Source organism: Clostridium sp. OF09-36, from assembly GCF_003481985.1.
GTDB lineage: Bacteria > Bacillota > Clostridia > Lachnospirales > Lachnospiraceae > Brotaphodocola.
The window spans coordinates 1-55,561 of the sequence record NZ_QUMD01000022.1 but is presented as its reverse complement, the minus strand read 5'-3'; the positions used below and the strand labels follow the sequence as shown (position 1 = coordinate 55,561).

Here is a 55,561-nt window from a genome sequence, read left to right as displayed (position 1 = left end):
ATCGGATGCTATTTTCTGAACCAGTTCTTTTAGATAAGTCTCAATCTCTGCCGATAAAATCTTCCTGCGATATTTCACAGACCACACCACATGGTAGTTGATATTGTATACACAAGTTCTTGAATGTATTAATTTTTCTTTCATACACATAGTATACTATCATACAGAAGGAAACGCAAGCAAAATCGAACAGACTTTCGATTTTGCTTGCGTTTCAGACGCTTTCATCTCGGCAATTGAATAACCGAGGATTCCCGCTTGTTATCCTAAAATACCGCAGGAACAAACAAAATCCATTTCGGTTCACGCGATGCGCAGACAGAAACGGATTTTGCCAATAACTAACTACATATGATAGGGCGCAAGGTTTTGCGCTACGGTCGGACATCCATAATCCAGTTCTGGGTTGTGGATGTTTTTTATTGCACTTCCATACAGAAAGTACATCCGTGGTACATCCGCTGATTTTGCGCCAGTACACACAGAAAGGACATCTGATTCTTATGAAAAACGAACTTTTTGAAACAACGCCGGTTCCAAAAGCGTATCTCACGCTCGCATTTCCGGTCGTACTCAGTATGATGGTCTCTCTCATCTACAACATGGTAGATACCTACTTCATTGCACTCACCGGCAAACAGGACCTGGTGGCCGGTGTTTCCCTGGCTGTTCCCGTATTCACGCTGATGATCGCCTTCGGAGATATCTTCGGACTTGGCGGAAGCTCCATCATCTCCAGACTGCTTGGCGAAAAAAACGAAACTGCCGCAAAAAAAGCCAGTGCGTTCTGCATCTGGACTTCCATTGGTTTTGGACTTCTGGTGACGCTCATCCATCCAGGAAATCCACATTTCCGGGACCATGGCGCGGGATATTTTCACGATCGGCATTCCTGCTTCCATCACCAACCTGATGCAGAGCTTCATGGTCATGATGACCAACCATTTCCTGCTTGCTTACGGTACCGATAAGATTACAGCTATGGGTATCGCCCTGAAATCCAACATGATCACTGCGCTGATCCTGGTCGGCTTTGCCTTTGGCGGTCAGTCAGTCGGAAATGCCCTCGGCGCATTCCTTTTATCCGTATGCCGCCAGGGTGTGCTGTACGCCGCTTTCCTGTTTCTTCTCTCTAATCTGTTTGGATACCACGGTGTCCTGTTGTCGCAGGCATGCGCAGACCTGGCAACCGTGGTGATGGCGGTGTGCATTATACGGAATTTATTCAAAAAATGATGAAACCTGCATCTGATGCTTCATCGTCCGAAACAAATGCGTGCAAATGATAACCCCCACCATGATTGACAGATAATCCGCCGTCGGCTGCGCATAAATCACACCATCCAGCCCAAACAGATGATTCAAAATAAAAATCAGCGGAATAAAAATCAGTCCCTGGCGGCAGACCGTAAGGATGAGGGAAGGCAGCGCCTTTCCCATGCCCTGGATCGTATTGATGCACAGGAACAAAATTCCGATGAACGGGGCGGAAAGCTGCAGCGCAATGACCATCCGGATACCATATTCCACGACTTCTGCGTCGTTGATGAAGACCTGGATCAGGGACTTTCTTGCAATGAGCATAAACAGGGTCAAAATAACTCCCATAACCACTGAAACGGCGCCGGTAAATTTGAATACCTGCATCAGGCGCTTCTTATTTCCAGAGCCGTAATTGTAACCGATCAACGGCTGGATTCCCACACAAAGTCCGATCTGCAACAGCACTACCAGCATATTCGACTTCATTGCCACGCCCATTGCCGCAACCGGCGTATCGCCATAGCCGACCAACGCCTGATTCAAGATGATGTTCGCAAAGCTCATCAGAATGTTATTCAAAGAAGCCGGAATACCGATTGCCGCAACCGCTACGGCGATTCCATCTCCCATCTTAAAATCTTTCAGATGAATGGACAGCATCGATTTGCCGCGCACATAGTAGGCAATATAAAACAGGCAAGCCGCAATGTTTCCGATCACCGTTGCAAGCGCTGCCCCGGAGACACCCCAGCCAAGCCCCAGGATCATAACCGGATCCAGAATAATATTTACAACCGTTCCAAGCAGGTTCCCGATCATGGATTCCCTGGATGCACCTTCGCCGCGCAAGATATTCGCAAATGCGGTCGAAAACATGATGGTCGGCGCACCAACAGCAATGATTGTCAGATACTGTCTTGCAAAATCAATGGTATTCGCGCTTGCACCGATCAGACGCAGAATCTTTTCCATACAAAGCACGGAAACTGCTGCCACAATGACGCCAAGTCCCAACGAACCATAACAGCAGAAGGAACTAATATGCCATGCACGGTCCTTTCTCCGTTCTCCCAGCGCTCTTGAAATTGCCGAGCTTCCGCCAATTCCAAACAAATGTCCCAGTGCCATAAAGATCATAAATACCGGCGTAGCCAGTGACACGGCTGCTACCTGAAGCGGATCTTTTGTCTGTCCGATGAAAAATGTATCCGCCATGTTGTAAATAACCACAACCAGCATGGAAATCATCGTTGGAATCGCCATCGTCGCCACGGCCTTCGGCACCGGGGCATTTTCAAATAAATCTGTGTTTGCTTTCACTGTCTTTTCTCCTTTTCCTGCGTACCTTCCTTTTCGGAACGTTTCTTCCCAAAATCTTTATGCCGACGTTCCTATTCTTAACGACATTATGCTTATTGTAGTATTATTCTCATGTGGACGTCAAGTAGATATGAATTAGCTTGCAAAATAGAAACCAGACATCTCGTGTTTGTCAAACGTACTTTTGCTGTCTATCTCACCATTCAAAATCCTGTCTAATGTAGGGCGAGATATATCGACTTTTCAAAAAAACGATCCCTATACCTTTTGATTGACATAGGGATCGTTTTTTGTCTCAAGTCTGATTAGAATCAGCATTGACAATGAAGCCGCAGCTTTCTCTACATTTTTTGTTTCCTAAGCAGCATTTTCCGAATTTTCATCCATGATAATGAAATAATATGGAACTTCCATAACCGTCCGCACAGTTCCATCTCCTGCATTTCCATTTTCTGTTCTGGAAACTGTAATGATCAGACAATAGCTTCCCTCAGAGAGCTTAGTCGGATAAGTACTATTGTTTGTATCCAGCGTTCCCCATATTTCCTCATTACTATTCTTTTCCAAATCTCCTGTTTTAGGACTCTCAATCACAAGAATCGGTCGTTTTCCATATAGAGAAGACTGTGTGTTCTGCGTTGCTGCATACTTCGCAGTTAATTTTGATGAAGTTTTGGAAAAATCTACCACAAAGCGATAGCTTTCCGGAATCTGACCCGCATTTCCAGAACTTGTGGAAACTCCATAGGTTTCTTTTTTACTTCCCATCCTGCAGAAGTCCGAAAGTTTTATGGAAGAAAGTCCATCTGATGTTTCTGGTTTGTAATACCAGAAATTGCTCAAAGAATTGTCCGGCTTCACGCGTTGCCGCAATGACTGCATTTGCCTTAACGCCACTAATCGTAACTTTAATATTCAGATTTGATGTCACCCCTGTATTCGGTGTAAAATCCAGTTGATAAAGATCTCCTTTCTGCTCTTCCGTTGACTTGTATGTAAACATACAGGTTCCGGTTTCTGATGCTGATGAATCCAACGGTGCTGTCATGGTGACCTGGTATTGTCCTGCCAGTTTCGGATTTCCGTTTACGGATGTATAGGCGTCATTCGTTCCTGCTTTTCTCCATTCATACTGAATGTCCGGTATTGCCTGACTCCAGGTATCTCCGCTATAACGCAATGTTACCGGATGTTCCTTTTTATCATAAACCTGATCGACAGTCTGAAGCGTAACTTCAGCAGTATGTGCTCCACAGCTACAGGTCTGAATAAGACCGGTTTCATTTTTGTTGATGCGATAGGTTAAATTAGCTGCATTGTGTTCACATTTGCTCCATTGTGCATACAGTTTGATTGTTGCTCCATTTTCCTGAGACAATCCGTCCTGGCCACTCTCTGCCGTATTGTAAGATTTTCCCGTTCCATCCATTTTTGTGTCCATCCCTGGAAACGGTAACCGGTACACAAATATTGATTTTCTGGAACCGTATAGACTTCGCCTACCGTACACGGCTAATTTGGCATAGTACCGGAATAAGTAACCCCAAGCGGAACATTCGGATAATACATCACCGTATACATGCTTCTGACCCAGATTGCAATCTGTTCCGGTAAAATTTTCATTGTATTGAACTTTATATTCAATATTATTACCTTTTTCCTGGCTACGATGATCAAGATAATGATTATTATCCGTACTTTGAATATCAACCGTGATCTGACCATGGAAATATGGGTTTTTCATGGTTCCATATACATCCACTGATCCACCTTGCACCATGACAGATCCTTTCATGTCAATATTTCCGCCAGTTTCTGAACCTATGCTCACATCACCGCCTTCGACCTTCAGACCATTGCTCTTTACATCCTTGGCTTTATTTCCTGTTTCTTTCAAACAGAAAAACTGGAATGTAGAACCCGGACTATTCAGATAAAAAGCGCCTCCAGAAATTCCAGCCTGGTTTCCGCTGATTACCGGACAGGAACTATGATCATGGCTTTCGAATTCGTCAGCACCGTACTGAAACGCAGTAAATGTTCTTTTGTTTAAATCCAACTTTGGATGAACATCCGCTGTCCCAATCTGCACCGTGATGTTATGGTCCGATCCGCTTTGTGCCGCCATGCCTCCACCAGAAGTATGTGCGTGATTCGATTCGATTGCACCGCTCAGCATAACAACTTTTTCATTTGCGTTTTCTGCATTGACGTAAATACCACCGCCCGCGCCACCGGAAGCTTTATTATCTGTAATGTTTCCATGATACATGAGAACATTACCATCTTTTACAAAAATACCTCCCCCATTGATCCTGGCCGCATTATATGCAATGCTTCCCTCCTCATCCTATTCTTTCATTATACATATGTCTTATATAGTAGTTAATTACCCGTTTTATGATGCTGTTGCTTTCTTTTATAATTGCTATAATAGTGATATTATCATTTTTTCGACCGTTTCATCTTTTATTCTACTTTTCTTGCAAAGGAGTTTACCACCTATGGGTAAGAGCAAAATCATTTCATTTGACAACCGCGATCGTTTTACCGACCTTGGCCTGACGATTGCCGCAATCCGCAAATCGCAGGGTATGTCCCAGGAACAGCTTGCTGAGAAGGCAAACATCAGCCGTTCTTATCTAAGTGCTATTGAAGCTCCTAATGTAATACAATCTTTTTCGGTAGAAATTTTATACAATATCGCTGACGCCCTGCACGTCAAGCCGGGCGACCTGTTGAACACGCAGTTTCCAAATATTCATATTCCAAAATAAACAAATTCAAAGAAAGAAGCGAAGAAAATCCTGTCATTGCTTATCAGGATCTTCTTCGCTTCTTCTTTTTGGTAATGTTTACGGTAATGTAACCACATCATCAAACCATTACCGTTTTATTCGTTTGTAATGATAAAATAATAAGGAACCTCCATAATCGTACGGATGCTTTCTCCTTCTGTTTTTGATGCAGTAATCTTCAGACAATAGCTTCCCGCTTCCTGTCCGTTTAATGAAAAATCATTTGTTTCCCCGGACGTGTCCAGTTCCTGCCGGAACGCAGTGTTGGTATACTCGCTGCTGTTCTCGTTTTGCTTCCAGATCGTTGCTTCTACTTTATCAACATTGGCATATGTAACCGGAAGCTTTAATACACCATTTTGCGGATACAAGCGCTTTTCTGTTTCAACCTTCACAGATGGAAGTGCCGTCGCATTCCGGACCAGCGTTAACCCGCCCTGTTCTGCAAGCAATTTTCCTTTGAAAGAAGCATCGGTATCTGCAGAGGCTGATGCATACAGCTTTGCCGTTACATTTTGATAGGCTTGCCGCTGAAAATAATAGGTATCTGATACCAGCCGCAGCGTGAGTGATCTTGTATCGGAATTTTTTGAAATTTCATCAATCGGCACCAGAAACTCTCCGTTCTCGTTTTGCGGATATAGCGTAGTGTCTCCTCCGTTTTTCTGAACCTCAAGTCTCATATCCCTAGGAATCGGTGCTGCATCTGCCCGGTCCCCTGAAACAGCGATCACAAGTCCCAATGTACGCCCTGTCCACATTGGAAGATCTGACGGCGAAATATGGTAAGCAGCCGTCAGATTCAGACTGTTCCATTCGTCAGAAGTGTCCAAACCGGCCGTATTGTCTGTTTCCAGAGTAAACCGGCCTCCGGCGTTCTTCATTACAGTTACTGTTTCCCACAGATCCGGGATAACCGTTTCTGTGTCACCCGATGCTGCATCCAATGGATTACCGTTATTTTCTGCTTTCGTAAATGCGAACACCAGATTCCACGCCGTTCCGGTATTTTCCAGTCCAGCTCCGGCTGTCTGTGTTTCCACAGCATTGGTAAAATCTACAACAAAACGATACTCCTGTTTTCTTCCGGTCAGATCAGAATAGCTGGAATCCGGCGAACTGCTATCTGCTCCCATTTTCTGAAATGCACTTAATTTTAAAATGCTTTCTGCTGCAAGTTCCTGTCCTGTTTTATAATACCAATAATCCTGGTCTGTATTTTGCCCTGTTTTCAGTGTCTGCATGATGATCGTAGTCCCCGCCGGAACAGCTGAGCCAAATTTCAGATAAGGTTCCCCATATTCTCCGGCTTGCCGGTTGCTTACACCGAACTGCGCCGTGAAAACAGAGTCCGCTCCGATGATCAAGGCATCTGAAGCATCTATCCATCGAAATCATCAAAATAGGGACCGGCTGCCCGTTTTACCGTTATCCCGGCATTCGGAAGTACACCTGTAACCGATATTTCTACCTCCAGCTGTGATACCTGGCTGGTTGCCGGAAGTTCCAGATAATAAAGGTCTCCCGCTTCACCGGTTCCTGCCTCATATTTCTGAAATAACACACCAGAACCACTTTCCGCAATGTTATCCTTCACGGAACACTGGAACTTGTTTTTGTGATATCCTTCATCGATCTTCACACGGTACCATTTTCGATGACTGCCAGAATCAGCAGGATAACCGGATGGTGCTTCCGAAGGTTCCACAGTAACACCCTGGTCCATAGTAAAATGTATCTGTGCATTACTGCTTGTGTAGAATCCGGCATCCAATGCCCCGGAAGCCAGATAGTTATCTGTTTCCCCGTAATATGCAGAGATCCGGCAATAAACTTCCGGTGGAAGTCCTCCTTCAATATAAATCTGGTTTGCTTCTTGCTGTTCTCCACTTTTCTGGGTTATCTTTTTCGTGACTCCGTTCGCAGTATATTCCAGTTCATAAACCGGAACGCTGTGATATTCATCGGTTTCTGGCTCTGTTCCAACCGCGATCGCATCAATCACCAGTTTTTTTCCTGCTGTGTCATAAGCATATTTCAGTGTTCCTTCCGCTGCTTCCTGCTTTGCCTTTTCGATCCGGTAATTGATCCAGATATTCTGGCGGTCTTCCGTACCTGCACCTGGTCCAGCCTCAATTTCCGCCCGGTACTGTCCTGCTTTTTGCGGCAGTCCGCCAGAAGTCAATGGCTGAAATACTTCTGTACTGTTCAACGGCCTCCAGGAATAGGCAACATTCGGTTCTGCGCCGCTCCATTCATCGCCCTTGCAGCTGGTTTTTACCGGATGGTTATTTTTATCATAAGTCACATTCACTGCCTCCATGATCATTTCCGCAGTGTGCGCCCCGCAGCTGCAGGTCTGGATCAGGCCTTTTTTTGTTTCATTGATCCGGTATGTTTGTTTTTCCGAAGGATGCAGACATACACTCCACTGTGCATACAGATTGATCGTTGCACCGTTTTCCTGTGACAGTCCATTCCCAACCTGGGTCCTATCGGAATAGGCCGTACCACTTCCATCCCTTTTGGTATTCCAGGAATCAAACTGGTAACCGGTACACCGGTACACATTTTCCGGAAGTGTCAGTGTATCACCGACAGTACATGGCAGATTTTCCATCATACCGGAATAAGTAACACCTAAAGGAATATTCGGATGAAATACAACGGTATACATGTTTCTTTGCCAGATTGCGTAAAGCGTTAACGTCGGATTATCCTGGGATATCCCCGTTTCTTCCAGGGCAGTTCCTGTACTATAGCTTTTTCCGCTTCCGTCTTTTTTTGTATTCCACCCCTGGATGGTCCACCCTCCATGCCCGAATAAGGAAGCTGCGACTGTTTTTCCGGCAAGCTCTGAATATTGCCTCGTGATATAAAGACCGGTTGGTTCTGTTCCGGTTCCGGTGAAATTTTCCATATAGATTACCCGGTAAACTACGTTTCCGGCATCCTGGACACGGTTATCGACATATCCCTTCTGGCTGTCTACCGTGATCCGGTTTTCAAAATAAGGGTTTTTCATGCTTCCGGAAATGGTTACGGTACCACCTTCGATCAGCATGGAACCAGTCACGGCCACATTTCCCCTGGCAGCGTCTTTGCTATCTTTGGTATAGCTTTCATCTCCGATCTTCACGGTTCCGCCTTCTACTTTTAACGCATCGCTGCGCGATTCTCCCGTAGCTTTATTTCCGGTTTCATGCAAACAGTAAAACGCGATCACAGAATTGCTGCTGCCATTCACATAAAACGCACCGCCGGAAGTTCCTGCTGTATTATCTGCGATCACAGGGCAGGATGTATGGTGATGTGTTGAATATGCCGTACGATCATATGCAATATCAAATCCTTCAAATTTTCTTTTTCCTGAATGACCATCCGCATCCAATTCCAGACCGGCATGCTCCTGGCATGTTCCCAGCACAATATTTGCTTTCTGCGACGTACTTAAAACGGCGATTGCTCCGCCGGATGTGTGGGATGTGTTATTGCTGATCGTTCCGCTCAAAATGGTTACATCGGCTTCTTTCTGGTCTGCATTTACATAAATGCCACCACCTTCACCACCGGATGTTTTATTATGCACGATACTGCCGTCATACATCAGGACATTGCCGTCTTTGACCGCGATTCCTCCCCCCTGCATCCTTGCCGTGTTATATGCAATGGTTCCTCCATCCAGCGTAACCGATCCGCCAGATACATAAACACCGCCTCCGCTCTGGCTGGCCGCATTGGTCCCATTTTCCGATCCGATCGCACCGCCTGACATCTGAAAGTCGCCTTCCAGGACCGCAACGCCACCACCATAAGCTGCTTTGTTTCCGGTTATCGTGATGTTCCCGCTGTTTTGCAAGAAAGAACCATAACGGATACAAACAGCTCCGCCATTTCCTGATGCTGTATTCCCAGACAAGATAACCGTTCCTTTGCAGTTTTCCCTTAATCCAAAGCTTGCATCTTTCCTGCCTTCTGTTCCTGCAATATAAATCCCCGCTCCATTTGCGGCATTGTTTCCGGTAATATTTACTGCTGCAACCGGATTTAGTGTGACATTCTGCTTATCAATATAAATGCCTCCGCCATTTCCTGACGCTGTATTCCCAGACAAGGTTCCACAATTTAAATCCGGGGTTCCTCCTGCCAGGTATACCCCTGCGCCATTTTCCGCATGGTTCCCGGAAATGGCTGTTGCCCGGACAGTAGCCTCATCCCCCATCAGGTCACCCATCGAAAATGTTCCGCTTTGCAAATAAGCTCCACCGCCATTTTGCTTCGCCGTATTATTTTCAACCATTCCACCAGATACGGTCAGACTTCCGTCTGCCAGGTACACACCAGCACCATCCCGTTCCGACTGGTTATTTCTGACATAACCACCATAAATGCTTACGGTTCCCTCTTCCAGATAAACAGCTCCTCCGCAGCCAGAAGTCTTTGTAGCAGTATCATTCGCTGCAGATATCTTTGCAATACAGTTTTCGATCGCAGCATTGCCCGACAGCGTAAATGATCCGGACTTCATGTATACAGCTCCACCCAATACACCTGCCGCATTTTTGATCGTGCCGCCGCTTATTGAAACCGTTCCATTTGCATCGTCCAGATAAACCGCTCCGCCATTTTCCTGTGCCCGCTCATACCCTGCGCTACTTAGATCCCGGTTATCAATGGTCCCTCCTGTCATTTCAAAAGAACATTTTTTATCTTTATCCCTGTTTGCCAGAACAAACTGTCCCTGGATTTCGCCACCGGTAATCTTAGCAGTCGCGAAGCCGATCGCTCCGCTCCCATTTTTTCCGCCGCCGATGGTTCCGGTTTTAATGCTTCCTCCAGCGATCACGATGCCTGCTTCTTCTGTTCCTTTCACATCTGTACTGGTTTTCGTTACAGCTCCGGGCGTACCATTTTCACTGTCTCCGCCACCAATGGATGCGCAGTCCAGTTTTCCTCCGGTGATCGTCACAGAGGCATCTCCTCCTGCTCCATTTTCAGCAGAACCTCCGCCAATCTTACCGCCATTGCAGTTTACGGTACCACCGGAAATCTCCACTATCGCCGATCCGCCCTTTGCAGTTCCCCTGCTTCCGCCACCACCAATACCAAACGCTCCTAATACATTGGCAGATGACGGGTCGTACTTATTGGTAACATTGGAATAATTTACACATTCCACATATGCTTCTTCACTGATCCTGATATTTGCGGAACCGCCAGCGGCACTTTTGCTGGTACCTCCTCCAAGTGCATTGGTCAATACATAACTGTTTCCGCTAATGGTAATATCCGCCTGCGCCGCAGTTCCATCGTAGCTGTTGCCGCTGCCGATCGCATTTCCATAACGGGCATAGGCAGTTACGCGGCTGTCTCCTGAAATTTCAACAACTGCTGCATTTCCTTCCATCTGTTTCGAACTTCCGCTGCCGATCGCCACACCGCCATAGTCCGTTTCATTTCTTGTAAAATAACCATAATTTTCTGCGTATACAGTACCTCCGGTGATCGTTACCTTGCCATTACCTCCACGCTGCTCCCAACCGATCCCACCGCCGATCGCCGCACCGGTTCCACAGCAGATCGCTGTAATGTCGCCACCTGTGATTGTAACTTCCCCATCCGCATTTGCGCCACCACCAATCGCAGTCGCACAGTTATTTTTTGACGTTATCACACAGATTGTTCCGCCTGAGATCGTTAGTCCGGTCGTACCCTTGCTTCCACCCTGCCAAAATCCGCCAATCCCTGCTTCCGCCCATCCGGCTCCTGCAGAACCACCATTCGAATCATCTGATACATAATCCTTTAATTCCGCATCAGACTCCATTTTTTTCGGTATATAAAGTTCACCGTCTGTACTTCCTGGGCTTGCATAACTATCGATGGTCAGACTCGAATTCACATTATTATTTTCTAGTTTTTCACCGCCTGTCCCATAACCGATACGTTTTACCTGGTTCGTTCCACGAAGCTGCAGCAAAATTTTTTTGGTCGCACCTTTCGGAGCATTGATGTTAATCATCTTGTCTGTGTTGATCCCATCTAGGATAACCGTCCGTTCTTCCGTAAAATTTCCCGTTGCAGTAACTCCCTTATCGGCTTTTGTGGTTGCATTACTTTGCGCGATCCGGTATTTTGCATTATTCTTCCCAAAGGATACCTCAACATTCCTTCCATCCTGACGTGTTCCTGCTAAAGAATCCGGATTTATCGTGACATTGCCCTTCGCCAGATCCACTGTTGCCACATTGCTGACTGCAATATAATTTCCTAACCCATACGTAAGAAATGCCACCTTGCCTTCCTCTTGCACAAATGGCTGCCCCAGGCTTTCTAAAGATGCGGGCTGCCCATCCTTGTCATTCTGGATTTTATAAATTTCTACCGAGTCATCATCAGACATCACACCGCGATCAGACACTGTAATCTCACAGACTCCCGGTGACGGGTTTTCAGAGGCAGTTACCGCTGTAATGCTGTATGCAAACATAACCGTTTTATCTCCTGTATACAATGCTTCCTCAGCATTGTTTAACAGAGCAACGTTCAATGGTCCCGGATCCTGGCCATCACCTTGGAGCGTTACCGGTCCGTTCTTTCCATCCATATTGTAAGTCCAGGTCACATTCCCTAATTGAAGTTCTGACATCCTTGCAGATCCGATAAAATAAGAAAATCCTTCCGTCAGGAAACTGACACTTCCATCTGCTTCCACCTCGCCTGATATACTGCCCGGCGTCTGCATACTTCCATCTGCTTCCACTTTCACATGGCTGATCAGCAAATCTTCATGGTACTCATCCTTTGCATGTAATATCTTAACCTTCACCGGCTGCTCGGGCTGGTATTCTTTCCCATCTACCAAAGTGTAATATCATACGCAAAGGTAATGTCACCTTCCGGAAGCTGCAGCTTACCAAGAATTTCTTCTGATAATGTTTCCACCGTTACCGTGGTATCTTTTGGCAGGATTCCTGTAACAGCCACAAGCTGCTCCGGGTCCTGGACCGTAATGACAGCATCCGGATCACTCATATCCAGCCCAGCATAAACTGCCAGTTTTTTCATAGTAAATCTGACCCGGCCTTCTTTATCCATCATAAAGTCCAACGACTGTGGCTCTGATTCAGACTGGTCTATCTGGAGCAGCTTCAATTTGCCGCCCAGCAGCTCTGTATTATCGATCTGGACAGTTAGCGCATACTCTGGTTCATAACGTTTTCCATGCAGCCAAAGAGAAATATCATACGCAAACACAGGGCGTCCACTATTCAGCTCTACCTCTTCCAATCCACAGTCCTGAAGTTCTTCCTCCGTGATCGCTTGCGCTTTCAGGCTGGTGCCAATTGGGAGTTTTCCGCTGACCATGACTGGTTCGCTGTCATCTTCCAAGGTCAGCTGGTCGTATTCTTCTGCATTCGACGGGCTTGCGTTTGATACCGTCGCATTCGATCCACTCGCAAGTGCCCACTCCTCATCTTTCTCCCCGGTATTGTCTGGTGTGTGCTTTGCATTGGATGGACTTGCATCACTCCAAAAGTCCTTTTCTTCATCCGGAATGGCACGCACTCCGGAAATCTGATTCGATAAAAGTACACTTTCTAACAGGCAGACGATCAAAACGACCGCACCGATCTGTCTCCATTGTCTTTTTTTCTTTAAAATATCAATGAGCCGCTTCATTCATTCGTCACCTCCCCAACTGTTACTACATCGTTTAATACAGTAGCTGTATAACTTTTTTCCGCATTGGATTTAAAAAAGCGGAATACATGAGAGGCATTGGAGCCAAGCGCTACTGAAACAGATTGGTTTTCACCAGAATTTCCTGTTCCTGTCTGCATATTTTCCAGAAAGGAATCTGTATTATCCGGAATCAGCCCGGCAGCATGATTGATTAAACGTATCGTCTTTGTTTTATCTGCGGTCCACACCGTTACCTCAATATAGTTTCCATGGTCGCTGACCGATGCCTGAAGTTCTGCATTTTTCTGCTGCACACGGATGGTTGCAGTCAGGGTCTTCGTGTAAGGCGCCGTGGCTGTGGCTGTTACCGTATAAGTTTTTCCCTGTTCCAGACCGGAAATGGTGACGGTTTTATCGTTTGTTTGATCACCTGTCTGATCACCGTGGCCTTTTCCTGCTACAATTTGCCCGCTAAGATTGATCCCGTTTCCGGATGTCTCCGAAGCGTTTCCATTCTCTTCTTTCCATGTAATGTTATAGTCGACCGCTACCTCAGAATACCTTAGCTGATCCTCATGATTCATCAGATGAAAGGTAAGGGTCGCGCTTGTCGTTCCATCCTCAGCTACGTCCAATGCCGGAATTTCATGCACACCTCCATCCAGTACATCACTGGAAAAGTAAAATTCTTTGGCAGTTACAGCATCATTGTATTGCGATGTCTGTATATATTTTGCATATACTATAAAAGCACCAAAAGCCAGAATGCATACCACCGTCAGTGGCATACGCACTCTGGCAATCCGGTTCCATAATTTTGCCGCATACTCTTGCTTTTTCTTTTGTTTCCCCATATATCTTCATCCCCTAATCTGCCTGAACTGCCTTAAATGTAATGCTGACCAAATCTGTTTTTCCCGCATAAGATGCGTCTTTCACATTCTCATCCCAACTGATGCACGCGTAATAAATATGTTTTTGAGGCGAATCTGCATTCGTTGCAGCTTCGATCACGGCACTTCCATCCGGTAATTCTTTTTTATTTTCATCAGTCATGGAAACTTTTAATGGTATGGTTTTATATTTTCCCTCGCCACTTAACTGACAGGAAATTGTTACTTCACTTTTATTGATTACCTCTACCTTATAATAAAGCTTTTCTCCCGGTGCGATCTGGCTGCGATCCCGGTTTCCTGTTCCCATCCACCTTGGTCTGTCACCTCAAACTTCGCTACCCGCGCCATGGAACTTCCAGTCGCCGTTGACACATACTTCGCATATGTTCCACATAAAGCCCAGGAGGTGAGCAGCACCATCGACGCCAGGATCACAAACAGATGACCGGGCCATCCCTGTTTTTTCCCATTCTTTTTCATATACTCCCTCCCATCTGCCTTTTACCTTCCTTATCCTTTCGTGTTCCCATCATCCTGCTTTAACCGCTGGATCTCCTCTTTGAGTTTCTCCAGTTCTGCCGCACCGGCATCGCTCTGTTTGCGGAACGATACCTCGGTCAAAAAGACCGTGCAAAGAAAAGCTGCCATCAGTCCGGCCGGTGTTTTTAAAATGCGAAACCAGGTTCCCACAAATGGGATGCTTCCCACGGAGATGCCTTTGATCTGGCTGACTGCAAAGGGCTCGTCCGGGGCGTTGTTTGCATCGCCCTGAGTCGTTACCGTCTCACCATTCATGTCGATAATGCGGTGTACCACCAGACTTCGTCCGCTCTGATACACTACGATATCGCCAGTCTGGTAATGGTCCATTTTTTTCACGATCAGCAAGTCTCCCGCTGAATAGGTTGGCTCCATACTGCCGGAAAGTACGACCGCCGCACCGTAGCCGAACGGCATCGGAAGCGGATCGCCCATGACTCTTCCGGCATTGACGAAATAGATCTGCAGACCCATCAGCAGTCCAAGCAAAGCCAGAACCAGTCTGCGGATCCAGATGCTCCGGCTGAGTGCTGTTTTGCTGTTTGCCATTTTGCTTTCTGCCTGCCCTGTTTCTGTCATATGGTATTTCCTTCCTGCTTTGTTTTTTTGTCTGTCGTTTATCTTTTGCCGTTTTTTCTTATTGCTCTACATGGATCACCAGTTTCAGCTTATGGCTTCGCTCTACGCTGGTAGCGAGGCTTGTGTCATATGCATCTGATGTCTGGCTGCTTCCGGCACTGTCGTTTCTTTCGTAATGCCAGCGCCAGCGAATGCTGTAGTTACATTCTGGTTCGGCTGCAGGGTCACGGAAAATGCTTTTAACTGCGCCGCATTCTTCCACTCCCCGCTGATTTCCTTTCCAGTTTCATCCAGAATCTTGTATTCTAACGGAAGCGTTCCGCCATTTCTGCTGTTGGCTTCTTCTTCCACGCTAATCGTCATGTAGGTAATCGTCTTCATGGTATTGCGGATGTAAAAATCGTACCGCCCCTCAATGCCCGGATATAAGGTCTCATAAACCTGATTGCCGCTCGGATCGGTGAAAAGATCGATCGTTGCCATCTGTTTCCAGAGCTTTCCGGTTTTAACATCACCGATTTCTACGGAACCGGTTTCCCCGGTTGGTTTTGGCGGTGTTGGATTGCCCGAATCACCGGAGTCTCCAGAGTTTCCAGAATCATCCGAACCGCCGGAATTGCCAGAGTTTCCGGAACCTCCAGAATTTTCTGACCCATCGGCATTACCAGAACCGCCGGAGCTTCCTGAGGCACCAGAAGTTCCTGTACTGCCAGAATTGGCTGAACCATTGGAATTTCCTGCGCTGCCGGAATTTCCAGTAGCCCCGGAACCTGCTTCGGAACCTTCGGATCGCTCTGGATCACCAGTCTGCCCTTGGTTTGCAGCAGCTTCCATCCCACTGTTACCTCTCATACGGGTTTCATCCATAACTCCGATATTCTTACTTCCCGCATCTCCATTCCCGATCAGGTCACTGTCGGTTTCCCGGATCAGGTAAGCATTATTCCCGTAATCCGGGATATTTAAGATGGAATCATCCGCCATCGACGCTGTCTGGTCCGGCCGGAGAACGATGCCGTTTGGAAGTGTAATCTGCTGATTGCTCCGGTCAAGCTTTGTCTGATCCTCCAGCACAACATTTCCATCCGGATCCAGTGTAACTCCATCTGGAAGGGACGGAAGGCTTGCCAGCTTTGCACCCGGCGGAAGATAAATCTGCTCCGGCAACAGGATTCCGCCATTCGCCAAAGCGATGGTTCCGTCCTGCAGCATATAGTGTCCCGATGCAAAGACCGCCGCTTCGCCCTCTTTCACCTGCACACTGGCCGATGAAGTAAGCACGCGTCCCTGCGTCAGAGCTGCGGTTGTCTGGTCCGCCTCCATCTTTAATATCTGCTCCTGCTCGTCCAGCTCCAGATTCACATCCAACAGGATCGTGTTGATCGGGATTTCAAACTGAATCTGCTGATTCAGCTCCGTCATTTTTACATATTGGAGAGACGGGTCTTCGTGTTCTTCAATCTGGAACTTCATCGATGCTTTCTCATTCCCGGAAGCATCCAGTACAGCAATCTGATGCTCGCCATGCTCCACATCGTAGAAAAAGAAAGAACCATCCTTTCCTGTCACCGTGGTTTTTGGCGTACTGTGAAGCTCTACGGTATGATCACTGCACGGAGTACCATTTGTGTAGCGGACCACTCCGTAAAGCGATAAGATTGTTTTATTTTCTTCCTCCGGCTCAACCTTAATGGTCTGCCGGTTTGGCTCTGCCTGCTCCCTGGCCTGTTTTCCGAGGTGGTAGATGAGGCCGCAGGAAGACATGAGGATCAGAAGAAATAAGATAACGGCCAACAGCAAGATGCGTCGGTTTTTATTCTTTTGAATTTTCTTTGGATTTTGGCGATCCGGTTGTATTTTCATAGGCTTCCCTGCTTTCCTGGGTACAGTTTACGTCAATCCCTATCTCACCCATTCTGCTATATCATTTCTTCGCTTGTCGATTTTTCAGATTGCTTTCTGGAAAATCGATAAAGGAAGAAGTGAAGATTGTTTCTTCGATTTTTTTGATACAAGCCCCGGTCACGACGGGGCTGGCATCAATTCTATGACATTTTTATAGTACAATCACAAACTATAAGCCAGATATGAATTAATCAACCTGAGTAGCTGTAACTGTAGCGGTTATTGTTGCGGTTGCAGCATCTGTTTGTGCGCCCACACCTAACATTGTATCAGAATCATCTCTTGTTTTAGTACTACCATCAGTATCTACTTCATAATCCCATTTCCAGTATACTGTATAGCTCGTTGTATTGCTTTCACCTACATTTAAAGCTTTGTTTTGTTCATTTAAATCCTGTACACTGTCTTTCCAATCCAACGCTGAATAGCTTGTATTAGTTCCCTGTGCAATAGCATACTTCAATGGAATATTGCCATCGTTAACTGCTGAAACTCGATGTTATATTTTGTATTTACTTGAGAATCATTTTTTAACGCTAACGTAATCTGTCCAGAAGTTCCAGGTGCGATAACACGCTTTCCTGTTACATCCGTTTCATCAGCCGTTCCACCGGCATCTTTTATTGAACCGAATAAGTCAAAATCGAAAGTATTAGTTCCTGTAATATCATTTGTTGCTGTTACATCCGTGCCACCAACACCTACCTTAAAAGACCACTTCGCTACAGTAGCTGCTACTGATGTACCACTTGCCGTACTCGTATACTTCGCCAGCGTTCCACTGATCACACTTGTGCTTAACAGCGTTACCACTGCCAGTGCGGAGGCTACTCTCATCATGTTGTGTTTCTTCATACGAATTTCCCCTTTCTCTTTTTCAGAACCCTCTCCAAGATTTCTGAATGGCTTCTTTGCCTGTGCTTTCCTTCGCCATGTCTCACAGTGGAGGCTTTTGCACGTTGTTTTATTTATTCAATCCGCTGGCGTGACTCCTGCGGAACAGAATCGTATGGATGCTGATTACTCTTTCTTATCCTCTGCTTTGTTTTTTTCTTTCTCTGCCCGCAGGCTTTCCAGTTCTGCCAGCAGTGCGTCGGTATCTTTCTTTCTGCGGCGTTCGTAGATGCCCTGGCGGATGAAGTCAAAGCCAAGAAGTAAGATGATCGGCACAACCACGCAGGTGATCAGTCCCTGTGTCGTTGTCATATACATCACTAATTTGCCGAGTCCCGGAATTTTGTGTTTGTAGATGCCAACCAGATTACTGGCCGGTACCGGGTTCTGGTCATCGGCATTGTTGGCATCACCTCTTGTGATCCAGGTTAATGCGCCGTCTTCTGCGGTCTGGATTTCTACGACCCGGTGGGTTACCACGCTGTTTGTGTTGCTCGCCGGATCAAAGAAGGAAATGACATCGCCTGCCTTTACACTTTCCGGATCTGCCTGTTTGCATATGATCAGATCGCCTGCCTCAATGTACGGAAACATGGAATCGGATAATACGACCATGGGACTGTAGCCGCCGACATCCGGTACTGCATTTTTATTAAGATGACTTTTTACGATCAACGTGCAGTTGAGTATCAGGATCGGTGCCAGAATCACACACAGGATAGTTCCCAGTACTGTGAAAAATTTTGAAATTACGGAAGTTTCTTTTTCTTTTGCATCATTCATAGTTGTCATTTACCAGCGGACCAGAGTCTGGTTTTTCCGTCAGGTTCTGGTTTCGCTCCGCGCATTGGCGGTCCTCCTTCCCATGTCGTTGTTTTCTTTATATGGTTTTCATTGGTTCAAAAGCTTTTCTGCTTTATCTGCCAGCCACAGCGTTATTTTTTTCCAGACTGTATAAAAATAGCCTGTGATATATTCGCAGGCATGTCGTTTGGATAATTTGTCTGTAAATAATGGTGGAAATGCATATTTTTTTACAATTATACATATAATTTTCTCAATCAGCAACTCACAAGCTGCCAAAATAAGACAAATGATGCCAAACTGTCGTATTTTTAATAGTTTTTTGCATTCTCTGGCTGCGATTTGTGGCAGGCACCATTTCCGTTATGATTATTACGAAAAACATTTTTTAATCATGGTGATTATCTTTTTAGTCCCCCCCAAAAGCAAGAGCCGGGGAAATTCCCCGGCTCTCTATCTTTCCTATATCCGTCAACCTATTTTCTCTACTGCCCCAACCGGGCATACCTCCATACAGTTCCCGCAATGCAGGCAATGTTCCTGATGGATCTTCACCGGTTTTCCAGAAATGTCAATGCATTTCTGCGGGCATTTGGAATAACACAGCTTACAGCCGATGCAGCGCTCTGTCACCCTGTATCCACTTTCTTTTTTCTCTGCACCGCCAAAGGAAAACGATGCACGCTCGATCGGGTGCTTTGACAGATCGAACCATTCTCCGTTTCCCTAATAAATCTGAAAAACAGTCAGGGCACTGCGCGACTGTTCGTCCGGATAAATCTTTTCCATGTAAGTATTTTTTGCAAACAAATCAGGCAGTTTATCCGGACCAAGCTCCACAACCTTTCCCTGCACTGACACAGCCACGCAGGATAGTGTATCTTTTCCCTTCATTGCCGTAAAAGCAACATTTTCATTTGCTTTCTCAGGCGTTCGTAAAAACGCTTTCCTTTTGCTGTCAGAAAATAGATGCCCGTTTCATCGTAATCCATCAGGTCAATCGCACAGGTGACCGGGCTTCTGTAAAGTAAGCACTTTTTCGTGAGATAGTTACCGGGAAGAAACCAGCTATGATATACTCTTCTATTATTTATTCAGCATTGTCTTATAGCTTCCTTCTTCTGCCATCTTCACAAGTCCCTCTACACCGCACTGCACCATGCTGTCTACGGACTGCTCGGTGTAGAATGCCATGTGCTGGGTCATGATGACGTTGCGGAACTGGTGCAGATAGAACCAGTTGCGGTTTGCGATGATATCGCTTCTGCGATCACAATGGATGATGCCTTCCTCTCCCTCTGCGGTATCCATGCCGAGGGCACCGATCTGCATGGATTCAATGCCTTCGATGAGTGCCTCGGTGTCTGTCAGGCCGCCACGGGCACAGTTTACCAGAATCACGCCTTTTTTCATTTTGGCGATGCTTTCCCGGTTGATCATATGGTGGGTGGACGGAAGCAGCGGCATGTGAAGCGTGATGATATCGCACTCCCGGTAGAAGGTGTCAATATCCACATATTCTGCCATTTTCGCTACTTCTGCGTTCTGGTATACATCATAAGCCAGGATGCGGCAGCCAAAGCCCTGCAGGTCACGGATCACCTGCTGGCCGATACGGCCGGTTCCCATAACGCCTATGGTCATGGCTCTCATATTTTTTCCCTGAAGTCCTGCCAGGGAAAAGTCGTTGACATAGCCGCGCCAGAATGCCTGCTTATACTGTCTTAAGCACATGAGCATCATCATAATGGTAAAATCGGCTACGGCATCCGGGGCATAGCTGGCATTGCAAACCAGAATTCCCAGTTCTTTTGCTGCCTCCAGATCAATATGGTCGCTGCCGATGGTACGGGTCGACAGGCATTTCACACCAAGTTCACGGTATTTGCTCAGCAAAGCCCGGTCGATGGTTCCCTGCCCGAGCATTGTCACACCCTCGCAGCCAGCCACAAGACCGGCATTTTCCAGAGTCGGCACTTCGGTGTACTCTAAAAGCTCTACTTGATACTCTTTGGACCAGTAGGCAAATGATGCCTTTTCATCCGGCCGCACTTCAAATGCTGCAATCTTCACAATCGTATTCCCTCCTTGTTCTGAACATACTCAAATAAAATTTGTGTAAGTGTTATAAAAAATTATATACAACTCCAGATCGCTTTGTCAATACTGTCTACTATCATAGAAACTTACTTCTGCATCAACTTCCCCAGCCTTCCCAAAAATCTATCTGTCCGCACTCTCTCACCATCGCTGTGCCCGATTCCCGGAATGATCTCCAGTTCTGCTGCGATCTGGTGCTTTTGCAGATTGTCCGTAAGATATTCCATGCGCTCCACCCTGCAGCTTCCGCAGAATTCATCGCCGACTGGTTTTCTGTCTTCTCCTCCGACTAAAATCTGGACCGGCACTTGCACAGGATCGCTCCTATCACTGGTAATGTGACCATCATCTCTTGTTTCTCCTCTTTCTTCCACGATCAGCCGACCGCGCTCCTGTAATCTGACTATATCATAATTCACTCTGTTTTTACCAATGCAAAAAAGCAACAGTGGTATGCATAAATGCTTATGCCCCTGTTGCTTTTGCTTATAATTTTTTTAAATTACTGCCAAAAAGCATTGTTTATTTCACTACTGCCTCGATCGCAGCCTTCAGCTTTCCAACCATCGCATCCACATCTGCCTTCTCGATCACAAGCGGCGGTACAAAGCGGATGATATTGGCTCCGGCACTGATGAGTACCAGATGCTGCTCTAACAGCGCGTTGGTCACAACCGGACCTACTGCAGTGTTGAATTCCAGTCCCTGGATCAGGCCTTTGCCGCGGTGCGCGATGACGCAGTCATACGCTGCTGCAACCTCTTCCAGCTTCTCCCACAGATAAGCCCCCACTTCTTTGACATAACCGGTAATGTTCTTCTCTTTGAATACGTCAAGAACGGCATTGGCTGCTGCACATACCAGCGGATTGCCGCCGTAGGTGGTTCCATGGTCGCCCGGCACCATAGCGGTTGCTGCCTTGCCGCATGCAAGGAATGCACCAATCGGAACACCGTTTCCAAGTGCTTTTGCACTGGTCATGACATCCGGCTTCACGCCGTAGCCCTGCCATGCGAACATCTCGCCGCTTCTGCCCATGCCGCACTGGATTTCGTCTAACACGAGAAGGGCATCGTGCTCATCGCAGAGTGCGCGCACACCTTTGATGAACTCTTCTGTTGCAGGGTAGATGCCGCCCTCTCCCTGGATTGTCTCCATGATCACGGCGCAGGTCTTATCAGAGAACAATGCTTTCACACTGTCCAGATCATTGAACTGCGCGAATTTGATATTCGGGATCAGAGGAGCAAACGGCTCCTGGTAGTGATCATTTCCGGTTAAGGAAAGTGCGCCTAAGCTTCTTCCGTGGAAGGAATGCTTCATGGCAATGATCTCATAATCCGGTGCCATGCCCTTGTTGTAGGCATAACGCTTTGCGATCTTCAATGCGCCCTCAATGGCCTCGGTACCGCTGTTGGTGAAGAACACCTTGTCCATCTCGGAAACCGCCAGAAGCTTCTCACCTGCATCGATCGCCGGTTCATTGTAAAACAGGTTGGAGATGTGCGGAAGCTTGTCCATCTGCTCCTTTACTGCATTTTTTACTTCATCACAGCTGTAGCCCAGACCCATAACAGCAATTCCGGCGCCAAAATCCAGATATTCCTGTCCGTCTGTGTCATACAGCTTCACACCCTCGCCGTGGTCAAATACCACTGGAAAGCGGTTGTAGGTTTTATATAATACGTGCTCTGCACGGTCAATATATTGCTGCTTTTCCATGTTTTGTATCCTTTCTTTTTCTGCTGTTCAAGCATATGCATCCAGCAACTTTTTCATCAGTTCAGGCCGACTTTCTGGGAATTTTTTCTTTCCTCCTTTCTATTTTTCTGCACACGGCTGAAAAACACTCATTTTTCTACTTGTTTTCCTCATGGAAATACCGCGCATCTCCATCTTTATAAATTGCGGTACCGATACCACGGTTGGTAAAGATTTCCAGAAGCAGGCAGTGTGCGATCCGGCCATCCAGGATATGGACGCGGGATACTCCGTTCTCGATTGCATCGATGCAGTTCTGCAGCTTCGGAAGCATGCCGCCGCCCAGGCTTCCGCTGTCTACAAAGTCCTGTGCCTCTCTGACGGTCATCTCGGAGATGAGGGAGCTCTTGTCCTCGAAGTCGCGGTAAACGCCCTCAACATCGGTCAGAAATGCCAGCTTCTCTGCGTTGACTGCACGGGCAATGGCGCAGGCTGCGTCATCGGCGTTGATATTGTAGCTTGCATAATGCTCGTCAGAACCGATCGGGCAGATGATCGGGAGGAAATCCTTCTCTAACAGATCGTAGATGATCTGCGGATCTACCTTGGTGATCTCGCCTACAAAGCCGATATCCTCGCCCTTGGAAAGCTTCTTCTCGCAGCGCAGCAGCATACCGTCTTTTCCGCTGATGCCGACTGCCTTCACGCCCAACTCGTTGACCAGCTGGACCAGGCTCTTGTTGACCTTGTTTAACACCATCTCCGCGATTTCCATGGTCGGCTCATCGGTGACGCGCAGACCGTTTACAAAATGCGGCTCCATGCCAACCTTGTTGACCCAGCGGCTGATTTCCTTACCGCCGCCATGTACGATGATCGGCTTAAAGCCTACCAGCTTTAACAGTACCACATCCTGGATAACCTGGTGCTTTAACTGCTCGTCTACCATAGCGCTGCCGCCGTATTTGACAACGATGATCTTGCGGTTGAACCGCTGGATATATGGAAGGGCCTCAATGAGGACCTCTGCTTTCTGTAACTCGGTGATCTCAGAACTTTTCATAATATTATCTCCCCTAAAATATTTTTAAGAACGGTAATCCGCATTGATCTTGACATAATCGAAGGTCAGGTCGCAGCCCCATGCAATTGCACTTGCATCGCCCATCTTCACATCAGCGATCGCGGTTACCTCCGGCTCGGACAGGATCTTGGTTGCTTCTTCCTCGCTGTAGTCCAGTGCCACGCCGTCTTTGATAATCTGCATGCTGCCTGCTGCACTTTCAAAGAACAGGTCCACCTTCTCCGGGTCGAACTGTGCGCCGGAATAACCCATGGCACAGAGGATACGTCCCCAGTTTGCGTCATGTCCGAAGATTGCTGCTTTGGTCAGGCTGGAAGTGATGATGGACTTGGAAAGGGTCACTGCCTGTTCCTTGCTCTCTGCACCGATGACCTTTACCTCAAACAGTGCGGTACAGCCCTCACCGTCGCCTGCCATCTTCTTTGCCAGGGTCTCATTGACGTAATTGAGTGCCTTGCAGAACTCCTCGTAATCTGCGTTCTTCTCGGTGATCTCTGCATTGCCAGCCATACCGTTTGCCAGAAGCAGACAGGTATCGTTGGTGGAGGTATCGCCGTCTACGGAGATCATGTTGTAGGTGTCTTTGACATCAGCGCTGAGTGCTTCCTGCAACAGTTTTTTGGAAATAGCAAGGTCGGTGGTAACGAAGGAAAGCATGGTGCACATATTCGGGTGGATCATGCCGGAGCCCTTGCACATACCGCCAATGGTAACGGTCTTTCCGCCGATCCCAACCTGAACAGCGACTTCCTTTTTCTTCGTATCAGTTGTCATGATGGACTTGGCTGCTTCAGTACCGCTCTCGATGGTGCCGGAAAGCTCCGGAGCCATGGCGGTGATTCCTGCTTTTAATTTATCCATTGGCAGCTGCATGCCGATGACACCGGTGGATGCCACTAAAACAGCGCTCTCCGGAACATTCAGTGCTGCGGAAGCTGCTGCGGCAGTCTCTGCACAGTAGCCCATGCCCTCTGCGCCAGTACAAGCGTTTGCGATACCAGCGTTGATGACAACGGCCTGTGCGTACTCAGACTCTTTTACGATTTTCTGGTCCCATTTGACCGGAGCTGCCTTTACGATATTGGTGGTAAAGGTTCCTGCTGCCTTACACGGCTTCTCGCTGTAGATCAGCGCCATATCTTTTCTGTTTTTGTATTTGATGCCTGCTGCAGTGGATGCAGTGGCAAATCCGGTTGCAGCGGTTACGCCGCCTTCGATTACTGTATACATCTTATCTTCCTCACTATTGTATAAATTTCGTAATATTCTCTTCATTCAGAACGAAATCGTAGTAGTTCACGTCGCTACGCTCTACCCAGCCCACGTTGTGCCAGAACTCATTGCCGACCTCGTTGGATTTAAAGGCGATCAGGCTTACCTTGTTGATGCCTTCTGACTGAAGGGCTTTCATGGCGAAATGCACCATGCGGTGCCCGACTCCATGCTTGCGGTAATCCGATGCCACACACACATGGTAGAAAAAGCCGGTCCGTCCGTCGTGTCCGCAGAGGATGGCACCTACAATGCGGCCGTTCTGCTCTGCCACCACGCTGGTGGTTGGATTGCGCTTCAAAAACCGCGTCACACCTTCCCTGGAATCGTCGATGGAACGGATTCCGAAGCCCTGAATGCTCATCCAGAGTTCATAAACTTTATCATAATCTTCCGGGGTCATCTCCCGGATCAAAATGCTCATGGTTCCTGCCATGTGATGCTTCCTTTCCCGGTACTACCTGTTTCCTTTTGTTTGCTTTCTTTCCGATTGCTTTTTCCGGTTGTTTTTTCGACTGTTTCCGTCTGCTGTTCCCATTTCCACATTCCATTTGGCGGGAAAAACAAACAAAAACAACAATTCATCTTACTAGTTTACGGGAATACCGGGATCTGCTTCAGTCCGGTATTTTCCGGCAGTCCGAATAACAGGTTCATGTTCTGCATGGCCTGTCCGGCTGCTCCTTTTACCATATTGTCGATCGCGCCCATCATAACCACACGATTGGTTCTCGGATCCAGCTTGAAGGACACGTCTGCAAAGTTGCTGCCCTCTACCCAGCGGGTCTCCGGTGCCATACCAGGCTCCAGGACGCGGACGAAATATTCATTCTGGTAATATTTATCGTAGATTGCCTTTACCTCTTCTGTCGTTACTTCCCTGGTAAGGGATGCATACGCGGTTACCAGAATGCCGCGGTTCATCGGAACCAAATGCGGGGTGAAGCTGATGGTTACCGGCTTTCCTGCCGCATAGGATAACTGCTCCTCGATTTCCGGGGTGTGACGGTGTCCTGCAACGCCATATGCCTTCATGCTTTCATTGACCTCGCAGAACAGACTGGAAACCTTTGCGCTTCTGCCTGCGCCGGAGGTACCGGACTTCGCATCGATGATGATGGTGTTCGGGTCGATGATGCCTTCTTTTACCAGCGGATAGGTGCTTAAGAAGGAACAGGTCGGATAGCAGCCCGGGTTCGCGATCAGTCTTGCGTGTTTGATCTTCTCGCGATTGATCTCCGGAAGACCGTATACGGCTTCCCCGATAAACTGCGGGGTTGCATGTTTAATCTTGTACCATTTCTCGTAAACGTCTACATCTTTAATACGGAAGTCTGCGCTCAGATCGATGATCTTGGTCTTGGATAAGATATCCTCGGTCACCTGGGATGCACAGAAACCCTGCGGGGTTGCGGTAAAGATTACATCTGCCATCTCTGCAAGCTTTGCCATGTCATCGTCTTTGCAAGGCTCGCTTACTGCGTGTGCAACGTTTCTATATATAGAAGCAAAATCTTCCCCGACATAGCTTCTGGAACCGTACCATACCAGTTCCACATCATCTCTCTGAAGTAATAAACGGGCCAGCTCCGCTCCTGCGTAGCCGGTTGCTCCGATAATTCCAGCCTTAATCATAGCCATTCCTCCCTATTGTTCATAAATATACACTTTTGGATGCTTATAACTGTCAAATATCCTCACAATCATAAATATTCCTAAGATTTTTGATTTTCATTATAAGTATTTTTTCATCACAAGAAAAGACCTTTTTCCAAATATTCTCATTATGTACAAAATGTGTTCCTGTACATGAACAAGAATTTTCTGGACTGAAGTAACTGCAAATACGATGCACCAGTTCCTGCGAGATTTCATAATTATACATCTGTTTTGCATAATATGCAATCTTTTTTTGAAAAATATGCAATTTAGTCTTGCATAATCCGAAAAACTGTTGTATATTTATGAAGTCTTACATGACAAGGGAAATTCAAAACATACATTTTTATAGACTACTCAAGGAGGATTTTGAGATGAAAGAGAAAGTTGTTCTTGCATATTCCGGCGGTCTGGATACCACCGCAATCATTCCGTGGTTAAAGGAGCATTTCGATTATGATGTTGTATGCTGCTGCATCGACTGTGGTCAGGGCAGTGAGTTAGAGGGTCTTCAGGAAAGAGCAAAGCTTTCCGGCGCTTCCAAATTATACATCGAAGATCTGGTAGATGATTTTGCTGAGAACTACATCGTTCCATGCGTACAGGCAAACGCTACCTATGAGAACAAATACCTGTTAGGTACTTCCATGGCCCGTCCGGCTATCGCAAAACGCCTCGTTGAGATTGCAAGAAAAGAAGGCGCTGTTGCTATCTGCACGGTGCAACCGGCAAAGGCAATGACCAGATCCGTTTCGAGCTTGGCATCAAGGCACTGGCTCCGGACATCAAGATCATCGCTCCATGGCGTATGACCGATGTATGGACCATGCAGTCCCGTGAAGACGAGATCGAGTACTGCAAGCAGCACGGCATCGACCTTCCGTTCGCAGCAGACAGCAGCTACAGCCGTGACCGTAACTTATGGCACATCAGCCATGAGGGCCTAGAGTTAGAGGATCCGGCAAATGAGCCGAACTACGATCACCTTCTGGTACTCGGCGTAAGCCCGGAGAAAGCACCGGACCAGGGCGAGTATGTTACCATGACCTCGAGAAAGGTGTTCCGACCAGCGTAAACGGCGAGAAGATGAAGGTTGCTGATATCATCCGCAAGTTAAACGAGCTGGGCGGCAAGCACGGCATCGGTATCGTCGATATCGTAGAGAACCGTGTAGTCGGCATGAAATCCCGCGGTGTTTATGAGACTCCTGGCGGAACCATCCTCATGGAAGCTCACAAGCAGTTAGAGGAGCTGGTTCTTGACCGCGCTACCATGGAAGTTAAGAAAGAGATGGGCGATAAGCTGGCTCAGGTTGTTTACGAGGGCAAATGGTTCACTCCGTTGCGCGAGGCCATCCAGGCATTCGTAACCTCCACCCAGGAATATGTAACCGGTGAAGTCAAATTCAAACTGTACAAGGGCAACATCATCAAGGCTGGTACCACTTCCCCCTACTCCTTATACAGCGAGTCCCTGGCATCCTTCACCACCGGTGACCTTTACGACCACCACGACGCAGACGGCTTCATCACCCTGTTCGGACTGCCGCTTAAGGTTCGCGCAATGAAGATGGCTGAACTGAAGAAAAACGAGACAAAATAAGACGTAACTATGATATAGAACCCGAAAAAAGCCGCTAAAGCGGCTTTTTCGGGTTCTGCAACCATAAATATAAAAAAAGGAAGATTCTACTATGTCCAGTTCTATGACTAAAGGCAACCCCTTACGGGTGATGCTGCAGTTTGCTTTTCCGCTTCTGGTCGGCAACCTCCTGCAGCAGACCTACAATATCATTGATGCCGCCATTGTCGGCCAGAATCTTGGTGCACAGGCACTGGCCAGCGTCGGGGCCAGCACCAGTGTCCAGTTCATGGTCCTCGGCTTTTGTATGGGAAGCTGTACCGGTTTTGGAATTCCCGTAGCAAAATATTTTGGTGCGGGTGATCTTGCGCACATGAAAAAAATCATTTTCAATGGTGCCATTGTGACTGCAGCCATTGCATGTATCATCACCGCACTCTGCGCCCTGCTTTGTCCGCGGATTCTTCAGGTACTTTCTGTTAAAAGCGACATTTACGACAACGCTTACTCCTACCTGATGATCATTTTCCTGGGCCTGCCCTTTACGCTGCTTTACAACTACCTTTCCAGCATCCTGCGGGCCGTCGGAGACAGCCGGACACCATTTCTGTTTCTTGCATTCTCCGCTGTGCTGAATATTTTTCTGGATCTGTTTTTTATCATCGTTGCAGGATGGGGATGTGCAGGCGCGGCCTTTGCCACGATTGCTTCCCAGGCAGTCAGCGGAATTCTCTGCCTGATCGTCATTGTGCGGAAAATGGAAGTTTTATGGCTCTCCAAAGAAAACCGCGTGGTCAGCAAAGACGCTGTCGCAGAATTGCTCTCCATGGGACTCCCAACCGGACTGCAGTATTCCATTACCGCCATTGGCAGCATGGTCATGCAGTCAGCCAACAACGGACTTGGCGGCGATTACGTTGCCGCATTCACTGCCGGCGCAAAGCTCAAGCAGTTTACTATGTGCCCGTTTGATGCCATTGCCACCTCGGTTTCCGTCTTCTGCAGCCAGAACTATGGTGCCGGAAAATTTGACCGCATCCGCAAGGGACTTTGGGAAGGCATTGCAGTCGGAGTTGGATACGGAATTTTTGCCGGTATCATCCTGATTTTTGCAGGCCGTCCGCTCTCCATGATCTTTGTGAGCAAAGACGCCGCCGGTGTCCTCGATGCATCCGCACAGTATCTGCGCTGCATGGGCTATTTCTACTGGAGTCTCGGCATCTTAAATGTCACCCGTATGGTCACGCAGGGACTGGGACATTCCGGAAGAGCTTTCTTCTCCGGTGTCACCGAGATGATTGCCCGCACCATCGTGTGCATGGTTTTTGTCGGCACTTTTGGTTATACCGCCATCTGCTTTGCAGACCAGACCGCCTGGATCGCGGCGTGCTGCTATATTGCGCCGACGTGCTTTTACTGCCTGAAGAAAATATCGAACAATATTGTTACTTCACTTTAAACAACTTCTCGGTCGGTATCTGCACCAGCAATACCGCTGCGAACACCAAGACACATCCGAAGAGTTCTCTTCCGGAAAGTTTCTGGCCCAGAATGATCCAACCGGCCAGCACGGAAAATACGGATTCCAGACTTAAGAGCAGGGATGCGACCGTCGGGTCTACGCCATTCTGGGCTACGACCTGAAGCGTGTAACCTACACCACAGGACATAACGCCCGCATAAAGGATTGGGGCTGCTGCTGCCACGATCGCGCTCCAGGTCGGATGGTCAAACAGGAGCATCGGCACACTCGCGATCACTCCTGCCGTAAAGAACTGGACGCAGGAGATCACGACGCCATCTGCCTCGGAGAAAAATAATCGATCACCAGGATATGGACAGAAAAAACAACGGAACAAAGTAACACCAACCGGTCTCCTGCTCCAATGGAGAAGGATTCGGTGATGCATAAAAAGTACATGCCGACTGCCGCGATCACTGCGCTGATCCAAATATTCAGCCCGATTTTTCGCTTTAAGAAAAGGCCCATAAATGGCACAATGATGATATACAGTGTCGTGATAAACCCGGCTTTTCCCACCGTTGTCTGGCCAATGCCAAACTGCTGAAGGCAGCTTGCCAGGCACAGGATCGTGCCACAGCAGATGCCGCCGATGATTCCCATGCGGGTCTGCTTCTTTTTTTCTTCTGCTGTCAGTGTCTGCCACATGCTGTCTTTTCTTCCGTGCAAAAATAAGATGCACGGGATCAGGACTGCCCCGCCAAGCAAAAATCTGCAGGTATTGAAGGTAAAGGTTTTTACATAATTGAGTCCTTCACTCTGCGCCACAAATGCCACACCCCAGACCAGGGCTGCAAGAAGCAGCATAAAGCTGTTTCTCGCGGTTTTTCCCGATTTATGTGTTGATGGTTCCATATCTTTTTGTATCCTCCGATTTCCCTTTTTCTCATTTCCAGCGGCTTGCTTTCCCAAAACCATCTCCCACACAGTTCCTACATGGATCGTATGCATTTTCTTATGTCACAATTACTGGTCCACATATGCCGCAAATCCGCTGCTCTGCGTTTCTTTGCCATCAGGATATACCCACAAGGCTTCGACTCCGTCCAAAGATTCCACAAATTTCATACCCTCTTCCGGCTTCATATTGAAGACCGCTGTAGAAAGCGCATCTGCCTTTGCGCTATCGCTGCATAAGATGGTAACAGAGTCATAGATATTTTCCGGCATCAGGCTATCCGGATCAATGATGTGATGATACCGAACGCCATCTACCTCATAGTAACGCTGGTAGGTTCCGCTGGTAACGAGGCAGGTGTCTGCAAGCTTTAACACATGCAGATACGATTTTGCCGCGCTGGTATCCGGGTTCTGGACGCCGACCCGCCACGGCTTGCCATCTGCCTTCAGACCGATGGTTTCCACGTTGCCGCCAAGGCTCAGAAGTGCGGAAGTGACACCGGCTTCTTTCAATGTTTCTGCCAGACGTTTGGTTGCATAGCCCTTGGCAATGGCTCCCACGTCCAGACTCATTTCTTCGTCTGGAAGATACACGGTCAATGCTCCCCTGTCAATCTGGATCTGTTCGAAATCCGTATGCTGTGCTGCTTTTTCCAACTCCACAAGATCTGGCACCCGTGCACTGTCCGGATCTGCCATGCCTTCCTCCCGGTATTCGTGCCAGATAGAAAGCACGCTTCCCATCGCCACATTCACCTTTCCGCCGGTCTCCTCGTATTCCTGCCGGGAAAACTCCAGCAGATCCAGAATCTCCGGATCTACCGTTACCGGGGCGATTCCCGCATTATCATTGATGGTCTTGATGTTATTCACGCCATCGTAATTGTCATAAATATCAAACAGTTCATGATATTTTTCCAGCGTTTCCTCTGCCAGACTCTTATATTCCTGAAATTGTTCTTCACTCGCCGCGCAGATCGTGATGCTTGTGATCGTATCAAAATAATCCAGATACTGCGCATCGTAAGCCGTCAGCTTCTGCCCGTTTTCGGAGCAGCCCGCCAGTAACAGAGCGGAGGCTGCCGCCAGAAGAACGCAACTTGTTCTCTTCATGTTTCACCCGATTCTTTGCTACAGTCACATAAATATGATACAACTGCAACATTTCTTTTTCTTATTCTTTTCTTGTTTCGTATCCGTCTGCTATCCAGACCTGCACAGACTGCATTTTCGCGTTTTTCTGCATTTCATGACATCGCAATTTCTGCATTGCTTTGCCCGCATTTGCACAGAAATTCATTTCCAGACCAGCGCACAGACCAATTCATCATAGCACAAAAAAAGAATGTTGGAAAGCCAGCATTCTTTTTTCGTCCATTTATTTATCTGTTTCTTTTCTCACACAGGATGATCTAAATTCCTGTGTTCCTTTTTCTGAGCACAATGAATTGGGTTCATTTCAAGAATCATTGCAATTTTATTTTTTACTTTTTTTCAAATCCCACCGATGCCAGGAACCGTCCGAAAGCCTCTCTGCCTTCCGGCGTACACTTGTACACTCCTGCATCCTCCAGAACGCGTGCAAATACCTTTCCGACCTCTTCCCGCAGGATTCCATCTACATTTTCGCGGGTGATCGAAGCATAATTCGGGCGGAATTCGTCTACCCAGTCCGCATGCTTTTCAAGCACTTCATCGGAGTGGATGTCTTTGCCTTCTACGATCGCATCAGCCAGCTTTGCCAGCTCGTCCTTTAAGCGGGACGGAAGGACAGCAAGACCCATCACCTCGATCAAACCGATATTCTCTTTCTTGATGTGGTGCAGCTCCTGGTGCGGATGGTAAACGCCCAGCGGGAACTCCTCTGTTGTGATGTTGTTGCGCAGCACCAGATCCAATTCATAATAAGCCCCATTTTTGCGCGCGATCGGCGTAATGGTGTTATGAGGCTCTCCATCCGTTTCCGCATAAATAAATGCGTCTTCATCGGTGTAGCTGCGCCATGCCGTTAACACCTTCTCGCCCAGGTCGATCAGGCGCTCCGGCTTTTCTCCACGCAGACGCAGTACCGACATTGGCCAGTGCACAATGCCTGCCTGGACATCTTCAAAACCAGAAATCGTAAATTCCTGCTCCAGTCCGGCCTTCGCATGGCAAATGTATAATGACCGCCCTGGAAATGATCGTGGCTTAAGATCGAACCGCCTACGATTGGCAGATCAGCATTGGATCCCAGGAAATAGTGCGGAAACTGCTTTACAAAATCGAACAGCTTCACGAACGCAGAGCGGTCGATCTTCATCGGGGTATGCTGACCATTGAAGACAATGCAGTGCTCATTATAATATACATACGGGGAATACTGGAAGCCCCAGCGGCTCTCATTCACCGTAATGCGGATAATGCGGTGGTTATTTCTTGCCGGATGGTTTAAACGTCCGGCATATCCCTCATTTTCCATGCAGAGCAGGCACTTCGGGTAACCACTCTGTTTTGCCAGTTTTGCAGCCGCAATGGCCTTCGGATCCTTCTCCGGCTTGGACAGGTTGATGGTAATGTCCAGATCGCCGTATGGTGTACTGGTCACCCACTTCTGGTCCTTGCATACACGGTAACGGCGGATATAATCCGAATCCTGGCTCAGCTTGTAGAAATAATCCGTAGCTGCTTCCGGACCGCCCTCCTGGTAACGGGTCCAGAACACACGCTCCACCTCCGACGGGCGCGGCATCAGGCAATTCATCAGCTTTGCATCAAACAGGTCGCGGTAAGCAATGCTGTTTTCGATGATGCCCTGTTCACAGGCATAATCCAGAAGTTCTTTTAATGTTTCCTCCAGATTAATCTCACCAAAAGTTTCCTCCGGCTCCTCATATTCCTCAAGCTTCAATGCCTCTAACAGCTGGTTTGTTGCGTAAATGCGGTCTGTCTCTGTGATCAGCCCAGTATCCAGACCATATTGCACCAGTTTTTTGATTGCAGTGTAAACCATACGATTGCCTCCCCATTTTCACGCATGACAGTTCTTTGTTGCCCCTCAGCACTGCCACACACTTACTATAAACCTCTTGTTTCCTGCCTTGCAACGGTCCTTTTGTTCCAGTTGCTCCAGACAGCTTATAGACTCAGTATAATCATTTTTTCTGCGGAATTCTATAGAATAATCTTTAGCATGTCTACGAATTTCTCTGCTGTATGATTTTTTCGTCCACTCTGCCTTACAGCACACAACAGGAGTTACCATTTTTTACCTCTTCATTCCAGAAACCACCGGTGCGATCCGCTCCGTCACCAGACCTCCCAAAAGACCAATGACTGCTCCAGTGATCACGCCAGCCACTAAAAGAACCGGCAGATACGAAAACACACTAGCTGTCCCGGTGATCCATGCCGCCATGGAAAGCTGGCCAATGTTGTGACACACACCGCCCAGGATGCTGACTCCGGTTTTATCGAACCAGTCCATCTTCTTTGCCAGTGCCATGGCTGCAAGGCTTAAAACTCCGCCAGACAGCGCATACAGCATACTTCCTGGATTACTGAACGTAAATCCGACCATAACAATACGGATCAGTCCTACTGCAATTGTTCCTGCCGCTCCCACCGTATAAATCCCTACGACATTAACCAGATTGGCCAGTCCCAGCTTCATGCCCGGAACCGGCACCGGAAGCGGTATCAGGGCTTCCACGTAACTGAATATAAAAGCCAGGGCGATCAGGATGCCGTATAAAGCCACTTTTTCTGCAGGATTGTGCCCCTTGGCACGCCCTTCCTTCTTACTGTTTTCCAAATTGACTTCTCCTTATATCTGTGCTATAGTTGCGACACCATTATATCATTATCTGTACTTTTCAGAAAGAGGTGTTTCCATGACAAAAAAGAAACGGGAACTGATTCTGGTCCTTTTCATTCTTGTGGTTGCCGCTGCAGGCTTTTTCATCAACCATACCCTGCATCAAAAGCCAGCCGCACAGCTGCAGATTACGGTAGACGGAAACGTCACACAAACGTTTGATCTGACCAAAGATACCGACACCATGATAGACGGAGTAAATGGCGGCACAAATCATTTGATCATCGAAAACGGAACTGCTTACTTCAGCGAAGCCTCCTGCCCGGATAAAGTCTGTGTCCACCAGGGACGTGTATCACAGAACGGAGAATTGATCGTCTGCCTGCCAAACCGCGTGATCGCAAAGGTTGTGGCGCCGGAGTAAAGAATATCGCACGATAACGAACGAGGGGCGAAAGTTCCCGCAGCCGCCATGCATGCGGCTGTGGAAACTTTCGCCCATTTGATACTTACTGTGCTAAATTGTTATTTAGAGATATGCCTTCAGTGCCTCAACCTTGTCGAGCTTCTCCCACGGAAGATCTACATCGGTGCGGCCAAAGTGACCGTATGCTGCGGTCTGCTTGTAGATCGGTCGGCGCAGGTCAAGCATCTTGATGATGCCAGCCGGTCTTAAGTCGAAGTTCTCACGGATCATCTCAACCAGCTTCTCGTTAGAAAGCTTTCCGGTTCCGAAGGTGTCTACCATGATAGAGGTCGGATGTGCTACACCGATCGCATAGGAGAGCTGGATCTCACACTTGTCAGCCAGTCCTGCTGCTACGATATTCTTTGCAACGTAACGTGCTGCATATGCTGCGGAACGGTCTACCTTGGTGCAGTCCTTACCGGAGAATGCGCCGCCGCCGTGACGAGCGTATCCACCGTAGGTGTCTACGATGATCTTACGTCCGGTCAGTCCGCTGTCTCCGTGCGGTCCACCGATTACGAAACGGCCGGTCGGGTTGATGAAGAATTTGGTTTCTGCATCTACCATCTCTGCCGGAAGAATCTCATCGAATACATACTTCTTGATATCTGCATGGATCTGCTCCTGTGTTACTTCCTCGTCGTGCTGGGTAGAAAGAACGACTGCATCCAGACGCTTCGGCTTACCGTTCTCATCGTACTCTACGGTAACCTGGGTTTTTCCATCCGGACGAAGGTAACGGAGGGTTCCGTCCTTGCGGACCTTGGTCAGCTGGTGGGCCAGCTTGTGAGCCAGTGCGATCGGATACGGCATGTACTCCTCAGTTTCGTTGGTTGCAAAACCAAACATCATACCCTGGTCACCTGCACCGATGGCATCCAGTGCATCATCATCCATGGTGTTCTCTTTTTTCTCCAGTGCGGTATCTACGCCAAGCGCGATATCCTTGGACTGCTCATCCAGTGCCACGATCACACCGCAGGTATCGCAGTCAAAGCCATATTTTGCACGGTCATAGCCGATCTCACGGACGGTCTCGCGCACGATCTTCTGAATGTCCACATAAGCATTGGTGGTGATCTCGCCCATAACCATAACCAGACCGGTGGTGGTGCAGGTCTCGCACGCTACACGGCTCATCGGGTCTTTTTCCATCAGCGCATCCAGGATCGCATCGGAGATTGCATCGCACATTTTGTCCGGATGTCCCTCAGTAACGGACTCGGAAGTAAACAGTAACTTTTCCATGAAAATCCTCCTTAGAATAATATAATATTGAAATAAAACAAAAAGAAAAGTCCGTAGCAACGCCGCGGACTTGATTTCTGATTGATCAAATCCTCTTATTGCTCGATTTCTCGCTCAGGTTGGCACCTTCCGCACGCTCCTGCCTGTGGCATTTCGTGAGGGGTTGCCGTGACTTCACAGATCCTTTGTATCTCCATCACTCTGAATAAGGGATTACGCACTTTTCAGTTGTCAGTTACACAGCCATGAGCATAGCTGCGTGTCATATCTTAGCAGATACCCTATAGGCTTGTCAAGGGGTTTCTCGTGATATTTGTATAAATGAGAAAAAAGGGACCGCGCAATGACGCGGTCCCCAATGATCTTTATTGATTCTTTAGCGGATTTTACCCTGTACCCATGCACCAGATGCGTCTACATAGTAGTTATCCGGGGTCCAGGTGTTGGTCAGCATGTTGCCGTTGGTCAGGTCGCAGTAATAATACTTGCCGTCTCCTGCCTGGATCCAGCCGGTACGCATATAGCCTACGCTGTCGAAGCAATACCACTGGTTATTGATCTGGAGCCAGCCATTAGTCGGGTAGGTGCCATTTGCGAAGCGGTACCACCAGCCTACGCTGTCCTTGATCCAGGATGCCTGCTGGCTGCTGGCCGGGGAATTGGCAGTGCTTCCTGAGCTGGAAGAGTTGGTTACGTTATTGTAATTACCGGCTTTGATGTTTGCCAGCATCTCGTCGTCTACATAGATGTAATCAGACTCGTACCAGTCACCTTTTTTGTTGTTGCTGTTGGTCGCACGTACCTTAAAGTAATATTCACCCTCTCTGGTAATGCTGGAAGCGAAGTTGTAATATTCGTTGCTTGTGGTCACTGCACTTCCTACAGAGCTGCTGCCACGGTACAGACGCACTTGATAGCTTACTGCGCCTGAAGTAGTCTCCCAGGTTGCAATTGGGGAATTGTCGTTCTGCCAGGTTACATCGTCGATTTCCATGGTACCTTCCAAACTATCCAGCTTTACGGTAATGATCAGTGTGGAGCTGGAATCTTGTCTTCTGGAAGAAACGTAAGTTGCCTTGGAACCTTTTAAGGTAACCTTTGCCTTAGTCATGGAGTTGAAGTAGTAGTCACTATCTGCCTCCAGTGTGATCTCCACTCTCGGCACATCGCCGTCTACCCACTCTCCATCATCGTTTACAATGTCTACGTCGGTAACGTCGTAATTACTGCCATTTGCACTGGCTGTTACACTTCCGCCGCTGTCTCCCACGGTAATATCGGAATCGATGGTAATGCTGACACTGGTGATCTTGGTGCGGCTCTCTGCTGCAAATGCAGAACCCACTGCAAGAGCACTTAACAATGCCGCGCCGATAAAACCGGCAAGTCCCTTTTTCCATAACTTCATAATGCTTCCTCCTTTTACACACTCTTGATTTTTTGATCCGTATACCCTTGGTTTGCTTTTTGATTACTTATAGGATACCGGAAAAACGTGTACAGATTGTGTCCAGAACATGACAAATTCTCTACAGAATTTAACGATTTGTTTACAATTCTTACCAAATCTGCGCATTTCTTATGTCTTGTCAGGGTCCTGATCCATTTACCGGCAAGCCGCCGGTATGCCATATAACACAACAGGCTGTCCGTTCATCCTATCCTGATAAAACAGACAGCCTGTATTTGGTCAGCCAATCTTTAAGCGGAATTTCTGTGCCTCCTTCTCGGAGTCTACCATTTCGATGGCAGCACCAAGAGCCTGGAGCTTTTCCTCAAATTTTTCATAGCCACGCTGGATATAGCCAATCTCGTCTACCACGGTGTAGCCCTCTGCCGATAATCCGGCAAGCACCAGTGCTGCACCTGCTCGCAGATCCGGAGACTCCACGCGGGCCCCGGTAAAGCCTCTCACACCGTCGATCACGGCTACATTGCCTTCTACCTTAATGCTTCCACCCATGCGGGCCAGTTCATCCACATATTTGAACCGATTCTCAAAAATGCTCTCGGTAATCATGCTGGTGCCCTCTGCTAAGGCAAGCGTTACCGCCATCTGCGGCTGCATGTCGGTCGGGAAGCCAGGGTATGGCAGAGTCTTGATGTTGGTGGAGTGCTGCTTCGGTCTGCCTACACACGGACCTCGTCATCGCCCTCGATCACCTCACAGCCGATTTCAATGAGCTTTGCGGAAATAGCCTCCAGATGCTTCGGAATGACATTTTTTACGGTGATATCGCCCCGGGTGACCGCTGCTGCACACATGAATGTACCTGCCTCGATCTGGTCCGGAATGATGGAATAATCGGTTCCATGCAGAGTCCTGACACCGCGAATGCGGATCACATCGGTTCCTGCACCCTTGATGTTTGCACCCATGCTGTTTAAGAAGTTTGCCACATCTACAACATGCGGCTCTTTTGCTGCATTCTCAATAATGGTCATGCCCTCTGCCATGGCTGCTGCCATCATAATGTTGATGGTTGCACCTACAGAAACCATGTCCAGGTAAATATGGGCACCCACCAGATCGATCGCGTGGGCATGAACTGCTCCGCACTCGATCTCAATCTTCGCGCCCAGAGCCCGGAAGCCCTTTAAGTGCTGGTCAATCGGTCTGCTGCCGATGTCACAGCCGCCAGGAAGCGGAACCTGCGCACTCTTATATTTGCCCAGCAGTGCACCTATAAAATAATAGGATGCACGGATGCGGCGGATATATTCGTCATCGACCGACACCTCGCGGATGGTTGATCCGTTGATTTTTACCGTGTGACGGTCAATCCGGTCCACCCGGGCACCGATCTCCTGGATTGCCTCCAGAAGAACATTGATATCCCGCACATCCGGAAGATTTTCAATGATCACGTCTTCATCTGTCATAATGGAAGCCGCCAGAATGCCAAGCGCTGCATTCTTCGCTCCGCTTATCACAACATCTCCGACCAGCGGACTGCCGCCTTTCATAATATACTGATTCATTACACACCTCTATAATCAAAAGTAAACCTTTACGATTCTATTAAATCTTTATGATTATACCACAGATTCCGATTTTGTAAAGTAGAACTCCGATAAGCCTGTGGTTTTTGTATACACTCATTGCTGTTCACAGGCAGGGATTTTCTGAACTGAAAATCCCCTATGAGATCCTATGGCAGATTTACCGCACAGATAAAGTCATTGCCGCGGACGCGGAAGAACTCGGTGCTGTCGTTGAGACCGGCCTTATAGGTTTCTCCCGTCTGCGGATCATACACGGTGACGTTATACTGGTCAAAGCCGCAAAGGACCAGATATTGTCCTTCCCCAGTATACGCTGCCACCGGGATTCCCTGGTCTATGAAGTAAAGCATCTGTGCCAGACTGCTTCCCCTTGCATTTAATACCGCAAGCTTTTCATTTTCATAAACCGTATTTCCCGTAAAATCATCCAGATAACGGGCCAGCGGTGCAAACACAGACTGTGGGTCGCGGATGTTTCTGATATTCCCGCGCTTTACGCGGTTCCACAGCACATTGCGGTCCTTATCCGTCACAAACCCCATCTGGTCGTAGGCCAGTGAAAGTGCCTCTGAAAAATCGGTCGTCACCTTTAAGAGATGGCCGCTTCCGTATGCATAAAATTCCATATCCGAAAGCTGGTAGTTGGACTTTAACTCCAGACGGTCGGACTGTTCGTAGCTCACCCGCTTCGGTGCCTGGATGCGGACACTCCGTCCATTCTTGATTTCCTCATCGAGCTGCACAAAATACACGCGCTCCTTCTCCGGTGATGCAAACCAGCCGATGCCGTCCATCTTTCCATTTCCCAACTCTGCATTGCAGACAATGGTGTCCTCCGGGCTGTCTGAATAGCTGTGTGCCCCGGTTTTCATGACACGCTTTAAATGGATCCGGCTCTCATCTACAGTAACCTCTGAAATGTAATAGCCGTTCTTCTCGTAGCTAGTCTCCTCCTGCATCTGGTCGTTGATGATGTGGACACTATACATAGGAAGATTCTCTGTACGGCCATTCACCAGCCAGCTGTCCTCTTCCCTGGCTGTGCCATATACCAGATCCCGCCCTACAAAGCCAAGGGCGCGGACATATTCCCCGTCCCCGGAACGGACATCGCGGTTTTCCCCGGATTCCAGATCCATCAGGTGCAGGACCTCGATCCGTAAAGGGATCCCTCCTGCCAGGCAATACGCTTTTTATCGCTGCTTACTGCAAAGGTTCCTTCTTCAAGGGAATCTGCCACAACCATATTTTCCCGGCTGTTCATATCGATTCCATACACTGCATGATCCACATACAGGTAAAGCATACCGCCGGAGGTCTGGCTGGCAAGCTGGTTCAGGTCTGCCGCAAGCTGCTCATAGGAGCCGGAATACGGAATGAAATAGCGTTCCTCCAGTGCATTATCCCCGGCTGAATAATGATACCCGGCAATTCCGTTTTCCCCTTCGTGGTTTCCGCGGTTCATGTAGCCATACACCAGAAAGTCCACGTCTCCGCTGTCCTCCACGGAAAGGATCTTTACGTCATGATGGTCGTAGTTACAGCGCACATCCGTGCTGTCATCGTCCCGGAAGGAAAAGATCTGCACCGCACGCCGTGCCCCGGGCTCATAGCTCCACAGATCCCGGTCTACACGGAAAACGCTGACCCTGCCTCCTGCGCTTTTTACTAATTCGATCCGGTCATCCCCTGTAATACCAAGCAGGATTCGCTTTCCGGAAAACTCGCTGCGGTCCCCGGCAAAGATCTGGTTTACTGTACGGTCATACTGCATCATGTAAATGCGCAGCTCATTCCACTTCATGGTGAAGTCTTCCTCAACCTCATAGGTTTCCGTGCCTTCCTCGTCCTGGCGCTTTGCCCGGTAGGAAAGCTGGATTCCACACATGACACCATCTAGCTCCTTTAAGCGGATCTCCACCGGCTCTTCCGGCTGCATTCCCAGTTTTCCCCAGGTCAGCTGGGAAAAGCTGGAGTGGATAGACGTATGCCCGAAGGTCGTGTTGTCCTCTGCCGGGCTGCTCTCCAGATAGGTTGTCAGGCTTCTTGCCTGCTCATAATCAAAGGTTTTCATGGAAAAGTCCGCCGCCAGATCTACCATGGCGCGGGCATGCTCCTGCGCATCGGTCCACAGGATCCGGGTATAATAATAGACCGGCCCTGCAGCTTCTGTATCGAGCTGGAGCTTTAGCTGGTACTCCCGTTCCTTTGTCAGAAGGTTCTGGATAGGAAGTATCGCAGTGATGCCGTTTTCCGTTTGCTGCCAGTCCGGCACCTCTGTTTTTTCCACCAGACGCGCCCGGTCCATGCTGCGTACCTCATAGCTGATCCCGGTAACCCCGGTCCCCTCAATGTTCAGCTCCAATGCCCGGTCCGGCGGAAGGATCGTCAGTGTCTCCCCCGCTGCTACAGAATTCATTTCCTGACGGTAACCATAAAGACGGTTCATGTCGCGGCCCAGCATCTGGACTGTAACGCTCGGAAGCGTTGCTGCTTCCATATCTATATATACGGCCTGCTCCTGGCCGCGGTTCCATCGGTTATTCGCGAAAAAAAAGACGCCCAGCGCCGCCGCGAATACACCGGATAAAATTGCAATTCGTTTTACGATGTGATTCATATAGTTCTGATTTCCTTATTATTATATTGTTCCAATTAATCTTTTTTATCGTTGCTTCCTTATTTTACCTTGTTTTCCTGTTCCCCACAAGAAAATGTTTTCTTAATTTTCGCTTGCTATAATGTCCCCCATCCTTTATAATAGATTTACACATTCCATCTATTCATAATAAAAAATTCTTGTTTTCTATATTTCCTGTTTTATCTATTTTATTTTTATTATGTTCCCATTTTACTTACAAACACAAGCCTGCTTATTTTTTATCTTATCTGGAGGTATTTTTATGATATACGAAGCATTTCTGGAAACAGTAACCAACAAACTTCAGGAGGCTTTAGGCGATGCTTACCAGTTCACGCTCCGCCCGCTTCCGAAAAATAACGGTGTTACCCTCGACGGACTGACCATCCAGAGCCCCGGCTCTCCAGTCGCACCCACCATTTATTTAAATCCCTACTACGAGCAGTACCAGCGCGGAACAGATATTCACGAGATCGTCCTCGACATCTTAAAGCTCTACCGCACCACCCCGTCTCCTACCTTTCTTCAGCCAGATTCCCTGGAAAACTTTTCTGAACTCCGCTCCCGGATCATGTTCCGGATCATTCATAGCGCGTCTAACCAGGTGCTCTTAAACGATCTGCCACACCTTCCCTATCTGGATCTTTCCATTGTATTTTTTGTTTTTCTGGAACGCAATGAGGCCGGCCAGATGACCGCCCTCATTCATAATGAACATATGAAACGCTGGAATGTATCCGTAAACGACCTGTGGAATGCAGCCAGCCGCAACACTCCGCGGGAATACCCGGCCCAGATCCAGAGCATGGCTGACCTGCTCAAGGAGATCGCACAGAAAAATATGGGAGAGCACTACGACCCGGAACTGATCCAGGATCTGCTGGACTCCGACGATGCTGCACCGCTTTATGTGCTCAGCAACAGCAATGGCCTTTACGGTGCAAGCTGCATGGTCTACCAGAACGTACTGAAGGACTTCGCAGATCACCTTCAGGCAGATCTGATCCTTCTGCCATCCAGTGTCCACGAAGTCCTTCTCACACCAAATCTGGAAGATTCTTCTTATGAAGACCTTAGCTCCATGGTTACTTCCATCAACCGCCAGGAAGTTTCCCCGGAAGAACAGCTTTCCAACCAGGTTTACCTGTTCAGCCGGAAGGATGGAAGCCTGAAGGTCGTTTCCAATGCACCGGAGCTGGTCGGAGCATCGGCACTGTCCTGATGCATTTCGCCTTTCCGGTATCTCTGTCTGACGCGTCCGGTGCATTCCCCTCCCGCCGGATGTTCCTGTCTGACGCATCGGCTCCGTCATTGAGATATTTTAGAAGATCCGGCTTCCGGCCTGGTAAATGATCACGGCAAAGCACCACGCCAGAACGATCTGGAACAATACCATCCAGATCGTAAATTTTAAGGATCTTGTCTCACGCCGGATGGTTCCCACTGCAGCCACGCACGGGGAATACAAAAGACAGAATACCAAAAGTGCGTAGCATTCGCCATACCAAACCCGGCAATTCCAAGCACCTTGGACAGCTCCGCCATTCCGGCGGCAGAGTTGATATTGCTGATGCCATACAATACGGAGAAGCTGGAAACCACCACCTCTTTTGCGGAAAGCCCGGAGATTAGCGCTACTGCGATCTGCCAGGTGCCAAGTCCTGCCGGTTTTAAGATCGGAACTAAGAGCCGGCCGATCGCTGCCGCAAAGCTCTGAGTTACATCGGTCTCGTAACCGTGAATGCCAAAATTCAACACAAACCAAAGTACAATGGATGCCACAAAGATCGTGGTTCCGGCCTTGGTCAGATAATCCTTTACCTTATCCCATACATAGATTGCCACGGTTCTGGCATTCGGAGTCTTGTACTCCGGAAGCTCGATCAGAAGCGTATCCTCATCCTTATTCTTCTCATGCTTATGAAGGATAAAGGCGATCGTGATCGCAACGATGAGACCGATCACATACAGGGAATACGCCGCTAACATCGCATGCTCCTTAAAAAACATCTCTGCAAACAGCACATAGATCGGAAGTCTTGCAGAACAGGACATAAACGGGGTAATCAGGATCGTGCGGCGGCGGTCACGCTCTGTCGCCAGCGCCCTGGTTGCCATGACTGCCGGAACGGTACAGCCAAAACCAAGAAGCATCGGAAGAAATGCCTTGCCGGACAATCCGACACGACCCATGATCTCATTCATGACATAGGCAACGCGTGCCATATATCCGCTGTCTTCCAGAAATGCCAGTGCCAGAAACAGGATGAAAATGTTCGGCAGGAAGGTCAGAATACCGCCCACACCGGCTACAATACCATCGACTACCAGAGAGATCAGCCAGTCTGAAGCATCTACATGCTGCATAGCCGCCAGAAGTGCTCCGGAAAACCATTCCAGTCCAATCTCAAAATAGCCCTTTAAGAAATCTCCCACAGTAAATGTTAAGAAGAACACCAGCGCCATAATTCCGAGAAAGATTGGAACACCAAACACCGGATGTGTCAGCCACGAATCGATGCGGTCTGTCGATGCCGATTTTTCGTCCCGGCCCACCATACATTCTTCCATGACCTCTTCGATATAGTTATACTTCTCGTTGATGATATCTTTTTCGTAGTTTTTCCCTGCGATATGGCTGATATCCACCGGATGGTCTTTCATGACCTCCGGGTCCTGCTCCAGAAGCTTTACGGCATGCCAGCGCATGTTTTCCATATCGCCGTATTTTGCCCGGAGGATTGTTTCAATCTGCGTGATTTTTTCTTCAATCTCCTGATCGTAATGCACTACGATGCCCTGCGGTCCCTCTTCGTAATGGTGGACCACTGCGTGCATCAGAACATCCAGTCCGGTGCGCTTTCTTGCAGAAACCGGGACAACCGGGATTCCGCCCAGCATCTCCGGAAGGCGGTGCAGGTCGATCTCCATGCCGCGTTCTTCCACGATATCCATCATGTTCAGTGCCAGAATAACCGGCTTTTTCAGTTCCAGAAGCTGTAAGGTTAAGTAGAGGTTTCGCTCCAGGGAAGACGCATCCACCACGTTGATGATGACGTCAACCTCACCCTCCTCGATGCAGCGTCTGGTTACAATTTCCTCGATCGTGTAAGAAGTCAGGCTGTAAATGCCCGGAAGGTCAATGACCTTGATCGGTCTTCCCTTATAATTGGTGCGGCCCTCCACACGCTCTACCGTAACACCGGGCCAGTTTGCCACCTTCAGATTTGCGCCGGTAAACGCATTAAAGAGCGTCGTTTTTCCGCAGTTCGGGTTTCCGACGAAACCAACACGGATTTCGCGGTTGTCTGTTTTTTTACCAGATTGGTTCGCGCTTTTCTCCGTTGGATTTTCCGGCTGTCCTGCCTTATCTTTGTTCTGCTGCATCTCAGTCATGGCTTCGCACCTCCATTTCTGAAATCTCGATTCCGTCACTGATGCGCTTACCCACAGCCAGCCTTGTACCGCGCACCTTAAAGATCACGGAACCGCTTCCTTTCTTGTTTAAAAGAGTCACCGGTGTCATGCTGTTGACTCCGAGTGCCTCCAGACGTCTGGTAATCGTCTCATTCACAGCCACACTGTCTACACGGTAGGTGCGGCCAATGATTCCTTCACTCAATTTCATAGAAAACAACTCCTTATAGTTAGCAATTAGTAACCAGTACATAAAAATATACCCTTATTGATAAATTTTGTCAATAAGGGTATATTTTTAAGACTCCAGTTCCAGCAGCGCCTGTTTCACTTCCAGCATCCGGTCACGCAGCACAGCTGCCTCCTCGAAGTTTAGCTCTGCAGCGGCCTGATGCATCTTCTTCTGGATTTCTTTTACCAGCTTGTTCAGTTCCTTGGCACTCATGGACTCCAGATCCTTTTCATCTGCCGAAGCATCCTTCTCCGCTGCCTTGGAGATTGCAATCAGGTCCCGCACCGCTTTCTTGATGGTGGTCGGAGTTATGCCATGTTCCTCGTTGTACGCCTGCTGGATCTGGCGGCGGCGGTTCGTCTCCTCGATTGCCACCCGCATGGAATCCGTGACCGTATCCGCATACATAATGACATGCCCCTCAGAGTTCCGGGCCGCACGGCCAATCGTCTGAATGAGCGATGTTTCCGAGCGCAGGAAGCCTTCTTTATCTGCATCGAGGATTGCGACCAGGGTGATCTCTGGAATATCCAGACCCTCTCGCAGCAGGTTGATGCCGACCAGCACGTCAAACACATCCAGACGCATATCGCGGATGATCTCCGCACGTTCCAGCGTGTCGATGTCAGAATGCAGGTACTTGACCCGGATTCCGATTTCTTTCATATAATCGGTTAAGTCCTCTGCCATGCGCTTGGTCAGTGTGGTGATCAGGACCTTGTGATGCGCTGCCACCTCTTTGTTGACCTCGCCCACCAGATCATCGATCTGCCCTTCTACCGGGCGCACAGAGATTTCCGGATCCAAAAGGCCGGTCGGGCGGATGATCTGCTCTGCCCTAAGGAGCTCATGCTCTGCCTCGTAAGGGCCCGGTGTTGCGGAGACAAACATCATCTGGTCGATCTTGCTCTCAAACTCTGTAAAATTTAACGGACGGTTGTCGAGCGCCGACGGCAGACGGAAACCATAATCCACCAACGTGGTTTTTCGCGAACGGTCCCCTGCATACATACCGCGCACCTGCGGCAGCGTGATGTGAGACTCATCCACAATGATGAGAAAATCATCCGGGAAATAATCGATCAGCGTCCACGGCGGCTCCCCCGGTTTTCCAAACGTCAGGTGCCGGGAATAGTTCTCAATGCCGGAACAAAAACCGGTCTCCCGCATCATCTCCACATCGAAATTAGTGCGCTCCGAGATACGCTGTGCTTCCAGCAGTTTATCCTCACTCTTAAAGAAAGCCACACGCTCTTTCAGTTCTTCCAGAATATTTTCCGTGGCAAGCTGCATCTTCTCTTTCGGCACAACATAATGGGATGCCGGGAAGATGGCAATATGGTTTAACTGCAGCTTTGCCTCTCCGGTCAGCGTGTCGATCTCCACGATCCGGTCGATCTCGTCCCCGAAAAATTCAACCCGGTATGCCGCACTGTCGGAATACGCCGGAAAGATTTCCAGTACATCGCCCCGCACGCGGAACGTACCGCGGTGGAAATCCATGTCGTTGCGGGTGTACTGAATATCGATCAGCTTGCGGATCACCTCATCCCGGTCTTTTTCCATGCCCGGCCGCAGCGAGATCACCATTTCCTGGTAATCGATCGGGGAACCAAGACCATAGATGCAGGAAACCGATGCCACAATAATAACATCCTTCCGCTCGGAAAGTGCCGCTGTCGCGGAATGCCGCAGTTTATCGATCTCGTCGTTGATGGCAGAATCCTTCTCAATATAAGTATCCGTAGAAGGAACGTAGGCCTCCGGCTGGTAATAATCGTAATAGGATACGAAATATTCTACAGCATTCTCCGGGAAAAATTCCTTCATTTCCCCGTAAAGCTGCGCAGCCAGCGTCTTGTTATGGGCAATGATGAGCGTTGGCTTGTTCAATGCCTGAATGACATTCGCCATGGTAAAGGTCTTACCGGAGCCTGTCACACCCAGCAATGTCTCGAACTGATTGCCCTCCCGAAACCCTTTTACAAGCTCAGCAATAGCCTGCGGCTGGTCGCCGGTGGCTGATACTCGGAATATAACTGAAAATGATCCATAATTCCTCCAAAATGTGAATCGTAACTATTTAACTTTGCTTACCATCAATTTTTACGGTGACACTCACACATACATCACAATGGGTTTGCTTTTCTACATTAGAAATATAACACTTATCCAGGCGTTTTTCGTCCATAAAACGCCCAAAAGCCTGGGTATAATATCTTGGAACATACCCCAATACTCTCTGCTCTTGATCCATTACACAGATTGCAGTTTTGTCGTAGATATTTTCCGATTCTTTTTTAAAAAAACTTCTTCATCGTGGTGCAAGGGCACTGACTTTTCACAATTTTCTCCCCCGCATCCAAGATAATGCCTTCTTGACGTTGGGCACTTCCAAATTAAATACAAATAATCTTTACCATTTTTCAGTGACATATCACTCCTGCTTTCCGAAATAAACTAATTTCATCATTTCTGTTTTACTGAGTAAAAATTTTAAGATCAAAGAAAGAAGAACTGTTATCGTAAAGCGGAGACCACGTCATTTTCCCATTTTCTTCAACAATGGCCCAATTATTCTGATGCCTGTCTGTATTTCCGATCAGATAATCGAAAATAACCATATCCAAAAAAATCTTCGACTGGTACAAACTTTCGTATAGACTGTAGTACCATTTCTATGGAATATTTGTTTCCAGACACCCGGTCCATAAATTTTTCCGGATCATATTCTGGATATAGCGACGTAATAAAATGAATTCCTTCTAACAAAATCTGAGAATCCCGTTGTATGATATTATAGCTCATAGAGCCTTCACGCCCATGATAAACGCCTAACTCAAACTTTGCACATGGTAACCCGAGTAATTGTGCTATTTGCGATGCTAAGCATTCTGATACATGATCTGTTGTTTCAACGCTTCTATAAATATTACTATAGCATATGTCTCATAAAAAGTACAGTATTTTCGAACATAAGTTCTGTTTTGTTTCAGTTTTGTTAGAACACAATCTGCACCAGCACCATATAGCACACAGATCATCGCCGGAATCAAAAACTGGTCCGGGCCAAAGACGACCAGACAGCCCACACTGGCAATCAGGCCTGCCCAGGCACTGATGTGGTGCTTGTCTTTTAACCACTGTTCTAAAAAGATAACGGCAAACATGGCTGTCATGACAAAGTCCAGTCCTTCCGTCTCAAAACGGATCAGGTTTCATAAATTAAAACCTTTCATTTTGTAAAAATTATATCTTAATCAGCATAGCATAACTGGTAAATTATTGCAATTGCGCAAGAAATACAATATGTTTTCCTTTTTTCTTAATAATTTGATAAGAACTTTTATATTTTTTTATTTTTCGAACACAATTTGGACACATTTTCCCGCTATAGTATATTCTTGTCCTAAGGGACAGAGGAGGAAAAAATTATGATGAAGAAAGTATTTAACAAATCCATGATCGCTGTTGTAGCTGCTGCTGTGGTAGCTATGGGAATCACCGCTTGCGGCGGCACCAAAGAGGAGACCACTGCTGCAGAGACTACTGTAGAAGAGACCACTGTAGAGGAGACTACTGCAGAGGAGTCCACCGAGGCTGAGGAGTCTTCTGAGGAAGAGGCTTCTGAGGAGGAGTCTGTTGAGGCTGAGGATGCTTCTGAGGAGGAATCTGAAGAGTCTTCCGAGGAGGAGACTTCTGAGGAAGCAGCTGAGGAGACCACTGCTGCGAACTAATAAATTTATTTCACTTTAATAGGGCCGTGTGAGTTGCCTTTCGGCAACTCACACGGCCCTTGTCGATACTTAAATTGTTCTATTATCCCCAGACTTCCTCTGCGATTTCCTTCACCAGCGCAAGCTTTGCCCACTGTTCTTCTTCGGTCAGCTTATTGCCAATCTCGCAGGATGCGAAGCCGCACTGCGGGCTTAAGCACAGATGGTCTAACGGAACATACTTCGCTGCTTCGTGGATTCTTGCGATCACGGCTGCTTTGTCCTCCAGCTTCGGGTATTTAGTCGTAATGAGTCCCAGAACCACCTTCTTGTTCTCAGATTCGTGGGACAGACACTCGAATCCGCCGGAACGTGCATCGTCAAATTCCAGATACAGGGCATTGACCTGTTCCTTTCCAAATACCAGTTCTGCGACCTTATCGTATGCGCCGGTGCAGGCCCAGGTAGAATGAAAGTTTCCACGGCAGATGTGAGTGTTGATCACCAGGTCTTCCGGTTTTCCTTCGATCACAAGGTTATTGATCTCTAAGAATTCTTTCTGCAGCTTTTCCAGTCCTGCATCATCAGTACCAAAGAACATTCTCGCCTCGGATCTACAAAACAGCCCCAGGTACAGTCATCGAGCTGGATATTTCTGCAGCCTGCTGCATACAGGTCTGCGATCACTTTTTTGTAACCAGCTACCAGATCCGCGATCAGTTCCTCATCGTTTGGATAGATCTTTCTGGTATCCTCGATGTTCATCGGCATGACCAGCTGCTCTAAAAACTGCGCCGGTGCCGGAATCGTCTGCTTTGCCACAGTATTCTCATCTTCCAGCGCTTTCACGAATTTGAAATGCTCCACAAACGGATGATGTCCCACAGAGATTTTTCCTGTCAGGAACGTATCGTCGATCTTGGCTGCCTCATCGTGGAATGGAAGTCCATTCTCGGTCGCGCTGTGCCCCACGCCGTTGAAGCCCCACATGAAATCCAGATGCCAGGTAGCACGGCGGAATTCTCCATCTGTGATCACATGGTATCCGGCTTTTTTCTGCTTCTCTACCAGATCCGTGATCGCGGTATCTTCTACTTTTTTCAGTTCCTCTGCGGTGATCGTACCTGCCTCAAAATCAGCGCGTGCCTTCTTTAAATAATCTGGTCTTAAAAAACTTCCTACATAGTCATAACGAAACGGGGTATATTTGCTCATGGTCGGTGTTCTCCTTATCTGTTCATGGCACTTATCATACCCGTATTTTCCGTTTCTGTAAAATATTGAAAAAAAGCGGTTTGCCATAGTTTTAGTCTATAGCAAACCGTTTTAACGCTTCGATATAATGTGCTGCAAACTTCCCGGGCACAACCTGTTTGTGGGTGATATACCCGATTTCCATATAATCTTCCGCTTCCAGAGGAACCGCAACAATATCCTTTCCATTCAGTGTTTCATTGATCACACCGCTGCAGATGGTATAACCATTCAGCCCGATCAGCAGGTTAAACAGTGTCGCACGGTCGCACACCCGGATATCTTTTTTGCTCTCCAGCGTGCTCAAGATTTCCTCCGAAAAATAGAACGCATTGTGGTCTCCCTGCTCATACGACAACCGCGGATAATCCTCCAGATCCTGCAGTGTCACTGATTTTTGTTCCGCCAGCGGATTTTTCGCCCCGACAAAGACATGGGGCTTTGCGAGAAAGAGTCGTTCAAACTTAAGGTTATGTTCCTTAAAGGTCTTTCGCAAAACCGTTTCATTGAACTGGTTCAGATAAAGAACCCCGACCTCGCTTTTCAGCTTCGCGACATCTTCGATGATCTCGTAGGTCTGCGTTTCCCGGATACGAAAGTCGTAGCTTTCCCCGCCATACGTCTTTAACAGTTCCACAAACGCCTCCACCGCAAAGGAATAATGCTGGGTGGATACACAGAACTGGTGGCGCACCGGCGCTGCGCCCGCATAGCGCTCCTCCATGAGTCTGGTCTGGGTGATCACCTGTCTTGCATAACCAAGAAATTCCTCCCCCTCCGTGGTCAGAAGAATGCCCTTGTTAGTCCGCTGGAAAATGGTAATACCAAATTCGTGCTCCAGTTCCCGGATTGCCGCAGTCAGGCTCGGCTGGGAAATGTAGAGCCGCTCCGCAGCTTTGCTGATGCTCCCCGCCTCAGCGGTCTCCACGATGTATTTTAATTGTGTCAGTGTCATAGGTTTGTCCTTTTTCTGATTGCGCTTTCTTTCATCATATCAATCTGTTCCGATCAGCACCCGCTTACCCTCAAACGCGAATCCATAACAGCGAATCCGGTCTTCCGATACACCGTGGGCAATCAGTTCCCGGTCATACTGTTTCTCCTGAATCTGCTTCAATGCCGCCTGAACCGTATCCCCAAGAGAAGTTTCCTCTTCCACCTCACGAACCTTAAACTCCAGAATGATGCCATCAAATTCCGGTTTTTGTGGAATCAGCATCACATCATAACGCCCCAGTCCGCTCTCCCGGTTGGACCGGATCAGATAAGCATCCCGCAGCTCCACCAGAAGCCCAAGCACAAAGCCATGATAAAAGCGCTCCGGCTGTGTCCGCTCAGACGGATGATTTCCTGTGTCAAAGCTGCTGAAAGTAGTCAGAGCCACATCATTCATATAGGCGTTCATTTCTTTTATATTTCCCTTTAAAAGAGCCTCGATGAACGCATTATAATTGGTTCCGGACTTTTCAAACCATCCGGAAAACATATCAGAAAACATCCCCAGCGTTTCCAGATTTGTGATCATCAGATGATACCACGGTTTTCTCCAGGCTCCGCGATATTCGACCTGCTCCACCCGTAAATACCCGCTGGCCACAAGCAGACTCCAGATTGCGTTCTGCACATGATCCAGCTGGTCAAATACGATCTGCTCATCAAAGGTTACCACAATTTTTCCTCCCTGAAGCAGATCCTCCATGCCTTCCTTTATTTCCGCAGATGCCGTCCGGATCAGCTTGTTGATCAGCGTATTTCCACTGGTTGCTGCCCAGTAGGCCATGAATGTTTTCTCCCGCAGGAAATTCGTGATGGACCACGGATTATAGACATCCCGCTTTGATCCAAACGTGAAGCCATCATACCAGCGCTTCACTTCTTCTTTTTGCTCTATTAGACCAAACTGTTCCAGAGATGCAAATACCTCTGCTTCCGTAAAGCCAAAACAGTCTGCATACCGCTTCGAGGTGGTTGTGATTGCACTGAGGTTATTCAGATCCGAAAAGACAGATTCCTTCGAAACACGGGTAATTCCCGTCATCATTCCACGTTCCAGATACGGGTTTGTTTTGAATGTCGCATTGAACAGACTCCGGATAAAGGAAGTAAATTCGTTCCAGTACCCATGCACATATGCCTCCTGCATGGGGGTATCGTATTCATCCAATAATATGAGCACACGCTTTTCCCAGAAATGGTGCAGGTAATAAGACAGATTTTTCAGGGCATCCTGAGCTGTTACATCATCCATTTCACAGTTCATTACTTTTATAAACTGCTGTTTTTCTGTGTCCGCAAAGCACGCTGTATCCAGAAGATAACGGTGCTGACGATAAGTATCGCCAATAATATGCCGGATTTTCTGAACTGTGTCCGTATAACAATTCTGCTTTACATCCGCAAAACTTAAAAATATAACCGGGTAAGTTCCCTGAAGCTTCTGATATTTCTCCTCATTCCATATCTCAAGACCGCTAAAAAGATCAAAGCGGTCTGCATACCGTTTTGAAAAGAAACAATCCAGCATACTCATATTCAGCGTTTTTCCAAACCGCCTAGGGCGGGTAATCAGCGTAACCGAATCTCCTGACTCCCACCACTGTGAAATCAGTTTTGTTTTATCAATATAGAAATAATTGCCTTCCCGCAGGGACACGAAATCCTGCTTTCCGATTCCGATCGTACATGGCATCTGCTCCACCCCGTTTCTGTTTCAAATTTATCTATTATCTTATCATATCCGGGAATCGAAATCCATATGGATATCCAGTTTCAGGATATCATCCAACAGCACACATTCTCCTTCCTGTGTCCCATTCTGCAAAATGATTCCCCGCCTGTCATGATCGATTTTTTTAACTGCAGCAGTGAACGTGCGGTAAGCACCTCCTGCTTTGTATTCATCTGGAATAAAGCAGGTGACAGTGACCCTTGGAGCTGCCTGATTTTTCCCGTTTTCTAAGTTCTGCAGCTGCGCTTCCAGCTCCCGCAGCTGCTCATCCAGTGCTGCTTTCTCATACTCATCCAACTCGCGCCTTTGCTCGGTCTGCCGTTCAGTCTCCTTCACTGCATCACCATAACCTGTCAACGCTGCAAATGGGGAAAACTGGGCAGCACGGTCCTTAAGGTCCATCGGCGGGTGATTGCGCGACACCGGACGTTTGAGATACAGCATATTTTCATATTTCGAGAAATCAGTTTCTCGTTCCATATCGGTTCTCTCCCTTTGCCAATTTCTGACACATAAATGCTTTCATTCCTGTCTTCCAGAAACATGCTCTTATGCCTTGTGCCCTCCGATCTGGTCATTGCGCTCTTTTGCCGTCGCACCTTCACACAGATTCATGCCCTTTAAGATCGCATTTTTTCCGAATTTTTTCTTGATATCCAGCATCGCATGCTGCAGGCGTTTTTCGCGTTCCAGCTCCTGCTGTTCTTTTTGGCGTTTCTGTTCCAAGGCATCATAATCGGTAAAAAGATCAAGCTGTTCGGCCACCGGTTCCCGTTTCACTTCAGTCTCCGACATGACATGATTTGCAGTCAGATACACCCGCCGGATCAAAAGCTTTTCATCGATAATGCGGTCATACAATGCCAAAACTGCATCCAGGATCTGCCGGGTTGAGGAAGTAAAACACCCCAGATTTTCCGTTCCGTGAGCATGCTTTGGAATATTTCTGCCGTACCGGTCCTTCGTAACCTCGCCACGGTAGGAACCGCTGCGTTTCGGATCCGTCAGATTCTCAATATCGTAGCCTACTGTTAAGACCATCTGGTCTGTCACAAGCCCCTGGTCTACCAGCTGTAATGAAAGTTGGTCTGCCATTTCTTTGACCACGAGCCGCGTCTTCTGTGCCGTATACGGACAATGCAGCACCTGCCCGGAACCAACACTATTGTTTTCCGGCTTATAAGCCTTGATATGTTCCATGCGGCATGGCTCATAGCCCCAGGCATGATCGATCAGAAGCTCTGCATTGATGCCAAACAAACGGTACAGCAGTTCTTCATTGTGATAATCTCCTGGCTTTCCAATGGAGCAGCGCGCGACATCGCCCATCGTCAGCATACCATGTTCCTTCAGCTTTGCCGCATAACCGCGGCCAACCCTCCAGAAATCGGTGATGGCTGATGCGTCCAGAGTTTGCGCCGGTAGCTGATCTCGTCCAGCATGGCGATCCTGGCTCCATCCTCATCTGCCGGAATATGCTTCGCTTCGATATCCATGGCGATTTTGGCAAGATACAGATTCGTACCAATCCCTGCTGTAGCAGTAATCCCGGATTTTGCAAAAATCTCCTTCATAATCTTTTTCGCATACTCCCGCGCCGTACAGCCTGCTGCCTGCAGATAATTCGTCAGGTCGATAAACACCTCATCGATTGAATAGACATGAATATCCTCCGGCGCCGCATATTTTAAGTAGATTTCGTAAATTTTCGTACTCATTTCCATATATCGGGCCATACGCGGCGGCGCGATCAGATAGTCGATCTGATACTCCGGATGTTTTGCCAGTTCATCTGCCTGTGCAGAAGCCCACGTAAATCTGCCGCCTGGAGCAAGGCTTCTCCGCTTCGCATTGGCACGGCGCACCTGCTCGATCACCTCAAACAGCCTTGCTCTCCCCGGGATCCCGTATGCTTTCAAGGATGGGGAAACCGCCAGGCAGATGGTCTTCTCCGTGCGGGACGGATCCGCTACCACCAGGTTGGTCGTCAACGGATTTAAGCCGCGGTCCACACACTCCACAGATGCGTAGAACGATTTCAGGTCCATACATAGATACATGATTACTCCTTCGCCACTGCCCCGATCGGGCAGATATCATAGCAGATTCCGCAGCCATCACAAAAACGCAGATCGATCCGGTAATGCCCCTGGCGCGGAACCAGCGCGTGAAGCGGACACTTCTGGGCGCAGCGTCCACAGCGGGTACAGTTGTCTAAAATGTAGTATACCGGTTTATCAGCCGGAACATTCCCTTCGTTTGTCATGATTTCCTCCAAATATCTATTCTCTCTGATTATCAGTTTTTCTTGTATCAGTTCTTTTCCATTTTTATCATACCACAAAAAGGGGCTGTCGCACTAGCAAATATTTTTTGCTGGGCGGCAGCCCTGCTTTATGCCCAAATGGGGGCGAAATCGGTTGTGATTTCGCCCCCATCCCTTATAAACACAGTTCATTCCCAGACATCCCTTTCGGCATGCCTGATTTCAAACTGTTTTGTTTTCAACCATTAAAATCTATGCTGTCTTTAATGAAAAAAGATGACTCC

General features: G+C 48.0%; 43 protein-coding genes, 8 pseudogenes and 1 riboswitch. Of the genes and pseudogenes, 8 read left to right on the top strand and 43 right to left on the bottom strand.

The window, feature by feature from the left end; all coding sequences use genetic code 11:
* The coding region (locus DXA97_RS14770) for a transposase (protein WP_182436867.1) at nucleotides 1-144 on the bottom strand (144 nt) is incomplete at its 3' end.
* 359 nt (nucleotides 145-503) lie between these two features.
* On the opposite strand from DXA97_RS14770, the gene DXA97_RS21080 reads away from it, so the two are divergent.
* On the top strand, nucleotides 504-971 hold the full coding sequence (locus tag DXA97_RS21080) for an MATE family efflux transporter (RefSeq protein WP_243107694.1): 468 nt from the start codon (nucleotides 504-506) through the stop codon (nucleotides 969-971).
* Complete coding sequence (locus DXA97_RS21075) at nucleotides 931-1,236, top strand: hypothetical protein (protein ID WP_243107693.1); 306 nt, start codon at nucleotides 931-933, stop codon at nucleotides 1,234-1,236. The genes DXA97_RS21080 and DXA97_RS21075 overlap by 41 nt, the downstream gene beginning before the upstream one ends.
* Here DXA97_RS21075 and DXA97_RS14760 read toward each other — a convergent pair.
* The 3 genes from DXA97_RS14760 to DXA97_RS14750 form a co-directional block, all read right to left on the bottom strand.
* Nucleotides 1,222-2,583 carry an MATE family efflux transporter gene (locus DXA97_RS14760; RefSeq protein WP_118720941.1) on the bottom strand — a complete coding sequence of 454 codons (1,362 nt, stop codon included), beginning with the start codon at nucleotides 2,581-2,583 and terminating at the stop codon, nucleotides 1,222-1,224. The genes DXA97_RS21075 and DXA97_RS14760 overlap by 15 nt on opposite strands.
* A gap of 357 nt (nucleotides 2,584-2,940) precedes the next feature.
* Nucleotides 2,941-3,351: a hypothetical protein gene (locus tag DXA97_RS14755; protein ID WP_118720940.1), complete on the bottom strand. Its 411-nt coding sequence runs from the start codon at nucleotides 3,349-3,351 to the stop codon at nucleotides 2,941-2,943.
* On the bottom strand, nucleotides 3,341-4,855 hold the full coding sequence (locus tag DXA97_RS14750) for a hypothetical protein (RefSeq protein ID WP_118720939.1): 1,515 nt from the start codon (nucleotides 4,853-4,855) through the stop codon (nucleotides 3,341-3,343). The genes DXA97_RS14755 and DXA97_RS14750 overlap by 11 nt, the downstream gene beginning before the upstream one ends.
* A 232-nt stretch (nucleotides 4,856-5,087) precedes the next feature.
* On the opposite strand from DXA97_RS14750, the gene DXA97_RS14745 reads away from it, so the two are divergent.
* The gene (locus DXA97_RS14745; RefSeq protein WP_118720938.1) at nucleotides 5,088-5,360 is read left to right on the top strand and encodes a helix-turn-helix transcriptional regulator; all 273 of its coding nucleotides are present in this window, start codon (nucleotides 5,088-5,090) and stop codon (nucleotides 5,358-5,360) included.
* A 116-nt stretch (nucleotides 5,361-5,476) separates the two neighbouring features.
* Here the strand turns inward: DXA97_RS14745 and DXA97_RS14740 are convergent, their stop codons facing one another.
* The 19 genes and pseudogenes from DXA97_RS14740 to argC all read right to left on the bottom strand — a co-directional run bounded on the left by DXA97_RS14740 (nucleotide 5,477) and on the right by argC (nucleotide 26,477).
* A complete protein-coding gene (locus DXA97_RS14740) occupies nucleotides 5,477-6,748 on the bottom strand; it encodes a hypothetical protein (RefSeq protein WP_118720937.1) in 1,272 nt (423 codons plus the stop codon).
* 14 nt (nucleotides 6,749-6,762) lie between these two features.
* Nucleotides 6,763-12,246 carry an InlB B-repeat-containing protein gene (locus DXA97_RS14735; protein WP_118720936.1) on the bottom strand — a complete coding sequence of 1,828 codons (5,484 nt, stop codon included), beginning with the start codon at nucleotides 12,244-12,246 and terminating at the stop codon, nucleotides 6,763-6,765.
* Nucleotides 12,240-13,064 carry a hypothetical protein gene (locus tag DXA97_RS14730; RefSeq protein WP_118720935.1) on the bottom strand — a complete coding sequence of 275 codons (825 nt, stop codon included), beginning with the start codon at nucleotides 13,062-13,064 and terminating at the stop codon, nucleotides 12,240-12,242. Before DXA97_RS14730 ends, DXA97_RS14735 begins: the two co-directional genes overlap by 7 nt.
* Entirely contained in the window at nucleotides 13,061-13,921 is an 861-nt protein-coding gene (locus DXA97_RS14725; protein WP_118720934.1) for a hypothetical protein, read from the bottom strand. Before DXA97_RS14725 ends, DXA97_RS14730 begins: the two co-directional genes overlap by 4 nt.
* 13 nt (nucleotides 13,922-13,934) lie before the next feature.
* Nucleotides 13,935-14,270 (bottom strand): hypothetical protein, encoded by a 336-nt coding sequence (locus tag DXA97_RS14720; protein ID WP_118720933.1) that lies wholly within the window; start codon nucleotides 14,268-14,270, stop codon nucleotides 13,935-13,937.
* On the bottom strand, nucleotides 14,207-14,443 hold the full coding sequence (locus tag DXA97_RS19925) for a hypothetical protein (RefSeq protein ID WP_147355578.1): 237 nt from the start codon (nucleotides 14,441-14,443) through the stop codon (nucleotides 14,207-14,209). Before DXA97_RS19925 ends, DXA97_RS14720 begins: the two co-directional genes overlap by 64 nt.
* Before the next feature lie 30 nt (nucleotides 14,444-14,473).
* Nucleotides 14,474-15,082, bottom strand: a complete 609-nt coding sequence (locus DXA97_RS14715; RefSeq protein WP_118720932.1) for a signal peptidase I — start codon at nucleotides 15,080-15,082, stop codon at nucleotides 14,474-14,476.
* A gap of 102 nt (nucleotides 15,083-15,184) precedes the next feature.
* Entirely contained in the window at nucleotides 15,185-16,945 is a 1,761-nt protein-coding gene (locus DXA97_RS14710) for a hypothetical protein (protein ID WP_118720931.1), read from the bottom strand.
* A 229-nt stretch (nucleotides 16,946-17,174) separates the two neighbouring features.
* Nucleotides 17,175-17,450, bottom strand: a complete 276-nt coding sequence (locus DXA97_RS14705; RefSeq protein WP_118720930.1) for a hypothetical protein — start codon at nucleotides 17,448-17,450, stop codon at nucleotides 17,175-17,177.
* The gene (locus tag DXA97_RS14700) at nucleotides 17,447-17,842 is read right to left on the bottom strand and encodes a hypothetical protein (RefSeq protein WP_118720929.1); all 396 of its coding nucleotides are present in this window, start codon (nucleotides 17,840-17,842) and stop codon (nucleotides 17,447-17,449) included. The genes DXA97_RS14705 and DXA97_RS14700 overlap by 4 nt, the downstream gene beginning before the upstream one ends.
* 165 nt (nucleotides 17,843-18,007) lie before the next feature.
* Nucleotides 18,008-18,664, bottom strand: coding sequence for a signal peptidase I (locus DXA97_RS14695; RefSeq protein WP_182436921.1), 657 nt, complete (start codon nucleotides 18,662-18,664; stop codon nucleotides 18,008-18,010).
* A gap of 492 nt (nucleotides 18,665-19,156) precedes the next feature.
* A pseudogene (locus DXA97_RS14690) lies at nucleotides 19,157-19,701 on the bottom strand (4Fe-4S binding protein); the annotation flags it as partial.
* Between the two features lie 70 nt (nucleotides 19,702-19,771).
* Complete coding sequence (locus DXA97_RS14685; RefSeq protein WP_118720927.1) at nucleotides 19,772-20,758, bottom strand: D-isomer specific 2-hydroxyacid dehydrogenase family protein; 987 nt, start codon at nucleotides 20,756-20,758, stop codon at nucleotides 19,772-19,774.
* A gap of 113 nt (nucleotides 20,759-20,871) precedes the next feature.
* Nucleotides 20,872-21,204, bottom strand: a complete 333-nt coding sequence (locus DXA97_RS14680; protein WP_147355577.1) for a hypothetical protein — start codon at nucleotides 21,202-21,204, stop codon at nucleotides 20,872-20,874.
* 103 nt (nucleotides 21,205-21,307) lie between these two features.
* Nucleotides 21,308-22,507 (bottom strand): aspartate aminotransferase family protein, encoded by a 1,200-nt coding sequence (locus DXA97_RS14675; protein WP_118720925.1) that lies wholly within the window; start codon nucleotides 22,505-22,507, stop codon nucleotides 21,308-21,310.
* Nucleotides 22,508-22,643: 136 nt separating this feature from the next.
* Nucleotides 22,644-23,549 carry an acetylglutamate kinase gene (gene argB, locus DXA97_RS14670; protein ID WP_118720924.1) on the bottom strand — a complete coding sequence of 302 codons (906 nt, stop codon included), beginning with the start codon at nucleotides 23,547-23,549 and terminating at the stop codon, nucleotides 22,644-22,646.
* Between the two features lie 24 nt (nucleotides 23,550-23,573).
* The gene (gene argJ / locus DXA97_RS14665) at nucleotides 23,574-24,800 is read right to left on the bottom strand and encodes a bifunctional glutamate N-acetyltransferase/amino-acid acetyltransferase ArgJ (protein ID WP_118720923.1); all 1,227 of its coding nucleotides are present in this window, start codon (nucleotides 24,798-24,800) and stop codon (nucleotides 23,574-23,576) included.
* A gap of 13 nt (nucleotides 24,801-24,813) precedes the next feature.
* Entirely contained in the window at nucleotides 24,814-25,278 is a 465-nt protein-coding gene (locus DXA97_RS14660; RefSeq protein WP_118720922.1) for a GNAT family N-acetyltransferase, read from the bottom strand.
* Between the two features lie 158 nt (nucleotides 25,279-25,436).
* Entirely contained in the window at nucleotides 25,437-26,477 is a 1,041-nt protein-coding gene (gene argC / locus DXA97_RS14655; protein ID WP_118720921.1) for an N-acetyl-gamma-glutamyl-phosphate reductase, read from the bottom strand.
* 398 nt (nucleotides 26,478-26,875) lie between these two features.
* Here argC and DXA97_RS14650 point away from each other — a divergent pair.
* A pseudogene (locus tag DXA97_RS14650) lies at nucleotides 26,876-28,103 on the top strand (argininosuccinate synthase).
* A gap of 91 nt (nucleotides 28,104-28,194) precedes the next feature.
* Nucleotides 28,195-29,541 carry an MATE family efflux transporter gene (locus tag DXA97_RS14645; protein ID WP_118720920.1) on the top strand — a complete coding sequence of 449 codons (1,347 nt, stop codon included), beginning with the start codon at nucleotides 28,195-28,197 and terminating at the stop codon, nucleotides 29,539-29,541.
* Here the strand turns inward: DXA97_RS14645 and DXA97_RS22340 are convergent.
* From DXA97_RS22340 to DXA97_RS14625, 5 genes and pseudogenes are all read right to left on the bottom strand, one after another.
* A complete protein-coding gene (locus tag DXA97_RS22340) occupies nucleotides 29,528-29,875 on the bottom strand; it encodes a DMT family transporter (RefSeq protein WP_347561640.1) in 348 nt (115 codons plus the stop codon). The two genes, DXA97_RS14645 and DXA97_RS22340, sit on opposite strands and share 14 nt — an antisense overlap.
* A complete protein-coding gene (locus DXA97_RS22335; RefSeq protein WP_347561639.1) occupies nucleotides 29,872-30,459 on the bottom strand; it encodes a DMT family transporter in 588 nt (195 codons plus the stop codon). Before DXA97_RS22335 ends, DXA97_RS22340 begins: the two co-directional genes overlap by 4 nt.
* Nucleotides 30,460-30,570: 111 nt before the next feature.
* Complete coding sequence (locus DXA97_RS14635) at nucleotides 30,571-31,617, bottom strand: FAD:protein FMN transferase (RefSeq protein ID WP_118720919.1); 1,047 nt, start codon at nucleotides 31,615-31,617, stop codon at nucleotides 30,571-30,573.
* A 371-nt stretch (nucleotides 31,618-31,988) separates the two neighbouring features.
* Nucleotides 31,989-33,496 (bottom strand): annotated as a pseudogene (galT, locus tag DXA97_RS14630) (UDP-glucose--hexose-1-phosphate uridylyltransferase).
* Between the two features lie 255 nt (nucleotides 33,497-33,751).
* A complete protein-coding gene (locus DXA97_RS14625; RefSeq protein WP_118720918.1) occupies nucleotides 33,752-34,297 on the bottom strand; it encodes a Gx transporter family protein in 546 nt (181 codons plus the stop codon).
* Nucleotides 34,298-34,376: 79 nt separating this feature from the next.
* On the opposite strand from DXA97_RS14625, the gene DXA97_RS14620 reads away from it, so the two are divergent.
* Nucleotides 34,377-34,724, top strand: a complete 348-nt coding sequence (locus DXA97_RS14620; RefSeq protein ID WP_118720917.1) for a NusG domain II-containing protein — start codon at nucleotides 34,377-34,379, stop codon at nucleotides 34,722-34,724.
* Nucleotides 34,725-34,829: 105 nt separating this feature from the next.
* On the opposite strand, the gene metK is transcribed toward DXA97_RS14620, so the two are convergent.
* The 5 genes and pseudogenes from metK to DXA97_RS14595 form a co-directional block, all read right to left on the bottom strand.
* Nucleotides 34,830-36,017, bottom strand: coding sequence for a methionine adenosyltransferase (gene metK / locus DXA97_RS14615; RefSeq protein WP_118720916.1), 1,188 nt, complete (start codon nucleotides 36,015-36,017; stop codon nucleotides 34,830-34,832).
* A 92-nt stretch (nucleotides 36,018-36,109) separates the two neighbouring features.
* Nucleotides 36,110-36,229, bottom strand: a riboswitch (SAM riboswitch).
* Between the two features lie 164 nt (nucleotides 36,230-36,393).
* Nucleotides 36,394-37,425, bottom strand: coding sequence for a hypothetical protein (locus DXA97_RS14610; RefSeq protein ID WP_118720915.1), 1,032 nt, complete (start codon nucleotides 37,423-37,425; stop codon nucleotides 36,394-36,396).
* 282 nt (nucleotides 37,426-37,707) lie between these two features.
* Nucleotides 37,708-38,999: pseudogene (locus DXA97_RS14605) on the bottom strand (UDP-N-acetylglucosamine 1-carboxyvinyltransferase).
* 170 nt (nucleotides 39,000-39,169) lie between these two features.
* Nucleotides 39,170-40,162 carry a hypothetical protein gene (locus tag DXA97_RS14600; protein WP_118720914.1) on the bottom strand — a complete coding sequence of 331 codons (993 nt, stop codon included), beginning with the start codon at nucleotides 40,160-40,162 and terminating at the stop codon, nucleotides 39,170-39,172.
* A complete protein-coding gene (locus DXA97_RS14595) occupies nucleotides 40,162-41,643 on the bottom strand; it encodes a hypothetical protein (RefSeq protein WP_118720913.1) in 1,482 nt (493 codons plus the stop codon). Before DXA97_RS14595 ends, DXA97_RS14600 begins: the two co-directional genes overlap by 1 nt.
* Nucleotides 41,644-41,926: 283 nt before the next feature.
* Between DXA97_RS14595 and DXA97_RS14590 the strand changes: the two genes are divergently transcribed.
* A complete protein-coding gene (locus tag DXA97_RS14590) occupies nucleotides 41,927-42,886 on the top strand; it encodes a DUF5688 family protein (RefSeq protein ID WP_118720912.1) in 960 nt (319 codons plus the stop codon).
* 99 nt (nucleotides 42,887-42,985) lie between these two features.
* On the opposite strand, the pseudogene feoB reads toward DXA97_RS14590, so the two are convergent.
* The 4 genes and pseudogenes from feoB to DXA97_RS14560 all read right to left on the bottom strand — a co-directional run bounded on the left by feoB (nucleotide 42,986) and on the right by DXA97_RS14560 (nucleotide 48,492).
* Nucleotides 42,986-44,961, bottom strand: a pseudogene (feoB, locus tag DXA97_RS14585) (ferrous iron transport protein B).
* A gap of 91 nt (nucleotides 44,962-45,052) precedes the next feature.
* Entirely contained in the window at nucleotides 45,053-45,292 is a 240-nt protein-coding gene (locus DXA97_RS14580) for a FeoA domain-containing protein (RefSeq protein WP_118720911.1), read from the bottom strand.
* Nucleotides 45,293-45,379: 87 nt separating this feature from the next.
* Nucleotides 45,380-47,367: pseudogene (uvrB, locus tag DXA97_RS14575) on the bottom strand (excinuclease ABC subunit UvrB).
* 831 nt (nucleotides 47,368-48,198) lie between these two features.
* Nucleotides 48,199-48,492, bottom strand: coding sequence for a hypothetical protein (locus DXA97_RS14560; protein WP_118720910.1), 294 nt, complete (start codon nucleotides 48,490-48,492; stop codon nucleotides 48,199-48,201).
* A gap of 255 nt (nucleotides 48,493-48,747) precedes the next feature.
* Here DXA97_RS14560 and DXA97_RS14555 point away from each other — a divergent pair, with 255 nt between their 5' ends.
* Complete coding sequence (locus DXA97_RS14555; RefSeq protein WP_243107691.1) at nucleotides 48,748-49,050, top strand: hypothetical protein; 303 nt, start codon at nucleotides 48,748-48,750, stop codon at nucleotides 49,048-49,050.
* A gap of 82 nt (nucleotides 49,051-49,132) precedes the next feature.
* Here DXA97_RS14555 and DXA97_RS14550 read toward each other — a convergent pair.
* The 6 genes and pseudogenes from DXA97_RS14550 to DXA97_RS14525 all read right to left on the bottom strand — a co-directional run bounded on the left by DXA97_RS14550 (nucleotide 49,133) and on the right by DXA97_RS14525 (nucleotide 55,277).
* A pseudogene (locus DXA97_RS14550) lies at nucleotides 49,133-50,244 on the bottom strand (5-methyltetrahydropteroyltriglutamate--homocysteine S-methyltransferase).
* A gap of 91 nt (nucleotides 50,245-50,335) precedes the next feature.
* Nucleotides 50,336-51,238 carry a LysR family transcriptional regulator gene (locus DXA97_RS14545; protein ID WP_118720909.1) on the bottom strand — a complete coding sequence of 301 codons (903 nt, stop codon included), beginning with the start codon at nucleotides 51,236-51,238 and terminating at the stop codon, nucleotides 50,336-50,338.
* A 39-nt stretch (nucleotides 51,239-51,277) separates the two neighbouring features.
* On the bottom strand, nucleotides 51,278-52,972 hold the full coding sequence (locus DXA97_RS14540; protein ID WP_118720942.1) for an AAA family ATPase: 1,695 nt from the start codon (nucleotides 52,970-52,972) through the stop codon (nucleotides 51,278-51,280).
* Between the two features lie 42 nt (nucleotides 52,973-53,014).
* A complete protein-coding gene (locus DXA97_RS14535) occupies nucleotides 53,015-53,491 on the bottom strand; it encodes a hypothetical protein (RefSeq protein WP_118720908.1) in 477 nt (158 codons plus the stop codon).
* A 69-nt stretch (nucleotides 53,492-53,560) separates the two neighbouring features.
* Nucleotides 53,561-55,071: pseudogene (locus DXA97_RS14530) on the bottom strand (DNA methylase).
* A 2-nt stretch (nucleotides 55,072-55,073) separates the two neighbouring features.
* Entirely contained in the window at nucleotides 55,074-55,277 is a 204-nt protein-coding gene (locus DXA97_RS14525; protein WP_118720907.1) for a 4Fe-4S binding protein, read from the bottom strand.
* Nucleotides 55,278-55,561 lie beyond the last annotated feature (284 nt).

Bases quoted from the DNA above. Each gene is read 5' to 3' on its own strand.
- DXA97_RS14555 (WP_243107691.1), top strand. From the start codon at position 48,748: ATGATGAAGAAAGTATTTAACAAATCCATGATCGCTGTTGTAGCTGCT.
- DXA97_RS14535 (WP_118720908.1), bottom strand. From the start codon at position 53,491: ATGGAACGAGAAACTGATTTCTCGAAATATGAAAATATGCTGTATCTC.
- DXA97_RS14725 (WP_118720934.1), bottom strand. From the start codon at position 13,921: ATGGGGAAACAAAAGAAAAAGCAAGAGTATGCGGCAAAATTATGGAAC.
- DXA97_RS14745 (WP_118720938.1), top strand. From the start codon at position 5,088: ATGGGTAAGAGCAAAATCATTTCATTTGACAACCGCGATCGTTTTACC.
- DXA97_RS14645 (WP_118720920.1), top strand. From the start codon at position 28,195: ATGTCCAGTTCTATGACTAAAGGCAACCCCTTACGGGTGATGCTGCAG.
- DXA97_RS14730 (WP_118720935.1), bottom strand. From the start codon at position 13,064: ATGAAGCGGCTCATTGATATTTTAAAGAAAAAAAGACAATGGAGACAG.
- DXA97_RS14600 (WP_118720914.1), bottom strand. From the start codon at position 40,162: ATGGATCTGGAATCCGGGGAAAACCGCGATGTCCGTTCCGGGGACGGG.
- DXA97_RS14590 (WP_118720912.1), top strand. From the start codon at position 41,927: ATGATATACGAAGCATTTCTGGAAACAGTAACCAACAAACTTCAGGAG.
- DXA97_RS14595 (WP_118720913.1), bottom strand. From the start codon at position 41,643: ATGAATCACATCGTAAAACGAATTGCAATTTTATCCGGTGTATTCGCG.
- DXA97_RS14715 (WP_118720932.1), bottom strand. From the start codon at position 15,082: ATGACAGAAACAGGGCAGGCAGAAAGCAAAATGGCAAACAGCAAAACA.
- metK (WP_118720916.1), bottom strand. From the start codon at position 36,017: ATGGAAAAGTTACTGTTTACTTCCGAGTCCGTTACTGAGGGACATCCG.
- DXA97_RS14540 (WP_118720942.1), bottom strand. From the start codon at position 52,972: ATGCCATGTACGATCGGAATCGGAAAGCAGGATTTCGTGTCCCTGCGG.
- DXA97_RS21080 (WP_243107694.1), top strand. From the start codon at position 504: ATGAAAAACGAACTTTTTGAAACAACGCCGGTTCCAAAAGCGTATCTC.
- DXA97_RS14660 (WP_118720922.1), bottom strand. From the start codon at position 25,278: ATGGCAGGAACCATGAGCATTTTGATCCGGGAGATGACCCCGGAAGAT.
- DXA97_RS14620 (WP_118720917.1), top strand. From the start codon at position 34,377: ATGACAAAAAAGAAACGGGAACTGATTCTGGTCCTTTTCATTCTTGTG.
- DXA97_RS14675 (WP_118720925.1), bottom strand. From the start codon at position 22,507: ATGGAAAAGCAGCAATATATTGACCGTGCAGAGCACGTATTATATAAA.
- DXA97_RS14720 (WP_118720933.1), bottom strand. From the start codon at position 14,270: ATGGGAACAGGAAACCGGGATCGCAGCCAGATCGCACCGGGAGAAAAG.
- DXA97_RS22335 (WP_347561639.1), bottom strand. From the start codon at position 30,459: ATGGAACCATCAACACATAAATCGGGAAAAACCGCGAGAAACAGCTTT.
- DXA97_RS14710 (WP_118720931.1), bottom strand. From the start codon at position 16,945: ATGAAAATACAACCGGATCGCCAAAATCCAAAGAAAATTCAAAAGAAT.
- DXA97_RS14545 (WP_118720909.1), bottom strand. From the start codon at position 51,238: ATGACACTGACACAATTAAAATACATCGTGGAGACCGCTGAGGCGGGG.
- DXA97_RS14695 (WP_182436921.1), bottom strand. From the start codon at position 18,664: ATGAATGATGCAAAAGAAAAAGAAACTTCCGTAATTTCAAAATTTTTC.
- DXA97_RS19925 (WP_147355578.1), bottom strand. From the start codon at position 14,443: ATGAAAAAGAATGGGAAAAAACAGGGATGGCCCGGTCATCTGTTTGTG.
- DXA97_RS21075 (WP_243107693.1), top strand. From the start codon at position 931: ATGATGACCAACCATTTCCTGCTTGCTTACGGTACCGATAAGATTACA.
- DXA97_RS14755 (WP_118720940.1), bottom strand. From the start codon at position 3,351: ATGGGAAGTAAAAAAGAAACCTATGGAGTTTCCACAAGTTCTGGAAAT.
- DXA97_RS14560 (WP_118720910.1), bottom strand. From the start codon at position 48,492: ATGACAGCCATGTTTGCCGTTATCTTTTTAGAACAGTGGTTAAAAGAC.
- DXA97_RS14635 (WP_118720919.1), bottom strand. From the start codon at position 31,617: ATGAAGAGAACAAGTTGCGTTCTTCTGGCGGCAGCCTCCGCTCTGTTA.
- DXA97_RS14700 (WP_118720929.1), bottom strand. From the start codon at position 17,842: ATGAAGAAACACAACATGATGAGAGTAGCCTCCGCACTGGCAGTGGTA.
- argB (WP_118720924.1), bottom strand. From the start codon at position 23,549: ATGAAAAGTTCTGAGATCACCGAGTTACAGAAAGCAGAGGTCCTCATT.
- DXA97_RS14580 (WP_118720911.1), bottom strand. From the start codon at position 45,292: ATGAAATTGAGTGAAGGAATCATTGGCCGCACCTACCGTGTAGACAGT.
- argJ (WP_118720923.1), bottom strand. From the start codon at position 24,800: ATGTATACAGTAATCGAAGGCGGCGTAACCGCTGCAACCGGATTTGCC.
- DXA97_RS14525 (WP_118720907.1), bottom strand. From the start codon at position 55,277: ATGACAAACGAAGGGAATGTTCCGGCTGATAAACCGGTATACTACATT.
- DXA97_RS14750 (WP_118720939.1), bottom strand. From the start codon at position 4,855: ATGTATCATGGAAACATTACAGATAATAAAGCTTCCGGTGGCGCGGGC.
- argC (WP_118720921.1), bottom strand. From the start codon at position 26,477: ATGATTAAGGCTGGAATTATCGGAGCAACCGGCTACGCAGGAGCGGAG.
- DXA97_RS14610 (WP_118720915.1), bottom strand. From the start codon at position 37,425: ATGAAGTTATGGAAAAAGGGACTTGCCGGTTTTATCGGCGCGGCATTG.